Origin of the sequence: Bacillus sp. FJAT-47783 (assembly GCF_022808615.1) — a bacterium.
GTDB lineage: Bacteria > Bacillota > Bacilli > Bacillales > Aeribacillaceae > Bacillus_BZ.
Genome location: NZ_JAKZKS010000005.1, coordinates 57,672 through 115,342, shown reverse-complemented (window position 1 = coordinate 115,342; position 57,671 = coordinate 57,672). Strand labels below are relative to the sequence as shown.

The window sequence follows — 57,671 nt, the reverse complement described above, 5'->3', positions numbered from 1 at the left end:
GGGCGTAGATTTTGTTAACGATCAAATTAAAGACACCTTATCTGATCCGGTAGGAAAAGTGAAAGAAATAAGTAAAGACTTTTCAAAAGCGAAAGAAACTGCCAGCTCTCTCGTCAATGGAGCGAAAGGCTTTTTGGAAGAGAAATTTTCATTTATTTAGGAGGACGTTATGGATATGATTCAATTAAGTATAGAGGAACTCATCTTTTCTTTTTATAGTGATGGATTATACGAACAAGGGGTGTCTTTAAAAGAAACTTATTTTCCCAATCTAAAAGATTACGAGTTACGGTTTATGCTAGAAATGGCTGCGCGCTCCTTATTAGCTAAAAATATGGTAGAAGAGGCGCATCATCAATACAAGCTAAAAGATGAGGTAAAACCGTATATTCACGCGTTAAATGACGCAAATCGTACGATTAAAGCATCGAAGTTCTTTGGAAATCTGGAAGATGAACAAAGTATAACGTTCCATACAACAGATCAAAACCTATTTATGCATCAACTCCTTCACGATCACCAAATTCATCAAGTGGGGAAAATATCAAAAGAAAAAACTCGTTTCATGATTTACGACTTTTTTCAATTTGATTCCTTAAAGAAAGAATGTGAAGAGTCGTTTACGATGAAAAATGAAGAATATGAAAAGTTATTAGAGAAAGTAAGCCAAGACGAAACTCAGTGTTCATTGGAACAGATCGATACAAATTTAAAGGGAAACCCGTTGTTTGAAGCGTTTCTTGATGATTTATCCGTACGAAAAGGGAAGATGGATAGTATACTTTATATGGAATACGACCAAGACAATCTCCCGAATATCGTTGATTTATTATTTATCGTCCCAGGAAAAAAAGAGACATGGTTTATTTCAAGAGGAAATTACAATGAATTTGTTTTTCAAAAAGCAAATGAAAAAACGTTACAAACATTCTTATTTGAAAGAAATTCCATGACAGTATAGCAAGGAGGAAATGCGTTGGCTAACATAAAAACAGAAGGTGAGATTATAAAAGTAAAAGGGTCAAAGTTTATGTATTGTTGGGTAGCCACAGGAACCTGGGGAGGAATTGTATCTTGCTTAATTTTATTGTTTAATGGACTTAAATTTGAATCCAACTATTCCCTCTTTTATATAGGAGGAGGAATAGGATTCCTACCCTTTTGTGTCTATCTAACGTTTTGGCATCTCCCTGGATTTAAGCCAGGAAAAGTGCTCTTTACGATAGTCCCGGGAGAAGAAGGAAAGATTGTGACGAAAAAACATACGGTACCTATCAAACAGATTCGTGAAATCGATTTGGTCCGGAATCCGTTCAATTTGATGCTAGAGATCGTTATTAAAACGTATCACAATAAAGTTATAAAAATAAAAACGTATAATCTACTACAAGAAGTTGACTATTTTGATGTGGTTGACGAGTTTGTATACCCATTTATGAGAGAAGAAGTGAAAAATAAATGGGATAAGATAATTGATGGAAGTCAGTTCCTTAAAAATATCAATTATACAAGAAAACAACAGAAAACGGATTAAGCTAAGAACCAATTGAAATTATGAGAAAACGGCAGAGATGTACATGCAGTCGTTTTCTCTATTTGTATATGTGGTTGATTTGTAATCGGGATACATTGTTAACAGAAAAACGGAGGGCAAGTACTAAATTGTCGATTCCTAAATAAATTTGAGCAATAAGGAAAAAGGAAGGAGGTAAAACCACTTGGCTAACATAAAAACAGAAGGTGAGATTATAAAAGTAAAAGGGTCTAAATTTATGTATGCATGGTCAGTTTTGTTTAATTTTGGTGGAATAGGAGCCTGTTTATTTATATTGCACTATGGATTGCAATTTGAGTCTAAATATTCTCTTCGTTATATTGGGGGAGGGTTGTCTTTACTTCCTTTCTTTATATATACAACCTTATGGTATCTTCCAAGCTATAAGCCAGGAAAAATACTCTTTACAATTGTTATGGGTGAAGATGGAAAGATTGTGACGAAAAAACGTAATGTGTCTATTAAAGATATTCGTGAGATTGATTATGTCTATAATCAGATTAACTTAATGAACGATATTGTAATAAAAACGTATAACCATAAAAAAGTAAAAATTCGAACTTATAATCTTCTAGATGATGATGATTTTTTTCGATGTATAGACAATTATGTGTATCCTTTTATGACAGAAGAAGCAAAAATGAACTGGGATCATAAATACAAATTTTTAAAAGAAGAAGGCTTTGAACGGGAGAATCAAAAAATAAATTAATCTTTTTAAAAATGTGAACGTTAATCTATTTATTTGTTTTACATAAAAAATAATCGTTTCATTTTATCTTATCTTAGAATATTCATCGCAACTTTCCATCCACACAAAAATCAAATACAATGTGATTATGATAAACGTAACAATATTGATTTCTTCGTCATAATGACGGTACGAAGTATTCAAAGAAAGGATCGTAAAACGATGAGTCAGAAACCGAAAAAGAGAAAGTTTGAAGTGGCGGAAAATGAAACGATTGATGATTGTCTCAATCGAATGAAAGAAGAAGGGTATTTTCCGGTTAGAAGAATGGAAGAACCTATTTTTAAGGAAGAGAAGGTGAATGGGGCAATTGAAGTTGTTCCGTACGGACGAAAGATTGTTTTTGAAGGAAAATTGTTATAAAAACCGAACATTAATAATTAATTTAGTTTAATTGTTCGATATTATCGTTGACAGCTCGATACAATCATTGTTAATATGAAGATGAACAAAATACGTAAACCAGTACCTCATATAATATTGGGAATATGGCCCAAAAGTTTCTACCCGACGACCGTAAATTGTTGGACTATGGGGGAAAGTAATGATTGTGGCTGTCATTGAGCATACATACTATATGTTCTATGCCCGGTTTGTATTACTTTCCACTATATGAGGGAAAATACAGAGCGGGCTTTTTCTATTTTTACAAATCGAGTTGAATTTTACCCCAAAACAATTTGCTCGTTCTGTACTAATGATTTCATTACGATAAGCTAATGCTATTTATATAAACTATTAAATTTCTGCTGATAGAGGGGGAGCAACATGAAGCCTATTGTTGGTGTTATTATGGGAAGCACGTCAGACTGGGAAACGATGAAACATAGTTGTGAAATATTAGATGCACTCGAGATACCGTATGAAAAAAAGGTCGTATCCGCCCATCGAACACCTGATTTCATGTTTGAGTATGCTGAAAACGCAAGAGAAAGAGGAATAAAAGTCATTATTGCAGGCGCTGGTGGTGCTGCACATCTTCCGGGAATGGTCGCGGCGAAAACGACGCTTCCTGTTATCGGAGTTCCTGTCAAATCAAGTACGTTAAATGGGCTTGATTCATTATTATCGATTGTGCAAATGCCAGGAGGCGTTCCAGTTGCAACTGTAGCCATTGGAAAAGCAGGGGCAACGAATGCTGGTTTATTAGCTGCGCAAATCATTTCAATCGAAGATGATAAGGTTAAGCAAAAGCTAGAGGAGCGACGAGAAAGTACGAAAGAAACAGTGTTAGAAAGCAGTGATCAACTTGTATAAAACGATTTTACCGGGACAGACAATTGGAATTATTGGCGGTGGCCAACTAGGGCGGTTTATGGCGATAGCGGCAAAAAATATGGGGTATAATGTGGCGGTATTAGACCCGACACCGAATTGCCCCTGTGGTCAAGTAAGCGATATCGAAGTGACAGCTGCATATGACGATTTAGATGCCATCAAAAAGCTTGCGGAAATGAGCGATGTCATCACCTATGAATTTGAGAATATTGATTATGAGGCATTAACATGGCTTGAACAACATGCTTATTTACCGCAAGGAAGTCAACTGCTCTCAATCACCCAAGACCGACAAACGGAAAAAGAGGCGATTGTAGATGCAGGTGCAACGGTTGCCCCTTTCCGTGTTGTGGAACAGGCCCAGCAGCTTGCAAAAGCAGTCGAGGAGATTGGTCTTCCTGCCGTCTTAAAAACGTGTCGCGGCGGCTATGATGGAAAAGGACAATTTGTCATTCGTCATAAGGAAGAAGCTGAACAGGCTAAATCTTTACTAGAGAAAGGCCGTTGTGTCCTTGAGAAATGGATTTCCTTTGATATGGAAATTTCCGTTATTGTGACAAGGAGTGTAAAGGAAGAAACGACGACTTTTCCTGTAGCAGAAAATATCCATGTGAACAACATTCTCCATCAAAGCATCGTGCCGGCAAGAATTGATGACACATTAAAAGAAAAGGCGATTCAAGCGGCTAAAATGCTTGCAAGTAAGCTTGGATTAATCGGAACATTAGCGGTTGAAATGTTTGTTTCAAATGGGGACATTTATATAAATGAATTGGCACCACGTCCACATAACTCTGGACATTACACGTTAGACTTATGTACATCATCTCAATTTGAACAGCACATCCGAGCAATATGTGGGTTGCCTTTAAAACAGCCTTCCTTATTACATGAAGGAATAATGGTCAATATTTTAGGACAGCATTTACAACCTGTTATCGAAAACGATAAACTTTTAACAGATGGCAAGCTTTATTTGTACGGAAAAAATGAAGCAAAAGCTAATCGGAAAATGGGCCACATCACGTTTTATTCAACAAATGTTGAGTTATTAACAAAGCAATTAAATGAAACAACTATTTGGAACAGGTCCTAAAACGGAGGTAATGATGAATGATTGAACGTTATACGAGACCCGAAATGGGAGCTATTTGGACAGAGGAAAACCGTTTCAACGCTTGGCTTGAAGTAGAAATATTAGCATGTGAAGCATGGGCGGAATTAGGCGTTATCCCAAAAGAAGATGTGAAAAAACTGCGTGAACATGCTTCTTTTGATATTGCGCGTATTAAAGAGATTGAAGAGGAAACGAGACATGATGTCGTTGCCTTTACACGAGCGGTTTCTGAAACGTTAGGTGAAGAGAGAAAATGGGTTCATTACGGTTTAACGTCTACAGACGTCGTAGACACAGCGTTATCTTACTTATTAAAACAAGCAAACGACATTTTACTAAAAGATATTGAAAACTTTGTTGACATTTTAAAGAATAAAGCACTTGAACATAAATATACCGTGATGATGGGACGTACACATGGCGTTCATGCCGAGCCAACAACATTCGGTTTAAAAATGGCCCTTTGGTACGAAGAAATGAAGCGTAATTTAGAACGATTCAAGCGTGCAAAAGAAGAAATCGAATTCGGGAAAATTTCCGGTGCCGTTGGAACATATGCAAACATTGATCCGTTTGTTGAACAATATGTTTGTGAAAAGCTTGGTTTAAAAGCTGCACCAATCTCAACGCAAACATTACAGCGCGATCGCCATGCAGAATATGTAGCTACACTTGCTTTAATCGCGACGTCTATCGAGAAGTTTGCCGTAGAAATCCGTGGACTGCAAAAGAGTGAGACGCGTGAAGTAGAAGAGTTCTTTGCTAAAGGACAAAAAGGTTCATCAGCTATGCCGCATAAACGCAACCCGATTGGTTCAGAAAATATGACAGGAATTGCCCGTGTCGTACGCGGAATGATGATGACAGCTTATGAAAACGTACCATTATGGCATGAACGGGACATTTCCCATTCATCAGCAGAGCGTATCATTCTTCCAGATGTTACGATTGCACTGAACTACATGTTAAATCGTTTCGGAAATATCGTGAAAAACTTAACAGTATTCCCAGAAAACATGAAGCGAAATATGGATAAAACGTTAGGTCTCATTTATTCTCAACGCGTCTTATTAGCGCTCATTAATACAGGAATGACGCGTGAGGAAGCATATGACTTAGTTCAGCCAAAAGCAATGGAAGCATGGGATCGCCAAGTACCGTTCCGTGAATTAATTGAAGCAGAAGAAAACATTACGTCTCGTCTAACGAAAGAACAAATCGATGACTGCTTCGATTATAACTATCACTTAAAAAATGTTGACGTTATTTTTGAACGTTGTGGTTTAGCAGAATAGAGGTAGTTTACTGCCTCTATCTCAATAGAAAAATTGCCAATATTCCGTCTTTAGGAGGCTGAACAAACATGACCATCCAAAAGGGAACCTTATTATACGAAGGAAAAGCAAAGAAAATATATAAAACGGATGATCCAGAAGTATTGTATGTGACTTATAAGGACTCAGCTACTGCTTTTAATGGTGAAAAAAAAGCTGAGATTGCAGGAAAAGGCGTACTAAACAATGAGATTACGTGTTTGTTATTCGAAAAATTAACGGAAGCTGGAGTGCCGACACATTTTATTAAGCGTCTTTCACCATATGAGCAGTTAGTACAGCGCGTATCGATTATTCCGTTAGAAGTGGTCGTTCGAAACGTTGTAGCTGGTAGTTTATCAAAACGACTCGGAATAGAAGAGGGAACGGTCATTGAAAAGCCTGTAATCGAGTACTATTACAAAAATGATGATCTCGGTGACCCGCTTATTAATAAAGCTCATATTGAACTATTGAACGTAGCAACCGATGAGCAATTAAACGAGATCGAGAAAATTGCGCTAAAAGTAAACACTATTTTGTTAGAACATTTTAAAAATTGTGGTGTGAACTTAGTTGATTTCAAGCTTGAGTTTGGGGTTACATCAGATGGAACCCTTATATTAGCGGATGAAATTTCCCCAGATACTTGTCGGCTTTGGGACGCGAAAACAAATGAAAAGTTGGATAAAGATGTATTTCGACGTGACATTGGTAATTTAACAGATGCCTATACCGAAATTTTAAAACGATTAGGAGGAACTATTCCATGTACAAAGTAAAAGTTTATGTAACATTACGTGAAAGTGTATTAGACCCACAAGGTAGTGCTGTAAAAGAATCTTTACATTCGATGAACTATAAAGAAGTTCAAGACGTGAGAATTGGAAAGTACATGGAGCTTCTAATTGAAAAGTCTGAACGTGACGTAGAAGAAGTATTAAAAGAAATGTGTGATAAATTACTCGCAAACCCAGTAATTGAAGATTACCGCTACGAAATTGAGGAGGTAGTCGCACAGTGAAATTTGCCGTAATCGTGTTTCCGGGTTCGAATTGTGACGTTGATATGTATCATGCCATTAAGGATGAGCTTGGTGAAGAAGTGGAATATGTGTGGCATGATGCGACTGATTTAAGTAGGTTTGATGGGATTTTATTACCAGGTGGTTTTTCGTATGGAGACTACTTACGTTCAGGAGCGATTGCCCGCTTTGCCAATGTGATGAAAGAAGTAGTGAAAGCAGCAAATGAAGGAAAGCCAGTGTTAGGGGTTTGTAATGGGTTTCAAATTTTACTCGAAGCTGGATTGTTACCTGGAGCGATGCGCCGCAACCAAAACTTAAAGTTTATGTGCCGTCCAGTAAAGCTTCGGGTTGAAAACAATGAAACGATGTTTTCTTCTCTTTATGAAAAGGACGAGCTTATTACCGTTCCGATTGCCCATGGAGAGGGGAACTACTACTGTGATGAAGAAACGTTAGAAAAGCTAAAAGAGAATAAGCAAATTGTTTTCACCTATGAAAGCAATCCAAACGGAAGCTTACTCGATATTGCTGGAATTGTGAACGAACGAGGAAATGTTCTAGGAATGATGCCGCATCCAGAACGAGCAGTGAATGAACTACTCGGAAGTGCTGACGGATTAACATTGTTTAAATCAATCGTAAAAAGTTGGAGGGAAGCTCATGTCACTAATGCTTGAACCGTCTGTAGAAATGATTAAAGAAGAAAAACTATATCAACAAATGGGCGTTAGTGATGAAGAGTTCGCCCTTATTGAAAAGATTTTAGGTCGCCTGCCAAATTATACAGAGATCGGAATTTTTTCGGTTATGTGGTCAGAGCACTGTAGTTATAAAAACTCAAAACCAGTATTGAAGAAATTCCCAACTACAGGTGAACGTGTATTACAAGGGCCTGGAGAAGGGGCGGGAATTGTCGATATTGGCGATCATCAAGCAGTCGTATTTAAAATTGAAAGTCATAACCACCCATCAGCAATTGAACCGTATCAAGGAGCAGCGACAGGTGTTGGTGGTATTATCCGCGACGTATTCTCCATGGGGGCACGTCCTGTTGCCTTATTAAATTCACTTCGTTTCGGTGAATTAACATCACCACGTGTGAAATATTTATTTGAAGAAGTTGTTGCTGGAATTGCTGGATATGGAAACTGTATTGGAATTCCAACGGTTGGCGGCGAAGTGCAATTTGATCCTTCTTATGAAGGAAACCCACTTGTGAATGCGATGTGTGTCGGATTAATTAACCATGAGGATATTAAAAAAGGACAAGCAAAAGGTGTTGGCAATACGGTCATGTATGTTGGAGCAAAAACAGGACGTGACGGTATTCACGGTGCGACATTTGCATCTGAAGAGTTAACGGAAGAGTCAGATGAAAAACGTCCAGCTGTTCAAGTAGGAGATCCATTTATGGAAAAGCTCCTTTTAGAAGCATGCCTTGAAGTGATCAAATCAGATGCGCTTGTCGGAATTCAAGATATGGGAGCTGCTGGGTTAACGAGCTCTTCAGCTGAAATGGCAAGTAAAGCGGGTTCTGGTATCGAGATGAATCTCGATTTAGTTCCGCAACGTGAAAAAGATATGACTCCGTATGAAATGATGCTCTCTGAATCACAGGAGCGTATGCTTCTTGTCATTGAAAAAGGTCGTGAGCAAGAGATCATTGATCTATTTGAAAAGTATGGTCTTGAAGCGGTCGCGATTGGAAAAGTAACTGACGATAAAATGCTGACTTTAACACATAAAGGTGAAGTTGTTGCCCAAATTCCTGTTGATGCGTTAGCAGAAGATGCACCTGTTTACCACAAGCCATCAAAAGAGCCTGTCTATTATAAAGAATTCCAAGAGATGGAACCTTATACACCAGAAGTGAAGGACTATAAAGATACGTTACTAACGTTATTACAACAGCCAACCATTGCAAGTAAAGAATGGGTTTATGATCAATATGACTACATGGTTCGTACGAATACTGTTGTTGCACCGGGTTCAGATGCAGCGGTAATCCGAATTCGTGATACGAATAAAGCGCTTGCGATGACGACAGACTGTAATTCTCGCTATCTTTATTTAGATCCAGAAGTAGGTGGGAAAATTGCCGTAGCAGAAGCTGCTCGAAACATCGTATGCTCTGGGGCAACACCACTTGCGATTACAGACTGCTTAAACTTTGGTAGCCCTGAAAAACCAGAAATTTTCTGGCAAATCGAAAAAGCGGTTGACGGTATGAGTGAAGCGTGTCGTACGCTTTCTACACCAGTTATTGGCGGAAACGTCTCTTTATATAACGAAACAAATGGAACAGCCGTTTATCCAACACCGGTTGTTGGAATGGTCGGTTTAATCGAAGATGTCTCTCACATTACAACGCAAGCGTTTAAACAAGAAGGAGATTTGATTTACGTCATCGGTGAAACAAAACCGGAGTTTAGTGGCAGTGAGCTTCAAAAAGTATTAGAAGGGAAAATCTTTGGTCAAGCACCGACCATTGATTTAGGTGTGGAAAAAGAACGATTAAATCAAATGTTAACGGCGATTAAGCAAGGTGTGATTCAGTCTGCACACGATGTATCAGAAGGTGGGATTGCTGTAGCTTTAACAGAATGTACACTCGGTGCAGAAGGGTTAGGAGCGCAAGTTGTCATCGATGGTAACGCGACAGCTGAACTATTCAGTGAGTCTCAATCTCGCTTTATCGTATCGGTGAAACAAAAGGATAAAGAAGCGTTTGAGAAACTAGTAGAAGCAAAGTTTATCGGTAAAGTAACAAATGATGGCACGTTAAACGTAAAGCACGAATCGGGAGAGGAGCTAATAAAAGCATCTGTAGAAGAGCTCGAGCGTGCTTGGAAAGGAGCTATTCCATGCTTGCTGAAATCAAGGGGCTAAATGAGGAATGCGGCGTTTTTGGGGTGTGGGGACACCCCGACGCTGCCCAAATCACATATTATGGCTTGCATAGTCTCCAACATCGCGGTCAAGAAGGAGCAGGAGTTGTTGTAACAGATGGAGAAAAGCTAGTCGGTCATAAAGGGCTAGGTCTAGTCACAGAAGTATTTGCACAAGGGCAATTAAATGATTTACACGGGAAAGCAGCCATTGGACATGTTCGTTATGCTACGGCTGGAGGCGGAGGATATATGAATGTTCAGCCTCTATTATTCCAATCGCAAAACGGTAGTTTAGCGTTAGCCCACAATGGAAATTTAGTCAATGCTTCTGGCTTAAAGCACCAGCTTGAAAACCAAGGGAGTATTTTTCAAACAACATCTGATACAGAAGTTTTGGCACATTTAATTAAGCGAAGCGGGTATTCATCACTAAAAGACAAGGTGAAAAATGCGTTGCAAATGATTAAAGGGGCTTATGCTTTTCTCATAATGACCGAAACGGAAATGATGGTAGCCCTTGACCCGAATGGTTTGCGCCCGCTTTCACTAGGCCGTCTTGGTGATGCATACGTCATTGCATCTGAAACATGTGCATTTGACGTCATCGGAGCTGAGTATGAGCGTGATGTAGAGCCGGGTGAGTTATTAATTATTAATGATGATGGATTAACAACAGAGCGATTCTCTAAAAATATTAATCGGGCGATTTGCTCGATGGAATATATTTATTTTTCCAGACCAGACAGCAATATTGAAGGCGTAAATGTGCATACAGCACGTAAAAATCTAGGGAAACGTCTTGCGACAGAAGCACCGGTTGAAGCAGATGTTGTAACAGGTGTACCAGACTCTAGTATTTCTGCAGCAATTGGGTTTGCAGAAGAAGCGGATATTCCGTATGAACTAGGCTTAATTAAAAATCGTTATGTCGGTCGTACGTTCATTCAGCCTTCCCAAGCGCTTCGTGAGCAAGGAGTAAAAATGAAGCTTTCACCTGTTCGGAAAGTCGTTGAAGGAAAGCGTGTCGTTATGGTCGATGATTCTATCGTTCGAGGTACAACCTCAAGAAGAATTGTGAGTATGCTAAGGGAGGCAGGAGCGACTGAAGTTCATGTCCGAATCAGTTCACCTCCGATTGCCAACCCATGTTTTTATGGAATTGATACATCAACACATGAAGAGTTAATTGCTTCTTCTCATTCTGTCGAAGAAATTCGTCAAATTATCGGTGCGGATAGTCTCGCCTTTTTATCAAACGAAGGATTGTTAGCAGGTATTGGACGAACAAATGATGGTGAATATCGCGGACAGTGTATGGCTTGCTTTACAGGGAAATATCCAACCGACATTTATGAAGATACCGTTCTTCCACATGAAAAAGATTAATGTATAAGACTAAATAACAAGCAGTTAACTCCCGCCTTATGCTTTTAGATAGGTGGGGATTAGCTCCCGTAAAGGAAAAAAGCGCCTTTAGTCGTAACAACATGTTTGTTTGAGGATGAGTTAAGGTGCTTGCGCTTTTCTAAATTACGCTCTTAATCGTTTGATGGGCTACAAGGAGGATATGGTTATGTCCAAATCATATAAAGAGGCTGGAGTAGATATTCACGCTGGATATGAAGCGGTTTCTCGCATGAAAAAGCATGTGGCCAAAACAAATCGTCCAGGTGTGATCGGGGCACTTGGGGGTTTTGGCGGCATGTTTGATTTATCAACACTAGGCTATAAGGAACCTGTGCTTGTATCTGGAACAGACGGTGTTGGAACGAAATTAAAACTAGCATTTATGATGGACGAGCACGATACGATTGGCATCGATGCAGTCGCGATGTGCGTGAATGATATTTTAGCACAAGGTGCTGAACCGTTATTCTTTCTCGACTATCTCGGAGTTGGGAAGGCCGTTCCGGAAAAAATTGAGCAAATCGTTAAAGGAGTTGCTGACGGCTGTGAACAAGCCGGCTGTGCTTTAATTGGCGGGGAAACAGCGGAAATGCCTGGTGTTTATGATGAGGAAGAATACGACATCGCAGGCTTTGCTGTCGGTGTTGTCGAAAAATCGAAAGTCGTAACAGGTGAACGGATTGAAGAAGGGGATCTATTAATTGGTCTTGCTTCTAGTGGCATTCATAGTAATGGTTATTCACTCGTTCGAAAAATTTTACTTGAAGACCACCAATTACATCTTGATGAATCGTATGAAGGACTAGAAGAAACGCTTGGTAAGGAACTGCTAAAGCCAACCAAAATTTATGTTCGTCCTGTATTAAATGCCATAATGAATAGCGATATTCACGGGATGGCTCATATTACAGGCGGGGGCTTTATAGAAAACATTCCGCGAATGCTCCCTAAAGGATTAGGGGCAGAAATTGATTATGGTTCATGGCCAATTCCATCGATTTTTTCATTCATTCAAGAAAAAGGTTCGATTGAAACAAAAGAAATGTTTGAAGTGTTTAATATGGGGATTGGCTTTGTGTTAGCAGTATCAGAAACGAATATGCCTCATGTCATAGCACGACTAGAAGAAAGCGGAGAAAAGGCTTATATTATTGGACGTGTAAAAAAAGGTGAAGGCATTTCGTTTGGTGGAGGCACATTAAAATGAAACGAATCGCCGTCTTTGCCTCAGGAAACGGATCCAACTTTCAATCGATTGTCGATTCGATAAAGGATAGAAAATTAGAAGCTGAGGTTAGTTTATTAGTATGTGATAAAGTAGGCGCAAAAGTCGTTGAACGCGCTGAACGAGAGAATATCCCGAGGTTTGTATTTACGCCGAAAGAGTATGAAAGTAAAGCTCATTTTGAACAAGATATCATTGAAGAGTTACGCCAAAACGACATTGATTTTATTTTTTTAGCTGGGTATATGCGCTTAATTGGCCCTACTTTATTAAAAGAATATGAAGGGAAAATTATCAATATCCACCCATCGCTCCTTCCTTCATTCCCTGGTAAAAATGCCATTGAGCAAGCATTAGAAGCAGGAGTCAAGGTGACAGGTGTGACAATCCATTATGTCGATGAAGGGATGGATACAGGGCCAATCATTGCCCAAAAGGCCGTTGAAATTGATGCGGAAGATGATGCCAAATCATTAGCACAAAAAATTCATCAAATTGAACACTCTTTTTATCCAGCAGTTATTCATAAGTTGCTTAACAAAACTATTTGAGGTGAAATAATCGATATGAAACGTGCGCTTGTCAGTGTGTCCAATAAAGAAAATATCGTTCCTTTCGTCAAGGAGCTTGTCCAATTAGGCATTGAAGTCATATCTACTGGTGGGACGAAAAAGTTATTAGAAGAAAATGGAGTGCTTGTAACGGGTATATCTGAAGTAACCGGCTTCCCGGAGATTATGAACGGACGTGTTAAAACACTTCATCCATCTATTCACGGCGGTTTATTAGCGGTTCGTCAAAATGAGGAACATATGAAGCAGCTTGAGGAAAATAATATTAAGCCAATTGACTTAGTCGTTGTTAACTTATATCCATTTAAAGAAACGATTTCAAAAGAAGACGTGACGTTTCAAGAGGCGATCGAAAATATTGACATTGGTGGACCAGCGATGCTTCGTGCTTCTGCGAAAAATCATCAAGATGTCGTTGTGATCGTAGACCCGTCTGATTATGACGTTGTGTTAAAAGAATTAAAAGAGCAAAATGAAGTAAGTTCTTCTGTTAAGAAAAAGTTAGCAGCGAAAGTGTTTAGACATACTGCAGCCTACGATGCTTTAATTGCCGAGTACTTAACGAATGAATCAGGGGAAGAAGACCCAGAATCAGTGACCGTTACGTTTGAGAAAAAGCAATCATTACGTTACGGGGAAAACCCACATCAAAAGGCGACGTTTTATCAAAAACCAATTCGGCCGAAAAGCTCTCTGACAGAAGCGATTCAATTACATGGAAAAGAGCTTTCTTACAACAATATTAAAGATGCGGATGCGGCATTACAAATTGTGAAAGAGTTTAAAAAGCCAGCTGCTGTAGCGGTTAAGCATATGAATCCTTGTGGCGTCGGAACAGGAGAAACGTTATTTGAAGCGTATACGAGAGCGTATGAAGCAGACTCTACGTCTATTTTTGGCGGTATTATTGCCTTAAATCGTGAAGTAGATAAAGAAACAGCGGAAAAAATGCATGAGATCTTTCTTGAGATTATTATTGCTCCTTCCTTCACACAAGAAGCAATTGACATTTTAACGAGCAAGAAAAACTTACGACTGTTAACGATTGATGTAAATGCTCCATCCCGTGCGGAAAAACAGTTAACATCGGTTCATGGTGGGTTACTTGTACAGGATGAAGATACGTTTACATTTGAAGATGCACAAATTACAATCCCAACAAAGAGGGAACCAACAGAGAAAGAATGGAAAGACTTAAAGCTTGCTTGGACAGTCGTGAAGCACGTGAAATCGAATGCCATCGTATTAGCGAAGGATGAAATGACCGTTGGAATTGGCGCAGGTCAAATGAATCGCGTCGGCGCGGCAAAAATTGCGATTGAACAAGCTGGTGAAAAAACAAGCGGCAGTGCTTTAGCGTCAGATGCCTTCTTCCCAATGCCGGATACGGTAGAAGCAGCGGCAAAAGCTGGTGTGACAGCTATTATTCAGCCAGGTGGATCGATACGTGATGAAGAGTCGATTAAAAAAGCAGACGAATATGGAATCGCCATGGTCTTTACAGGAGTCCGTCATTTCAAACATTAAGGCTATAAGAAGTATGTACAAAGAATCAACAAGAAAATATAGCCTTTTAAAGGAGTGCTAAAAGATGAATGTATTAATCGTTGGTAAAGGTGGACGTGAGCATGCATTGGCTTGGAAAGCGTCTCAAAGTCCCCTTGTTCACAAAGTATTTGTCGCACCAGGGAATGCAGGAATGGAATCTGTTGCGGAAGTTGTCAATATTTCTGAGGAGTCCACAGAAGCACTCATTCAATTTGCGAAAAAAGAGCAAATTGGATTGACAATTGTTGGACCAGAAGTTCCGCTAATGAATGGGATTGTCAATGAATTTCAAAAGGAAGGGCTAACAGTATTCGGCCCAACGAAAGAAGCCGCTATTATCGAGGGAAGTAAAGCCTTTGCAAAGGATTTAATGAAAAAATACAACATACCGACTGCTGAATATGAAACATTTACGCAATTTGAAGAAGCGAAACGTTACGTTGAAGAAAAAGGTGCGCCAATTGTTATTAAAGCGGATGGCTTAGCCGCAGGTAAAGGTGTCGTTGTGGCCGAGACGAAAGAAGAGGCGATTGAAACACTTCGTGATTATTTACAACACGATAAATTCGGAAAAGCTAGCTCATCTGTTGTTGTCGAAGAGTTTTTGTTAGGAGAGGAATTCTCTCTCATGGCGTTTGTTCACGGTGAGAAAGTATATCCGATGGTCATCGCCCAAGACCATAAGCGCGCTTATGAAGGAGATAAAGGGCCTAATACAGGTGGAATGGGAGCGTATTCACCTGTGCCACAAATTCCAGACTCCATTGTTGAAAAGTCGATTGAGACGATTTTAAAACCTGCTGCAAGGGCACTAAAAAACGAGAATCGAAGCTTTACAGGTATTTTATATGCTGGATTAATGATTACGAATCAAGGACCGAAAGTCATTGAATTTAATGCCCGCTTTGGTGATCCGGAAACACAAGTTGTTTTACCGAGACTGAAGTCCGATTTAGTCGATATTTTAATCAAAATGTTAAAAGAAGAGCAAGTGGAATTAGAGTGGAGTGATGAAGCGGTAATGGGTGTTGTCGTTGCATCAGAAGGATATCCAGGGGACTATAAAAAAGGGACTCCACTTGGAAATCTAGAGCCACTTCAAGATCATCATCTTATTTTCCATGCGGGCACGAAAAAAGAAAACGGCCAATATGTGTCAGATGGTGGCCGTGTCTATCTCGTTGCATCATATGGGAAGTCATTAAAAGAAGCACAGCAAGAAGTGTACAAACAATTAGAGCAAGTGCCAATGGACGGCTTGTTTTTTAGAAAAGACATCGGCCATCGTGCGTTAAAATCAGTGTTCTGAGCTTCGCTTTTTTCGCACAAATGCAAAAAGCAAGGCTATGATACTTCCGATTAATAAGGCCAGTACAAAGGTCATATCCGTGAAAATTTCCATAAACATAGATGTGTACCTCCTTTGTATATTTTGATGGAGCAAACCTTGAATACAGGTTTGCTCCATTTGCATGCAGTCCAATTAGGAAGGATTGAAAGCCATGTCTTCTTCATCCAAATCCTCGTCATCTTCCATGTAACATTCAAACATAAACGTGATTGGACAAAATCGCAATATTCCTTCCCCAACCTTCATGGCAGCACACATAATTACAAGTAATAAGGAATCTCTCCAAGGCATTTTTATATATTTGGAACAAGCCCAACAAAGAGCGGTAAGTCCAAACGTAATTCGAAGGAGCGCATTCACGATTCCAATATTCGGTCTAAGCAATTCCTTCACTCCTTTTCTTTCGTGAATTTTTACAAATAGTATTCTAAAAACTGTCAAAATTCTTTAATGCGTTAATATTGTTCATATGTTAACATATAAAGTAATGACCAATGTTTAGGAGGAGTGCTTATGCCAAGTCGTGCTTATTGGAAAACAAATGATATCCGTCACCATATTGATGTCGCATCAAATAAAGTAGCACCTACGTTATGGCTAAAGCATGCTACGTTTTTACATCCTTACGTCAATAAATGGGTAAAAGGGAACATATGGATTCATAAAGACCGGATTATTTATGTTGGAGATAAAGAACCGCAAGTAAGTGAAGAGACAGAAGTGTATGATTGTAGCGGCCTTTACTTAGTACCGGGTTATATTGAACCACATGCCCACCCATTTCAATTATATAATCCCCATTCATTAGCGAAGTATGTGTCGCAATCGGGGACGACGACGTTAGTATGCGATAACTTATTACTGCTTTTACAATTCGACAAAAAGAAAGCGTTTTCTTTTTTGAAAGACATGCAAACACACCCTGTCCAATTTTTTTGGTGGGCAAGATTTGATCTTCAAACAGAAATAAAAGAAGAAGAACGAATTCTCGCACCTGAGGTTATTAAAGAGTGGATTAACCATCCGGCCGTGATCCAAGGTGGTGAGCTTACAGGGTGGCCAAAGTTGTTAGCCGGGGATGATTTATATCTTCATTGGATGAATGAAACGAAACGAGCTGGAAAACGAATTGAAGGACACTTCCCAGGGGCTTCAGAGACAACGTTAGCCAAAATGAAGCTATTTGGGGCAGATTGTGATCATGAAGCGATGACAGGAGAAGAAGTATATAAACGTCTCTTAAATGGTTACACCGTTTCACTTAGACATTCTTCGATTCGACCTGATTTAAAAAATATTTTGCGCGATTTATTAAAGCTTGGTGTCACGCGCTTTGATGAAATGTTTTTTAACACAGATGGGTCAACGCCAAACTTTTATCGTGAAGGGATGATGAATCAAGCACTTGACATTGCGATTCAAGAAGGGGTTCCAGAGTTTGAAGCTTATAAAATGGCTTCCTATAATATTGCGAAATATTATGAGCTGGATTCACTATTAGGGGTAATAGCACCGGGAAGGCTCGCCTCAATAAACTTTTTGAATTCCCCGAAAAATCCTCATCCAGTATCCGTTTTAGCTAAAGGAAAATGGATAAAGAAGGATGAAAAAATTCAACATGTATTTTCAGAAATGAATTGGGATCAATATGATGTCAAACCGATGGACATTCAATGGGACTTAACGAGTGATGACTTGCAATTTTCTATGCCGATGGGATTGAAAATGCGAAATGCCGTTATTATGGAACCGTACTCGATTACAATTGATAATTCAAAGGACGAACTGTCAACAGATCATGATGAAAGCTTTCTTGTCTTAATTGACAAAGAAGGAAAGTGGCGGATTAATACGCTACTTAAGGGCTTTGCGAAAAGCGTGAAAGGCTTTGCGAGTTCTTATTCAACGACAGGTGATATTATTTTAATTGGGAAAAGGAAAGACGATATATTGAAAGCGTTTTATCGATTAAAAGAGCTCGGTGGCGGGATTGTTCTTGTTGAAGATGGAGAAGTTTTACATGAAATTCCTCTTCATATTAATGGGATTGCTTCGATGAAAGATTTCGAACATATTTTAGATGAAGAAAGAATTTTAGACCGGCTTTTGAGGGAGAGGGGCTATCCATTCTCCGATGTTATTTATTCTTTATTGTTTTTATCTTCAACCCATCTACCGTATATTCGTATTACACCGGAAGGAATTTTTGATGTGATGAAAAAAACGATACTCTTTCCATCGATAATGCGTTAAAATATAAAAGAGAAGAGCAAAATAAGGTTGTGAATGTATGAAACGTCTTTTGTTTAGTGCGGTGATCGTAGCTTTAAGCATCACGTCCGCCTGCTCAAACAGTGTCGAACAATCAAATTCGGATTATGAACAAGAAGTGCGAAGTGAAGAGTCAAAAGAAGAGGCTGCATTTCTGCATCCTTTAACCGGTTTACCTTCGAAAGTAAAGGTGGATACTCGCCCTTATGCAGTCATGGTGAACAATCATCCAAAAGCAAGGCCGCAATCAGGTCTTCATCAAGCAGATATTGTATACGAGCTTTTAGCGGAAGGACACGTAACCCGTTTTTTAGCGATCTTCCAAAGTGAACAGCCAGAAGTCATCGGGCCTGTACGAAGTGCTAGAGATTATTATATTGACTTAAGTAAAGGGTACGATGCATTATATGTTAGCCATGGCTGGAGCCCTTCAGCAAAAGAAAAATTAACATCGGGAGAAGCGGATTATTTAAACGGATTATTTTATGATGGCACGCTGTTTTGGCGAGATGATACCCGAAAAGCCCCCCATAATTCTTATATTTCATTTGCTAACATGGAAAAGGGGGCAGAAAAGAAAGGGTATTCGACAACAGAAGAAGTCCCACCCATCCCATTTGCAAAAGAAAACGTAAATGATAGTGGTTCGGCGATGCCTGAATTTACGGTTCAATACGATGATTCTCCAACTTGGACCATTCAATATGAATATGATGATGAATTAGCTAGGTACAAGCGATATAGTGGGGACGAATTGACGGTAGACCGAGATACAAAAGATCCTGTATTAATAAGCAATATTTTTGTAGTTGAAATGGAGCATAAAATTATTGATAATTATGGTCGGAGAAATATAGATGTGTACACTGGAGGCAATGGATACTTATTTCAACATGGACAAATGCGTGAAGTTGAATGGAAAAACATCGATGGACGTATTTTGCCATACGAAAACGGGGACCCAGTTCCGTTTGTACCAGGTCGTACATGGATAAACGTTGTTCCAGACTTAAATAAAATGTTGCGATTACCATAGAAATGGAAGGAGACATGCGCATGCAAATCGATAAACTACGGGGAAAAGAATTGGATCAATTATTTGAAGCTATTCTTTCATTACGGGATCTTGAAGAATGTTATCGTTTTTTTGATGATCTTTGTACGGTGAACGAAATTCAATCCCTTGCTCAACGCCTTGAAGTAGCAAGAATGCTACAAGAAGGAAACACCTACCATAAAATTGAAACGGAAACAGGCGCAAGCACCGCAACCATTTCCCGTGTCAAACGCTGTTTAAACTACGGAAATGATGCATACGCAATGGCGCTTGACCGTGTCCATGATAAAGAGTAAAAGCTGTCTTAGGCAGCTTTTTACTTTTTTAAAATAAGGGATTGGATAAGGTGAGAATTCATTTAGGTCGTGCAATTTAGCAAAAGTAAGTGCAAATAAAGATAATGAGGTGCAATTCAGCGAAAGTAAATGCAAATAAAGATAATGAGGTGCAATTACAGCATAAAATATGCAAAAAAAGAAATTCATGTGCAAATAGTTTAAGATTCGTGCAATTAAGGGTAGAGTTCGTGCAAAAGTTGACGAAAGTGGTGCAATTATCCCTCAAACTCGTGCAATTATCTCCATTAGCCCCTCCGAATTTAATAAAAAACGACTAAAAAGCTGTCTTTTTTCTTTGATAGCGCTTTCTAAGAAAAATATCAAAATTCTCCCTCAATTTAAATTTCCATAACGCCTGGTATTTAAATTTAGATGCTCTTCTGATCACTATTCACAGTAAAATTCCCAACAAAGCAATGGAAACTTCATACATAAAATAATACGGTCGTTTTTTGGGTGGATCAATTTTGTTATAATAATGAAATGGTATGAAGAATAGGAGGAACATAGGATGTATGATATTAACGAGTGGAGACACGTGTTTAAACTCGATCCAGATAAAGATATAAGCGATGAGCAGCTTGAGAAAATATGCGAATCAAATACGGATGCTGTCATCGTTGGTGGAAGTGACAATATTACAGAAGATAATGTCCTTAACCTACTGGCACGTATTCGCAGGTATCTTGTGCCATGTGTGCTTGAGGTGTCCAATCGAGACGCCATCATTCCAGGCTTTGATTTATACTTTATCCCGACTGTTTTAAATAGTCAAAATACGAAATGGATTACCGAATTACATCACGATGCGGTGAAAGAGTACGGTGAACTAATGAATTGGGAAGAGATTGTGATGGAAGGGTATTGTATTTTAAATGATGACTGTAAAGCAGCAAAGCTAACGGAAGCCAATACGTCCCTTCATGTAGAAGATGTAAAGGCATATGCCAGAATGGCTGAGCATATGTTTAAGCTCCCTATTTTCTATTTAGAATACAGTGGTACTTATGGTGATGTTGAAACGGTAAAAGCTGCGAAATCTTGTCTTCAGAACACAAAGCTCGTCTATGGTGGCGGTATTAAAACAACAGAACAAGCAAAAGAGATGGCTGAGTGTGCAGACATTGTTGTCGTTGGCAATGTCATTTATGAAAATATAGAGGCAGCGTTAAACACGGTACAAGCTGTTAAAGGAGCATGACGAATCTCGAACATTCATGTAAAATAAGAACATACGTTTGTTTAAGGTGGTGACCGGTTTTGCAATTTATTACAGAACAATTACTTTCAGGTTTAAACGATCGGCAAAAAGAAGCGGTGAAATTAACAGATGGTCCTGTCTTAATTATGGCAGGGGCCGGTAGTGGAAAAACGAGAGTGTTAACACATCGCATCGTATACTTAATGGCGGAAAAGCAAGTTGCACCGTGGAACATTTTAGCGATTACGTTTACGAATAAAGCGGCTCGAGAAATGAAAGAGCGTATCGAAGGTCTCTTAGGCTCTGGTGGAGAAGATATATGGATTGCGACATTCCACTCGATGTGTGTCCGTATTTTACGCCGGGATATTGACCGGATCGGTATTAATCGTAACTTTTCCATCCTTGATACAACGGATCAATTATCCGTTATAAAATCAATATTAAAAGAAAAAAACTTAGATCCGAAAAAAAATGACCCAAGGTCGATCCTTGGCTCCATTAGTGCGGCTAAAAACGAGCTTATAACGCCCGAAGAATATCAAAAGTCCGCAGCGGGTCCGTGGGAGAAAATGGTGAGTGAGGTTTATACCGATTATCAGAAAAAGTTACTGAAAAACCAATCATTAGATTTTGATGATCTCATCATGTCTACGATTCACCTATTCCAACGAGTGCCTGAAGTGCTTGAATATTATCAACGAAAATTCCAGTACATTCATGTCGATGAGTATCAAGATACGAACCGTGCGCAATATATGTTAGTTAAAATGCTCGCTGCACGTTTTAAAAATATTTGTGTCGTCGGAGATTCAGATCAGTCGATATATCGTTGGCGCGGTGCAGACATTGCGAACATTTTATCGTTCGAAAAAGATTACGAAGATGCAAACGTTATTTTATTAGAGCAGAACTATCGCTCAACAAAGCGGATTTTACAAGCCGCCAATGAAGTCATTCAACATAATATGAATCGCAAGCCGAAAAACTTATGGACGGAAAACCCAGAAGGAAATGAAATTACGTATTATCGTGCGGATAGCGAACAAGGGGAAGCACAGTTTGTTGCTGGGAAAATTCAAGAAATGGTTCGTTCTGGAGATAGAAAATATTCTGATATCGCGGTTTTATATCGGACAAATGCTCAATCCCGTGTCATGGAGGAAGTACTATTAAAATCGAATATCGACTATACGATTGTCGGTGGCATTAAGTTCTACGACCGCAAAGAAATTAAAGATATTCTTGCTTACTTACGTGTTGTAGCAAATCCAGATGACGATATTAGTTTAACTCGAATCATTAATGTACCAAAACGTGGAGTTGGAGCAACGTCTGTTGATCGAATTCAAGCCTATGCAATAGAGCACGGAATATCCATGTTCCAGGCACTTGAAGAAATTGAAGAGATCGGAGTAAGTGCACGAGTCGTCAATGCTTTATTATCTTTTCGTGACATGATCCGTAACTTTACCGATATGCAAGATTATTTATCCGTAACGGAACTTGCCGAAGAGCTTATTGAGAAAACAGGCTACCGTGATATGCTAAAACAAGAAAAAACATTGGAAGCAGCGAGCCGCTTAGAAAACATCGATGAGTTTATATCCGTTACACAAAGCTTCGAAAAACAAAGTGAAGACAAAAGTTTAGTCGCTTTCTTAACGGATTTAGCATTAATTGCAGATATTGATCAACTTGACGAAGAGGAAGAAGAACAAGAAAAAGACCGAGTTGTGTTAATGACACTTCACTCTGCAAAGGGCCTTGAATTCCCAGTCGTATTTTTAATCGGAATGGAAGAAGGAGTGTTTCCGCATAGCCGCTCCTTAATGGAAGAAGCAGAGATGGAAGAAGAACGCCGCCTAGCATATGTCGGAATTACACGTGCTGAAGAAGAATTGTTTTTAACAAACGCGCAAATGCGTACATTATTTGGACGCACAAATATGAATCCAGAATCTCGTTTTATTGCAGAAATTCCAGCAGAGTTAATTAACAATGTTTCACAAGTGAAGAGAAGTGCATCGTTTTCACGGCAAACAGCGCAAGCAACCCGCCCTTCTTTCTCGAAACCAACGTTAAAAAGTACAGGTGGAGATGCCCTTGATTGGTCTGTCGGGGATAAAGCAGCTCATAAAAAATGGGGAATCGGAACGGTAGTTAGTGTGAAAGGATCTAATGAAGATAAGGAGCTTGACATTGCATTCCCAAGTCCGGTTGGGATAAAACGCTTATTAGCGAAATTTGCACCAATTGAAAAAGTACAGTGAGAGGGATGACATAATGGAAAAAGAGACTGCAATGAGCCGTGTAAAGGAACTACACGAGCTATTAAATCGATACAACTATGAATACCATGTGCTGGACTCTCCTTCGATCCCAGATGCAGAATATGACAAGTTAATGCGAGAATTAATTGAGCTTGAAGCACAATTTCCGGAATTAAAAACAACAGACTCCCCATCACAGCGTGTAGGTGGACAAGCGCTCGACTCTTTCCAAAAAGTCGAGCATACCATTCCTATGTTAAGCTTAAGCAATGCTTTTAATGAACAAGATTTACGCGATTTTGATCGCCGCGTTAGACAAGCAGTAGGTGAGGATGTTCAATATACGGTCGAACTAAAAATTGATGGTTTAGCAGTATCCCTTCGCTATGAAAACGGTTTGTTTGTCCAAGGAGCTACTCGTGGAGATGGATTTACGGGGGAGGACATTTCAGAAAACTTAAAAACGATTCGCTCTATTCCGTTACGTTTAAAAAAAGAATGGACAATGGAAGTGCGCGGCGAAGCGTATATGCCAAAAAAGTCGTTTGAGAAACTGAATAATGATCGGAAAAACGAAAACGAAGAGCCTTTTGCCAATCCAAGAAATGCAGCAGCGGGTTCATTACGTCAATTAGATCCGAAAATTGCTGCGAAACGAAATCTCGATATTTTCGTCTATAGTATTGCAGACATTGGCGAAATAGGTGTCACTTCTCATAGTGAAGGCCTCAAATTATTAGATGAGATTGGCTTTAGAACAAATCAAGAGCGTCGAGTGTGTCAAACGATCGATGAAGTGATTGCTATGTTAGATGAATATCTTCGTAAACGTCCAGAGTTGCCGTATGAAATTGACGGTCTCGTTGTGAAAGTAGACAATTTACAGCAACAAGAAAAGCTCGGATATACTGCAAAAAGTCCACGCTGGGCGATTGCGTACAAATTCCCGGCTGAAGAGGTGGTAACAAAGCTCATAGATATTGAATTAACCGTAGGTCGTACAGGGGTTTTAACGCCTACCGCCCTTCTTGAGCCTGTTCGAGTGGCCGGAACGACAGTTAAACGAGCATCGCTGCATAACGAAGATTTAATTCGAGAAAAAGATATTAAAATCGGGGATACCGTTGTCATTAAAAAAGCCGGAGACATTATTCCTGAAGTCGTGAATGTATTAGTAGACAACCGAACTGGTGACGAAATGGATTTTCACATGCCGACAGAATGTCCAGAATGTCAAAGTAAGTTAGTCCGTATTGAAGGCGAAGTAGCGCTTCGCTGTGTGAATCCGAAATGTCCTGCACAAATTCGTGAAGGTCTTATTCACTTTGTCTCACGTAATGCAATGAATATTGATGGGCTAGGAGAGCGTGTCATTACACAACTATTCAATGAAAAGCTTATTGATGATGTAGCTGACTTATATAAGCTAAAACGGGAGCAACTCTTAAACTTAGAGCGAATGGGTGAAAAGTCAACGGAAAACCTATTGAATGCGATTGAAAAGTCGAAAGAAAACTCACTGGAGCGACTCCTATTTGGCTTAGGTATCCGTCATGTCGGCGCAAAGGCAGCTAAAACATTGGCTGAACACTTTGAAACGATGGAACGATTGCAAAGTGCGACAAAGGAAGAATTAATCGCAATCAATGAAATTGGAGAAAAAATGGCCGATTCGATTGTAACGTATTTTAGAAGCGCTGAAGTTAATGAACTCATTGAGGAATTAAAAACCCTAGGTGTAAACATGTCTTTTAAAGGGGTGAAACGGACAATTGCTGATGTGGCCGATTCGTATTTTGCAGGGAAAACGGTTGTCTTAACTGGAAAATATGAATCCATGTCCCGTAACGAAGCAAAAGCAGAGATTGAAGCTCGCGGTGGTAAAATAACGGGAAGTGTTAGTAGTAAAACAGATTTAGTTATTGCGGGTGAAGCTGCAGGAAGTAAATTAAAGAAAGCTCAAGAGTTGAACGTTGAAGTTTGGGATGAAGCCCGAATGTTAAAAGAATTTAATGCATAAGAGAGGTAGATTACCTTGAAAAAAGCACTTTTCGGAGTAATAGCAAGTATCATATTGCTTGCTTCTTGCTCAAATATCGGAGAACCAGAGGAAATTGTGCAAGAGTCGGATGATTCTGAAAAAGAAACAGCGATTATTCCAAAATATAGTATTTCGGAAGATAATCATAAAATGCTCGTTCCGTTCGAAACGAGTGAAGCAAGAGGACTTGTTGCAAGTAATTTAAATACGCGACTCGATATCGATGAATTTGAAACAGGTCTCATGAGGATGGCATTGGATACGTTCCCAACGGACGAGTATTATTTTAAAGAAGGTCAGTATTTGGATGGAGAGACTGTCGGTAGTTGGTTGGCCCGTAAAAAAGAAGGAAAAGATTTAGAAGAAGCGCTTAAAAAAGATAAAAACTTTAAAAATGAAGGATTAAATCCACCTAAGTCAAAGAAAGGGTCAGAAACGGAACGAAATGAAAACAGCCCAATCTATTTAGCACATATTTTGGAACATGATTATTTAGTGAAAAAAGATGAAAAATCATTGGAGCTAGGTGGCCTATCCATTGGGCTTGCACTGAATTCTGTTCACTACTATAAAACAGAACAAGGATACCCGCGTGAAAAAGAAATTCCTAAAGATACACTAGAAAGGGTAGGAAAAGAATACGCACAAGAAATTGTCAATCGTATTCGTGGCATGGAAGGGTTAAGCCAAGTCCCTATCGTTGTTTCGATTTATGCTCAAGCACCTAAATCATCCATTGTACCTGGTCAATTCATCGCTAAAACGGTTGTCGATAAGGGAAGTAGTAAAATTGGGAAATGGACGAACATTGATGAAAAATATTATTTCTTCCCGTCATCAGAAGCGAGTGAGAAAAAGCCAGACGATGCGAACCGTTTTAATTTGTTAAAGGGCGATATTGAAGAGTTTTTCCCGAATTATACAGGTGTAATAGGCATTGCCTTTTATCAAAATGATGAACTTCGGCAAATGAAAATTGACATCCCGATGCAATTTTATGGTAAAACAGAAGTCATTGCATTTACCCAATACTTAGCTGGAAAGGTCATGGAATATTACCGAGAAGACTATATTTCTTTAGAAGTAAACATAACCTCCACAAATGGAGAGGAAGCGGTCATTATTAAAAAGCCGGGTCAAGAAGAGCCGTTTGTTCATGTTTATCAATAATAAAAAAGGTGGTCAATTGCTACAATTTGACCACCTTTTTTCATATTCATTATTTTAAATCTTCTACTAATTTTTCTTCCATTTGTTCAAATGTTGATGTAATATCTTTTTCCGGTTCTTTTGTCATGAGGCTGACGACGACAACGGTGACGAAGCTTAAGATAAATCCAGGAATAATTTCATACAGTACGTCGCTTAATCCCGTATTTGCCCAGATTAAAACAGTTGCTGTACCGACAATCATTCCAGCAAGTGCACCCCATTTTGTCATTCGCTTCCAACGGAGGCTAAGAATAATAACAGGTCCGAATGCGGCACCGAATCCTGCCCAAGCGTATCCAACTAATCCAAGAATCGTGTCGTTTGGATTAACAGATAATAATACGGAAACGATTGCAACACCTAATACCGCTAAGCGACCAATCATGACAAGCTCTTTTTGAGTGGCATTTCGTTTAAAGAATGATTTGTAAAAATCTTCTGTAACCGCACTTGATGTTACAAGAAGTTGTGATGAAATCGTACTCATAATAGCGGCTAAAATTGCTGAAAGTAAAAATCCGGTAACAAGTGGATGGAACAGTACTTCAGCAAATTTAATAAAAATGGTTTCTGGGTTATCAAGTGTTAAACCTTTTTCAGAAATGTAAGCAATTCCAATAAGACCAATTAACATGGCTCCCACTACCGTTAAAATCATCCAACCAATGCCGATGCGGCGGGCTGATTTCAACTCTTTAATCGAGTTAATTGCCATAAAGCGGACGATAATATGTGGTTGTCCAAAGTAACCAAGTCCCCATGCAAACAAAGAAATAAGACCTAATATAGAAGTACCTTTAAAGATATCTAAGTAAGCAGGATTTAAACGTTCGATTTCGGCAAATGCAGGTTCAACGCCCCCAACTTCTGTAAAAGCTACAATTGGCACAATGATAAGGGCTAAAACCATAATGGTACCTTGTACAAAGTCCGTTAAACTAACAGCCAAAAATCCACCGAATAATGTGTAGGCAACAACTACCCCTGCGGTGACAAAAAGGCCAAGCCTATAATCGAGGCCAAAAGCAGATTCAAATAGTGTACCGCCTGATACCATTCCAGCTGACGTATAAAGAGTGAAGAAAATAAAAATAACAATAGCTGAAACGAGACGTAATACTTTTGATCCATCCTGAAAACGATTTTCGAAAAAATCAGGAATCGTAATGGAGTTGTTCGCGACTTCTGTGTAAACACGAAGACGCGGTGCAACTAATAAATAGTTAAAATAAGCTCCAATCGTTAAACCGATAGCAATCCATATGCTTGAAATACCGGATGCATACATGGCGCCAGGTAACCCCATGAGCAGCCATCCGCTCATATCAGAAGCTCCTGCCGACAATGCTGTAACCGCCGGTCCAAGCTTACGACCGCCTAACATGTAACCAGACAAATCATCAGTCGATTTTTTATATGCATAAAACCCGATAGCTAACATTAATAAGAAGTAAAAAGATATAGAAATAAATTCATAAAATTGCATCATATTCCCCCTTCATATAATAGAAATAAGCAGAAAATTAAGAAAAAATAGCAAATTATCATTTTAATAAAATAGGAAAATTTGAGATACATAATTTTGGAAGCGGTTACATTATCGGTTTAATTGATTAAAACAATGAGACTTTTTTATACTAACAAATATTTAGATAAATATCAATATTGGAACATAAGTGAATAAGGGAATGCAATATTTTGTCGTGAAATGAATTTTCATTAAAAAAAATGTATAGAGCAGATTGAAAATGGGCGAGAACAATCGATCAATTGCATGAAACGTGTAGGCAAACTACCTTTTGAAAACATATGATGTACAGACAGAATTGTAACGAAAGGAAAAAGGAGGGAAGACCCATTGCCAGAGGAGTTCAGAAAAGAACCTGTTGGACCGATGAAATTAGTAAATGATTTTTTTACGAAACATCCTCAACGAACTTTACTAACAGAGATTGATCATTTTTTTCGTGATAAGTTAGTCGAGCCTTTTTTTCCTGTCCAAACATATGAAACGAGTACACATTTTTTAGTAACTGCAGAGCTACCAGGTATTCCGAAAGAAGATATAAACGTGAAAGTAATAGGAAATGAATTAATGATTTCGGTTAAAAAAGGAAAAAAAGAAGAATATCTCACGAAGCGCAAAATAAGAGGGGCGAAACGGACAATAGAACTCCCTACACATGTAGTAAATCAAAATATGAAGGCTACCTATAAAGACGGTGTTCTCAAAATTCGTCTTCGGAAAAAACGTGGAAAATCAATAGAAATCGAATAAAGATCATCGTTAAAATACCGCCAGCACTATGAGGCGGTATTTGTTCTTGTTTATCCCACTCTTAACGGGCAGTAAGACCCCCACCTCAAGATTCTGTAGTAAAGCAAAGAAAATAGGTGGGGGACAAGGTCCGAAAAAATGAACACAGACTAAGAGCGCCACGTCCTGTGGCAACGTCTGTGTAACCCACATCCTGTGGGTCACAAGGGCCTTTAGGTCATCCCGTAGGGACTAACATTCAGTGGGGGATGAAAAAAACCCCACTGAATGAAGTTTCTCTTTATAGGAACAAATGTAAGAAGGTTAGTTGCTTTAACAGCCTAAATTCTGATATTATCAGAGTATTGCAGTTGTTCGAATATGATGGAGGTGAAGGATGATGTCACGCATTTCAAAAGAACAAGTAAAACATGTCGCACATCTTGCTAGGCTTGCTATTACTGAAGAAGAAGCGGAAATGTTTACAACGCAGCTCGATGCGATTATTACATTTGCTGAACAATTAAACGAATTAAATACGGAAAATGTTGAACCGACATCTCACGTATTAAATATGAAAAATATTTTGAGAGAAGACGTACCTGAACAAGGATTAGAACGAGAAGAAGTATTGAAAAATGCTCCAGATCATCAAGATGGACAAGTTCGAGTGCCATCTATTCTCGAATAAGGAGGGGACTGATTGACCATGGCGTTATTTGATCATAAAATTTCTGAGTTAAAAGAAATGATACATAGGAAAGAAATTACGGTATCTGATTTAGTTGATGAATCCTATCGCCGTATTGCCGAAGTAGACGGAAAAGTAGATGCGTTTTTAACATTAGATGAAGAGCGTGCGCGTCAAAAAGCGAAAGAGCTTGATGCACAAATCGGAAACAAAGATGAATTCGGTTTACTTTTCGGTATGCCGATTGGTATTAAAGATAATATCGTAACGAAAGATTTACGTACAACATGTGCAAGTAAAATTTTAGAAAACTTCAATCCGATTTACGACGCAACCGTTATGCAGAAGCTCCACGAGGCTGAGGCTGTAACTATTGGGAAAATTAATATGGACGAGTTTGCAATGGGATCTTCCAATGAAAACTCTGGCTTTAAAAAGACGCGTAACCCGTGGAATTTAGATACAGTTCCTGGTGGATCAAGCGGTGGGTCTGCTGCAGCTGTAGCAGCAGGTGAAGTTCCTTTTACTCTCGGATCTGATACAGGTGGTTCGATTCGACAACCAGCTGCGTTTTGTGGTGTAGTTGGATTAAAACCTACATATGGACGTGTGTCTCGTTTTGGTCTTGTGGCCTTTGCTTCGTCTTTAGACCAAATCGGACCTATTACACGTACGGTTGAAGATAATGCATATTTACTGCAAGCCATTGCAGGATTAGACAAAATGGATTCAACTTCTGCTAATGTAGATGTTCCAGATTATATCGCTGCTTTAACGGGTGATGTAAAAGGAATGAAAATTGCTGTGCCAAAGGAATATTTAGGCGAAGGTGTTAGTGAAGAAGCGCGCCAGTCTGTTTTAAATGCATTAAAAGTACTTGAGGGGTTAGGGGCAACGTGGGAAGAAGTATCACTTCCACATTCTAAATATGGAATCGCTACGTATTATTTATTAGCCTCTTCAGAAGCATCATCTAACTTAGCACGCTTTGATGGAGTGCGTTACGGGTACCGTACAGATAATGCAGAAAACTTAATCGAAATGTACAAGCAAACACGTGCTGAAGGATTCGGAGACGAAGTGAAACGTCGTATTATGCTTGGAACGTTCGCATTAAGCTCTGGTTATTACGATGCGTATTATAAAAAGGCGCAGCAAGTTCGTACATTAATTAAGAAAGATTTTGAAGATGTTCTTGCCAATTATGATGTGATCATCGGGCCAACGACGCCGACACCAGCGTTTAAAATTGGGGAGAAAATCGATGACCCATTAACGATGTATGCAAACGATATTTTAACGATTAACGTAAACTTAGCAGGTGTGCCAGCTATTTCTGTACCGTGCGGTTTTGCAAACGGCTTACCACTTGGGTTACAAATTATCGGTAAACACTTTGACGAAAGCACGGTTTACCGGGTTGCTCATGCGTTCGAGCAAGCAACAGACTTCCATAAACAAAAACCGGAATTGTAAGGGGTGAGAACGAATGAACTTTGAAACGGTCATTGGACTTGAAGTCCATGTAGAATTAAAGACAAAATCAAAAATTTTCTCTAGTTCACCGAATGCCTTCGGAGCAGAGCCAAATACAAACACATCGGTTATTGACCTTGGATATCCAGGTGTTTTGCCGGTTCTAAATAAAGAAGCCGTTGAGTTTGCCATGAAAGCAGCAATGGCCTTAAACTGTGAAGTTGCGACAGATACAAAATTTGACCGCAAAAACTATTTTTATCCAGACAATCCGAAAGCATACCAAATTTCGCAATATGATAAACCAATTGGGGAAAATGGTTGGATTGAAATCGAAGTTGACGGTAAGAAAAAACGGATCGGCATTACGCGCCTTCATTTAGAGGAAGATGCGGGTAAATTAACACACTCTGGTGACGGATATTCCTTAGTTGACTTTAACCGTCAAGGAACTCCACTCATTGAAATTGTTTCTGAACCTGACATTCGCACACCAGAAGAAGCTTACGCATACTTAGAAAAATTAAAATCAATCATTCAATATACTGGTGTATCCGATTGTAAAATGGAAGAAGGGTCCCTTCGCTGTGATGCAAACATTTCCCTTCGTCCAATCGGTCAAGAAGCATTCGGTACGAAAACAGAGCTGAAAAACTTAAACTCTTTCAACTTTGTTCGAAAAGGTCTTGAGCATGAAGAAAAACGCCAAGCAGAAGTTCTATTATCTGGTGGTGTCATTCAACAAGAAACACGTCGTTTCGATGAAGCGACAGGTAAAACAATCTTAATGCGTGTAAAAGAAGGTTCTGAAGACTACCGTTACTTCCCTGAGCCAGACCTTGTTTCTCTTTATATTGATGAAGAGTGGAAAGAGCGTGTTCGTGCATCGATTCCTGAGCTTCCAGATGTCAGGAAGAAGCGCTATATCGAAGAGCTTGGCTTACCAGCATATGATGCAAAAGTCTTAACATTGACAAAGGAAATGTCTGATTTCTTTGAGGCAACGGTCGAAGCTGGCGCTGATGCGAAGCTTGCATCGAACTGGCTTATGGGTGAAGTATCCGGCTACTTAAACGCGGAACAAAAAGAGCTAACAGATGTTGCGTTAACACCTGAAAGCCTTGCTGGCATGATTAAACTTATTGAAAAAGGCACAATTTCATCAAAAATCGCGAAGAAAGTGTTCAAAGAGCTGATGGAAAAAGGCGGAGACGCAGAAACAATCGTTAAAGAAAAAGGACTCGTCCAAATCTCAGACGAAGGCACAATCCGCCAACTTGTAAACGAAACGTTGGACGAAAATCCACAATCCATCGAAGACTTCAAAAACGGAAAAGACCGTGCGATCGGCTTCCTAGTCGGACAAATTATGAAGAAAACAAAAGGACAAGCGAACCCGCAAATGGTGAACAAGTTCTTATTAGAAGAAATTAAACAACGCTAAAACAAAGGCAAATACCACCCGATAAATAGATTGGGTGGTATTTTTTTTGGTTACAAAGCGAGTGGTGTAGGGAAACTATGAGTAGCTCAGAAGTTAAACAAACGTTTAATTAAATGTGTGGAATCGAAGTAGAAGAATCTTAAACAAGTTAAATATACGTTTAATTAAGCAGCAGAAACGCAATAGTAAGAACGGTTTGAAAATTAAACAAACGTTTAATTATATCCAAGAAGACCTATTTGTAAGTAGAGCGATCATGTTTAAACAAACGTTTAATTAAATTTCTGTTTCATGCAGGATAACGAATTATACATACGAAAAATCAACTTTAATGTGCTTGAGTCTTTGTAATCGTTTTCATCAGTTTTATGACAAATCTTTAATTTTCTTCTCATTGTCGTCAATTCAATGTAAGATAATTGTACCAGTATTGTTAAATACAGGCTCATCACCAAAAGTCGGGGGTGATAAATTCTATAAAAATATGTACCCGTTTCAATTTCCTCATTTTTTTGCAATTATGAATGCAAAAATAGATGTTAAGTGATGGTTTTTATGTCACCCCCAAGTTACGGTGATGAACCTAATTACAAGGATATAAATAGAGGGTCATCTTACAAAAAAGCCTTATTCATTTTCCAAGTTAAAAGGAAAACACAAAAATACATCATGTTATTGAGACTATCTAAGTTTGGAGGAATTATTTTGGCTTCTTTACATCCTGCATTAGAAGGTTATTTACTATTAGCAGATGCTGTGATCATTACAGATCGTCATCAAAGAATTGTTGCTGTCAATGAAACATTTGAGAGAGTTACAGGCTATACGAAAGATTTTGCATACGGAAAGAACCCCAATTTTCTTCAATCTGGTTTTACCAATCCGAATGCATATGTTCAATTAAAGGAAAACTTGCAACAAAATAAATCGTGGTCCGGTGTTTTTATTAATCAAAAAAAATGTGGGGATCATTGGCATTCTTCGATTACGATTACACCAATCGAAATAGAAGGTGACATTTACTATTTAGGGATTTTTCGAGAATTAGAAAAATTAAAAGAAGGTTCGTACGTTTCGAAGGAAGAAGCGAGAAAGGTGAAGAAGGAAATCTTAAAAATGCTAGCGATCTCGTGTGAGATTCGGGATCCAGATATAGAAGTCCACTTATTAAGGGTACAAAAGCTGACAGAGGAGCTCATTCATTTTCATAATAAAAGATTACATTTGAAATTAGAAAAGGAGTATATAGACAATATTATTAGTGCTAGTATTTTACATGACATCGGAAAAGCGAGTATTCCTGAAGGGATCTTATACAAACCTGGTGCACTGACGAAATATGAACGAATGATTATCGAAACTCATCCACTAAGTGGAGGAGATATGTTGAGCAGGATTGTGGAAGACATCGATTTAAACTTATTCAAAAAAAGCTTTAAAGTCGCTGAAAATATCATTCTACACCATCATGAAAGATGGGATGGAACGGGTTACCCGAAAAAACTGAAAGAAACAGAGATTCCATTTGAGGCAAGGATCGTTGGCATTGTCGATGTGTTTGAAGCATTAACAAGTAGACGCTCGTATAAAGAGGCATGGTCCACGGAAAAAGCACTTGCTTATCTAAAAGAAAATCGAGGGAAACACTTCGATCCAGAGTTAGTAGACTCTTTCATTATGATGAAACAACGTTCTGGATTAAGGGATTATTTCCATTTAAAAACTACGATAACGGTCTAAACGAGACTGAACTTCCGATAATAGAAAGAGAAACTATAAAACTTGGACTTTGTTCAAGTTTTTTTGTATAATGCTAGAATTTATATTTGCACTTTTTTTAGTGGTTGCGCTGTTTTTTTAAGAACTTGCGGGATTTTGCTAATAATTTGCGTTTTATTTTCATAACTTGCGTGAAATTGGTCCTAACTTGCGGGTTAAATGCTGTGTTTCACCACTAGCCGGATAAGACTTCTGTAGAATAACAGACAGATTTTTTTAATAAAATTAATAATGGAAAAGTAGGTGTTAAAGGAATTCGTGGAGAAGTTAAATGAGGGGGTCATCAATAAAGAGACATCACGTGACGTCTCTTTAGAGGGGAGATTTATTCATTAAAGGAGAGTGGATAAAAAGTGGGAGAAATGAAAGCGAAAGCAAAAAAGATTCCAAAACACTTACAGAAATATGTAGTCGATCAACAATATGATAAATACACGCCCATTGACCAAGCGGTTTGGCGCTACGTTATGAGGCAAAACCACAATTTCTTAAAAGATATCGCTCATCCTGCATACACATCTGGATTAAAAGCATCTGGCATCGGAATTGAAAAGATTCCTAATGTGAAAGAAATGAATGAAGCGTTAGCTCCGTTTGGGTGGGGTGCTGCGAATATTGACGGATTTATCCCAGGTGTTGTGTTTTTCGACTTCCAAGCTCACGGAATTTTGCCAATTGCATCGGATATAAGAAAGCTTGAAAACATCCAATACACACCAGCGCCGGATATTATACATGAAGCTGCAGGGCATGCACCGATTTTGTGTGAAGAAACATTTTCTGAATATGTAAAGGTATTTGGTGAAATTGGATCAAAAGCTTTAGCAACAAAAGAAGAACATGAGTTATTTGAAGCCGTTAGAACGTACTCCAATTTACTTGAAAGTGGAACGGCAACAAAAGAAGAAATTGAAGAGGCAAAAGCAAACTTTGAAGAAAAACAAGCTGCTGTAACGGAATTGTCAGAAGCAGAACAAATTTCCCGTTTATATTGGTGGACTGTTGAATATGGACTAATTGGATCGTTGGATCATCCGAAAATTTATGGGGCAGGGCTTTTATCCTCTGTACAAGAAGGACGAAATAGTGTAACAGATTCGGTAGAAAAAATTCCATTTGATTTAGAACGGGTCATTCAGACGGGTTTTGATATTACAAAGCCGCAACCACAATTATTTGTATGTGAAAGCTTCGATCAGCTTATTGCAGCAGTAAAGGAATTTTCCAAAACGATGGCTTTTAAGGTTGGCGGAACCGGAAGTTTAGAAAAGGCGATTCGTTCAAACCGTACAGCAACTTTTGAATACAGCTCCGGTCTTCAGCTAACAGGAACACTAACTAAAATTTGGAAAGATAATAATGGTGAGGCCATTTACATGAAAACAGAAGGACCATCAGCATTAGCATACGAAGGAATACAATTACCGAATCATGGTAAGGAAATCCATTATCACGGGTTTGGTGCACCGATTGGGAAATTAGTGAATGTCGAAAAACCTTTAGAGGACTTATCAGATGATGAATTAAGTAGCTACGGCATTGAGATTGGAAAACAATCGACACTGCACTATACGAGTGGCGTTAACGTGTGTGGAATTCCTACACACTTTCTCCGGAAAAACGGAAAACTACTCGTAATCCAATTTGTAAACTGCAAGGTTTCACTAAACAATGAAATACTATTTGAGCCAGATTGGGGTACGTATGATTTAGCTGTCGGTGAAAAAATCACGTCTGTTTTTGCTGGCGCGGCTGACCATGAACAGTTTTTTGCTGATAGCGAAGAAGTCGAACAAAAACCTCTCGTTCAAAAGGAGCTAACACCTCTTGAAGAGCTATACGGTAGAGTCAGGGACTTACGTGAAAATGAAAGCGATATCATTTGTCTGCAAGAAGGATTGTTAAATGTCATTGAAACGTTAACGAAGCAATTTCCAAATGATTGGTTACTACGAATTGAGGTTATTGAACTGTTAGCTGATAAAGGGATTTTACGAGAAAAGCAAAAGATATTAATAGAACAGCTAGAAGAAATTAAACCATTAAACGATGAATATCCAGTGTTAATTGAGAGGGGGCTTAAGTTAGTCCATCAGTAAACGGTGGAAGCTGGCTGAAAACGATGCATTCAGTCAGCTTGTTTATTTGGTCAACGTTTAAACAAACGTTTAATTAAATTGGCAGAAGACATGTGCAGAACATTTAAACAAACGTTTAATTAAAAATATCGCAACGAAAAGTTTATACATCAACGTTTGTTTAACAATAAAACGAAGAGCTTGTTTTTAAAGCAAGACAAGCTCTTCTCATTAACTAAACATCAATGAAGATTAAGTATTTTTACATCGAATGTAGTTAAAAAGAAAATGATCACGATAAGAGACAATCCCCATGCTACTAAAGGGTTCCTTTGATGAATTGGTAGAATGACAAATAGGATGACATCAAACAACAATGACCACCACATGTTCCAGCCATTAAAGTGATTGATAAGCCCGAATACGTGCAGTCCAATGATTTCTAATAATATATATATCATTACCCATAGTAATATGTAGAAAACCTGTTTCATTTTCTTTTTAGGAAAGTAAAATAAATATATAATAACTGTTGAAGGATACACTGTGATCATAATCCATAAATTAACGAGTGTATGATTTTGTAAAAGCCAAGTTTTCGTATATCTCCAAGCTGGATCATGATACGTTAGGATGTTGTACAGTAAATCCCCGATAATTAAAAATAGAATCGTTGGATAGTACTTTTTATAATTCCTCCAGTCTCCAAACTTCAAACCAATAAGTAATGATACGATCCCGAAAGCTACTATCATAAAAAGACCCTTCCATCTTGTATATTTACAAAATTATAACAGATGGAAAACGTTTTCTAGTAAACTTTCAAAAAATGTAAAACAACTGTAAAATACAAATACATAAATAAGGTTAAGCATCAGTACCTAACCTTATTTATGGCATACGTTTAACTTTCTGTTAACTTCTCGAAACTTTTACTCATCACAAGTGCATGTCCAATTAAAAAGATTAAAAAGTAAAGAGGCAATGAAAAAAAGGGATTCCAATTTGTCGATTTATAATACCCTAACCATTCAAAAAAAGGTTCTCCGATAAATGCGCTCATCATCGAATAGAAAATGGCTTTTATCAGTGGAGAAACATGTGGTTTAACCTGCATAAGAACTAAAAACGACACGGGAAGAAGACTTAAATCCCAAGGTAGAAAAGATGGCAAAAACGGGATTGGTTCATATCTGTAATCCCAAAAACCTAATTCAGATCCAAATGAATCAAATGACATCGAAATGATGATGACAAAAAATGCTCCGTACAGTAAACGGCTCGCGCTCCCTTTCTTTCTAAATTTCCACCATAAAATCCATGGGATAACTGTAAGAAGGACACCGAACCACCATTGCCAAGATAAAAACACATATTCAAACCAAATTATATGATCCTGTTGATCAGCAAAAACTAATGTTTTATATACATCATCTATTTTTTTCGCCGTTTCATCTGGAATAAACATTTTCTCATTCCTTTATATAAAGTCAGTAAATCAACACAAAATTTATTTTTATCCAGAAAATGGATCATTATTCGTTATTCTCTAATCACGACTGAAATATCTAAAAAAACTTGAAAAACAGCACATATAAAAAAGTTTAAACAAACGTTTATTTAACTTTGTACCATATTGGATATAATAGGATGTATGTTAATACTAGTAATGTGAATATGTTGGTAGATGAGCTTCTTTTTTGACTATAAATATTGAATCATTCATTTCGTCACAAACTTGTACTTGTATATTCTCTTTAATAAGCATAAGCTTAAAGAGATAAAAGTTTTGTAAAAGGTAAAAATTTGTATTATAATATTTCTTTGTGAATGAAAAGATGCATTAAATTCCATTATCTTGTTTAGGATGATGTATGATGAAAAAAGCGAGAATTATATATAACCCAACTTCAGGTCGTGAAGCATTTAAAAAGCAATTACCAGAGGTTTTGCAAAAATTTGAACAAGCAGGTTATGAAACATCTTGCCACGCAACTACGGGTGAAGGTGATGCAGTTCAAGCAGCAAAATGGGCGGCAAGTCGTGATTTTGACTTAATCATTGCAGCGGGTGGAGACGGAACGGTTAATGAAGTGGTGAACGGTATTGCGCCAATGGAAAATCGTCCAACTCTCGGCGTTATTCCAGTCGGTACAACGAATGATTTTGCACGGGCTATTGGGATTCCAAGGGACAATATATTACATAGTGTTGACGGTATTTTAAATGGTGTGACAAGGAACATTGATATTGGCCGCGTAAACGAACATTATTTTATCAATATCGCCGGAGGTGGCCGCTTAACAGAGCTCACATATGAAGTCCCAAGTAAAGTAAAAACGGTACTCGGTCAATTAGCGTACTACTTAAAAGGGATTGAAATGCTACCGTCCATTCATCCAACAGAAGTTGAAATTGAATATGATGGAAAGCTATTTCAAGGGGAAATTATGCTGTTCCTCGTCTCATTAACAAACTCTGTCGGCGGATTTGAAAAGCTTGCGCCTGATTCGAAACTAAATGACGGAATGTTTGATTTATTAATTTTAAAGAAGGCAAACATTGCGGAATTTATTCGAGTTGCAAGCCTTGCTTTACGTGGCGAACACATTAATGATGATCACATCCTTTATACGAAGGCGAATCGAATTAAAGTGAAGAATCAAAATAAGATGCAGCTCAATTTAGATGGTGAGTACGGCGGACTTTTACCTGGTGAGTTTGAAAATTTATACCAGCATATTAAGGTCGTCATGTCACCAGAAAAAGCGGAGCGGTGTGCACCAATAATGAATGAAATAGCAGTTGAATAATAAATGAGCAGCGGGGGAAGCTGCTCATTTTAATTTCCATAATATTGATAAGAACTGTCCAGTTGATTCACAATTTTTAATAAGTCAATGACATTTAGCTCATATAGTTGTTTTCCATTTTCGGCTTTATAGATCCCTTTTGTGATGATTTGCTCGATGAGTGAGTCCTTGAAGCTTTGTTCCATGTCTTATCACTCCTTCAAAAACTTGGACGATATATCGTATGAAAAAGTTACCGAATGAAGCATTACACTTCCATTACGTATTATTAACAACCATTTCAAATGGTAGTCATATTGGTTAAACGCGGGTTGTATGATACAATCTGGAAAGCAGATTAAAGGTAAGGGAGAAGCAAACATGACAAACGTTGTACCTCCAATTGAAAAAAATGAATATTATGATGTGGTTTTTGAAGATTTAACACATGACGGTGCTGGTGTGGCAAAGGTGGACGGTTTCCCGATCTTTGTCGCAAACGCACTTCCAGGTGAAAAAGCAAAGATTAAAATCATTAAAGTAAAAAAAGGCTACGGCTTCGGTCGATTAATGGAACTATATGAGCAAAGTCCAGAGCGGATCGATGCACCTTGTCCAATCTATAAGCAATGCGGTGGTTGTCAGCTTCAACATTTAAGCTATCATGGCCAGCTTGAGCATAAGCATAAACACGTGAAAGAAGTGCTTGCTCGAATTGGAAAGGTGGATGTAAGCAAGGTAGCGGTGCACCCTACACTCGGGATGAAAGACCCATGGAATTATCGAAACAAAGCGCAAGTTCCAGTCGGAGAGCGAGAAGGTGGCTTAATTGCCGGTTTTTATCAAAAACGTTCACACGAAATCATCGATATGGAACGTTGCCTCATCCAGCATTCAGAAAATGATGAGATGGTTCAAGCTGTAAAAAATATTTGCAGTCAATACGGTATTCGTGCCTATGATGAAAAAGCACATAAAGGCTGGCTTCGTCACATCATGGTTCGTCACGGATATGTAACAAAAGAAACGATGTTAGTATTTATTACTCGTACAAATGATTTCCCAAACAAAAAGTCGATTTTAACGCAAATTACGGAAAAGTTTCCAAACGTGAAGTCCATCGTTCAAAATATTAATCCAAAACGGACAAATGTTATTTTTGGAGACGAAACAAAAGTACTTTGGGGATCTGAATACATTTATGACTACATCGGAAACATTAAATTTGCGATCTCAGCTCGTTCATTTTACCAAGTAAACCCAGAACAAACGAAAGTTCTTTACGAAAAAGCGTTGGAATATGCCCATTTAACAGGTGAGGAAACGGTCATCGATGCCTATTGCGGAATCGGAACGATCTCCCTTTTCCTCGCGCAAAAAGCAAAACAAGTTTTCGGTGTCGAAATCGTCCCAGAGGCGATTGAAGACGCGAAACGAAACGCACAATTAAACGGAATTAATAATGTTGAATTCGCAGTAGGTGAGGCGGAACAAGTCATCCCAGCGTGGTATGAACAAGGCATTCGGGCGGATGTTGTCGTTGTTGATCCACCACGCAAAGGCTGTGATGAGTCGTTACTAGGAACAATTTTAGACATGAAACCGAAAAAGGTCGTTTACGTCTCCTGCAACCCTGCGACATTAGCAAGAGATATTGCGGTTTTAGAACAAGGTGGGTATGAGACAAAGGAAGTGCAGCCTGTTGATATGTTTCCGCATACGATGCATGTGGAGTGCTGTTCACTACTCGTAAGGAAAGATAAATAAAGGAATTGTAGTAGTGGGTATAAGCATCCCTTTTATCAGGGGTGCTTTAATTATGTAGTAAATGTTAGTATATTTTTTGAATAAGGAATAGGCCTTTCCATTCGGAATATGCATTAAACGAAAAAACAATTGAAATAGCTTATTAGGAACTAAGGGATGTACTAAAGGTAAAATATGTGAAAATGAGAAACAAAATCTAGGTAATACAATTGGAATAAACATTGTATTCATTTTTTTAGGAAATTCTTTGTTCATTAAACATGTATGTTTAAAATATTGTTATAATATAGTTAAAATAATGCTATTTGGAGGGTATTTATGAATATTAAACCTTCATCTTCGATACGACAAGACTATAATGGATTTTCAAAATATTGCCATGAACTGGACGAACCTGTGATACTCACTCGTAACGGTGAAGCTGATTTGGTCGTAATGAGCCATGAAACTTATAGAAGAATGGAAGCCCGCAACCGATTACAGTCAAAATTATTAGTCGCAGAGAAACAGGTTGCTGAAGGCGCCGAATTAATGGAGCATGAAAATGTAATGGAAACAATTCGGAGAAAACTCAATGCCGCAAAAGAAAACCATTAAGTATACCCCAGCAGCTGTTGATGATATGGATGAGATATTTTCCTATATTTCGTATGACAATGTTTTTGCCGCTGAAAAGCTCCTTGAAAAGTTAAATGCTCAAATAAGTACTCTGGCTGACTATCCTAATTTAGGTTCAGTCCTTTCAGAAGAAAAATACCTCCTTGTTGAGCGAGGGTTCCGCTTTATTGTAGTACATCCATATTTAGTTTTTTATAGAATTATTGATGATTCAATTATTATTTATAGAATACTACATGGACGACGAGATTATCTCCGTGAGTTATTTAATGATTTTCATGAGAGTGAGTAATTACTACTTGAATCCGTGATAACTGTGCATCGAACTTGGTTGATTAAGTAGATATTAGGTTACAGGCTACTGGTGTGTTGATTAACCAATAAAATCCAAAAAATATACAAAAAAGAGCACCTTTCCTGTAGAATGTAATTTACCAAACACAAACTCAAGAAAAGGTGTCCGAAAAAGAACACCATATTTCCGAATTTGCTTCAAAAAAATAATTTCAAAAGAAGAACTTGTTGATATTCAAACAGCCATCGGTTATAAAGACTCTGCTCGTAAACTCGATTTCTTTATGCATATCAAGTACTTAGTTTGTGCATCAATGAATAAATTTAAGAGTTACCGACATTGCGCAGATGTAGGCGTTCAATATGGGCTGCCACGACGAGCATTAAAGATTTCAAAGGATCTACTCTTGATAGACTCCACTACGATTACAGTGGGGAAATCACGTCTTCCTTGGGAGCTTTATTACGGAAAACGTGCAGGAATCAAACTGCATGTTGGCTACACCCCTTTTACGGAAATGCCCCTTCAAGTCGTTTTCCAAATGTTTTATACAAAGTCATTGTATTGAAACTTCCATACGGGGAACTACAACGCCAGTTTGGGAGACCGCTGACCACCGAACAACCAAAGGTATTGAAATACTTAGGATTGGACGAATCCATTTACCTGTAAAATAAGAAGGTAAAAGTAGCCACGGAAGAATGTTGAAAAATGGTTCTTCGGGGGCTATTTGAAGTTCAAAAATTAATTAAAATCTCTCCCTAAACTAAAAATAATGTTTTCACGCCACTTAGGGTGCGAAATCTAAGTTTCAAGCTGAAATATGGTCAAGAAGACTGGAAGAAAAACCAGAAAGTATTACGATAATCAATAGGTAGGTGAAATAAAATGAAAACTTATATTTGTCCTGTATGTGGATATGATGGTTTAGATGAGGCACCGTATGGAAAGAATTTCAATCCTTCCTATGACATTTGTGTATGTTGTGGATTTGAATATGGGTATAGTGAAGATCATGATGTAGATTTAGGTTATATTGTTACACCAAATGAAATGAAAAAAGCGGCTTTTCAATTGTATCGGAAAAAATGGATTGAAGACGGTGCCGTCGTTCGATTTTCTGACAGTTATCAAAAGGAATATCAAGAAAATGGAATTGTGAAGCCAGAAATTCTTATCAAACAGCTAAAGAGATTGAATATAGCACTAGATAATCTTGATTTCCTTGATGATTATGAATGTTGAAAGATAAAAATGCTAAGTTAAACTTCAAAATTTACTTAATTAATTTCGGATAAGTTATATGAATAAATCAAAATTTTGGACTTAAACAGTATTATTTTTGGCTCATCACTATAACTTGGGGGGTGACATAAAATCAATACCTTATTATCCATTGCAAACATCTATTTTACATTCATAATTGCAAAAAAATAGGGAAATTGAGATGGGTATATATATTATAGAAATTATCAACCCCGACTTTTGGTGGTGAGCCATATTCTTCTGAAAAGTAAGTTAGAAAAAGTTTAAAACACTACATTTCAAAAAATGGGTGATTATTATGTATGAAGGGAAAAGAGCCCTAATTATTGAAGACGATCAAGAGATTAATATGTTGCTAAGTATAATTATGGAAAAATTACATATGGAATCAATTGCTGCATATTCCGGTACAGAAGGTTTGTTGCAGCTAGAAAATAATACCTTTGATTTAATTTTATTGGATTTGATGCTTCCAGGGAAAAGCGGGGAGGAACTAATAAAAGAAATTAGAGAAAAGAGTTCTATTCCCATCATTGTCATTTCAGCTAAAAGGGATATTAAAAACAAAGTGCAAGTATTGAAAATGGGTGCGGACGATTACATAACCAAACCATTTCATCAGGAAGAAGTGATGGCCAGAGTGGAAGTTCAATTACGAAAATCAAGTTTTCACCATATGCAGCCAGCCGAAATGAGATGGCGCGGACTTAAGAACAATATGGAAAAACGGTCTGTAACTTTAAACGGGAAAGAGATGCAGCTGACGAATGCTGAGTTTGATATCTTAACATTTTTCATCTGCAATCCCGAACGAGCACTTTCTAAAAGAGAGATTTATGAAAGCATCTGGAAAGGAACTTATTATGGTGATGATAATACAATCAGTGTTCACATCTCCAATCTGCGTAAGAAAATTTCCGAAATTACAAATGAAGAATATATAAAGACCATTTGGGGAGTAGGTTTCATGCTTGTATGACTTCTTTATGAATTCTTTATGTTTTGCTTAAAGGATTTTAAAGACTTCTAAGCTAAACTGAAAGTAACAAGAAATTTAGTGAAGGAGTCAAAAAGATGGACACCATTATAGAGACGTATCAATTGACGAAAAAGTTTAAGGAAAAAGAGGTCATTAAACCTCTTGATTTCTCATTGAAAAAAGGGGAAATATGTGCATTAATTGGCAAAAACGGCGCAGGAAAATCAACGTTTTTAAAACTTCTTGCAGGACAACTAATGCCGACAACTGGGGAGATTCAGCTATTTGGCAAATCCGGTAAAGAGATAGGCCGTGCGAAAAAAAGAATGGGCTTTATGATAGAAGCACCTACATTTTTCCCAGATTTTACTGCGATTCAAAATCTGGAATATTTTCGTATTCAACGCGGAATCGTTGACAAAAAACGCATTTATGACGTTCTGGAAATGGTAGGTCTGGCAAACGAAAAGAAAAAACGATTTAAAGACTATTCCATGGGCATGAAGCAGCGATTAGGCATAGCCCTTTCTCTCTTAAGCAGCCCCGATTGTTTAGTGCTTGATGAGCCAATCAATGGTTTGGATGTGGAGGGGATTATGGAACTCCGCAAATTATTGATGAAACTCAATCAAGAAAAACAAATAACATTATTAATTTCTAGTCATATTTTAACGGAATTAAAATTGCTAGCCACACGTTTTGTATTTATCAAAGATGGTGTAATCATTGATGATTTAAGTAGAGAGTCTCTAGAAGAGAAGAGTAGGAAACAAATTCTAATGACAGTTGATGACTCAGCCAAAGCTTCACGATGTTTAGAACAGGCATATGCAGATATTCGGTTAAAAGTTCTTCCTAATCAAGTAATCATTATCCAAAATCATGTAGAGAACGGTGGAGATATTAATCATATCTTAGTTGATAATGGAGTGATGGTTAAGGAGTTTCGTATAGAAGCAATGAATCTAGAGGAATACTTCTTAGGATTAGTGGAGGAAAATAATCATGATTAATTATATGAAAAGCGAATTTTATCGTCTACTACGTAAAAAAGGCCTTTATTTTACAAGTTTAGTATGTTTTTTGCTAATCGCCGCTGCTGCTTTTGCCCTTTATTATTTTGAACAGAATGACCCAAATTTCCCTTACAGTACTAGTAAATTTTTCTATTCAAATGTAATTAGCAGCGGTTTATTGATTATAATCGTAGGATTTATCTTTAATTTAGCTCTCACTGGCAAAGATATGTCTATAATTAAGCAAGCTGTTTCTTTCGGCATTTCTCGAAATGTCATCTTCTGGTCTAAGCTAATCCTGACTTTAAGTTATTTTCTACTCATCTGTGTCGTTGGGGTCATTTTAATGATTCTGTTAGGTGAGAACTTGCTGAACAGTGATCATCAGTCCGTCAGTAATTATCTAGTAGCGTGTGTAAATATGGCTCCACTTGTTCTTAGTGGATTCTTTCTAACCCATACGTTAAAAATGCTGAAAGTTGGAGACGTTTATATCATTATCGTGCTGTTATTTATTTATGGACTCTCGAGTAACTTGCTACGGATTTTGTTCCGTCCATTTACAGGCTTAAACGAGTTATATAAATATATGCCAAGTACAATGTTAAGCGATAACTTAATGAACTTTGTAGATGATGTAGTCCAATTTGATTACAAATTTTGGGTTGTAGGCATCGTGATTTCTTTGATTGCTTTGCTGATTGGTGCGAGAAAGTTCTCAAATCAAAACATCGATTGATGTGAAGGGATGAATGAAAGTGAATAGCTGGTTGATTATAGTGATCTTAGTTTTCCTACTGATTGTTGCGGTCTCGATGCTTCTGCTTTTCCATTGGGATGTTAGTAGGATGACAAAACAATTAGAGGAAATTAATAGGAATTTCGGGACAAATGAATTAGTTCGTACAAATACACATAATAAAAACTTGACCCGGTTTGCTGCGAAGATCAATCAGCTCATTCAATTATACAAACAGAATCAGCAGTCCATCGAAAAAAGAGAAATCGAACTAAAGCAAGAAATCACAAATATCTCCCATGATTTACGAACACCGTTAACATCAATCAAAGGGTTCTCAGAGTTATTAACAGATCCATCTTTTTCTGAAGCAGAAAGAGAAGAGTTTTTAGCTATTATACAAAAGAAGATTGATAATCTTACCATGATAGTTGATTTATTCTATGAACTTTCTCAGCTCGATTCCTCGGACATGAAATTAATCATGGAAAAGCAGCCTCTAGATCAAACTGTCGTAGAAACGATGCTAATGTTCTATGATGATTTTGAGAAAAAGAAATTAAAGGTGGAGTTGGATGAAGGGACTGTAAGCCCTGTTCTTGCTGACAATAAAGCAATCGTTCGAATTGTAACCAACATTATTCAGAATGCCTTAACTTATGCTAAAAGTTATTTGAAAATTAGCTTTGTGGAGGAAGAAAAGTATATTTGGTTAAGGGCAGTAAATGATGTTGAGAAGATTAACGTTACAGAACTTCAACAGATTTTTAATAGAACATTCAGGTTGGAACCTAGTAGAACTGGTAGCCAGCTAGGATTAGGGCTTCATATTGTTCAGCAACTTGTTAACAAACAAGGAGGAAAAGCGATTGCTAATGTCCGTGAAAATGAATTTATCATTGAGGTGTCGTTTAGAAAGTGGGATTAGGGTAGGATTAGTATGAACATTTTGGTGAACTTGCCTCTTCTTTTTACTTATATTTATATAGAAAATTTGAGCTAAGCAGGATTGTTAAAATAAATCGATGAAATAATTGGAATTTGGAAAATAAAAAAATAAATTGTTGGACTAACGGTGAGCATTAGCACAACAACAATCGACTTCCCTAAGTACAATAAAAGAAATGATAGATGTATAAAAAATTCATTAATTCCAGACCTATGCCACTGGTTAATCCAAACCAATTATAACAGTAGCTGTTTTGAACGAAAATAATAATAGGCTTAGTACTCATTAATAGTGAAAAGCCTATTATTTATTACTAGTTCGCGCGACAAAATTATCTTAAAACGCCATTTATTTATGAATCTTTTAATCTATTTAATTGTTCTAGGATCTAAAATAGATTCTTCTACCATTAAACATGCATCCGAAACACTTTGCTTTAATATATCCATTAGAAACCATTTCATCTTTTCTTCTTTTCACAAAAAATTAGAATGCTGATGATTACAAAAAGGGCTTGATACTGAATCTCTGGAGTTTAAATAATCACTTTTTTAAAGCTAAAAACAAACCAAAAAATCACTGCTAAAATAGCAAAGATAAATGCTCCAACCAAACTAACAAAGAAATATATAAACATGAATCCTAATCCAGCTATCCACTTATTGTGTTATTCTTGATTTTTGGATACTTAATATCATCTCTTCCTGCATAAACAATTCTATTATTAATAAATTGGTTATATATTTTCTTTTTTCATACTCTGTTAAAGGTTTTACTTTTTTCTTCTTCTAATTTCTTTTGAGTTCTTCCTCCATCTCAATGTGTTTTTTCTCTTCTAAATATATTTTTTATTTTTCTTCATTAGCTAACTCCATCCTCGGCTTCCCTGTCCTAAATCAAAATATTTATTTGATCAGTAAAATACTCAACTCATCTCACTGCATTTAATGGATATGGTGAAATTTCCTCATAATCATACCAATACTTCCCGTGCCCTGGATAATTACTGTTATTTACCATTGGGCCAATACGGTAAAGAGGTTTATCTCCAATTAGTTTTACAACTTCACGAATTCTTTCTTTATATTTACTCTCACGTAAAGGCTTATAATTACCCCAAGCAGCAATAATCATATCTTTATCAGAATTAAAATTGGACAATAATTGAAATAATACTTCATTATTATAGTTTCGATATTGCAACTCATTATTTGTTCCTATATATTCTCGTAAATAATCTGGTGTACCACTAACCATTGTAAATAAATTAACAATGGTTACCTTTTTAACACGCCCTAATTTATAAAGATAATCTGTTACCTTATAAATTGTATCATCCGAGACTTTTCTTCCTTGAGTATCTTCTTTACCTGCATTACTTGGATTTTTTAAAATTACAATTGCATGCCCACCATCTTTTCGATTATGAAAAGGTATCGTAATTGAAAAGCGATGTAGTGTCTTTTCATTTGAATCAAAACAATTAGGATTCATTTCAATATTTTTCTCATCTATAAAACTTGAAAAATAAACAGTTTTCAATCCTTCACCCCATAATAAAAAATATCCCTCTAACATAATCTTACAATAAATTTAGGCTTTTGGGTTATTAAAAATACAAATATTTTATTGCATGATATTAAACAAGGTCTTGAAAAGCTTGAGAGATTAACAGAGGACTTGATTGAGTCTATCAACCAAGATTTTAATGAAGTAGGTGATTTAGTTGGTAGTTCTTCTCTTTCAATGGAACCCATTCGTTTTCCTATAGAAAGAGCACGTAGGCACAGCATTACCACAGTTGAAAACCTTAATGAGCTCGATTACCATGGTAAAGCAATTTAAAGTCTACTTTCGATCAAATTCAAACCATTACTGAATATATTGGAAAAATAAAAAAATGGTCACAAGGTGGAGTTACCTTAAATCAAAGTACAATCCAGGAAATCGATAAGTATTTGGCTGAAAGCAATGTTATTAATAAACTAATAGAGTCTGCAACAGAGTTATCCAATACAGTTTGGGATTGGAAGGAGGAGGTTACGTTTTATTTTTTGCCGTCCAAGTGGAGGCGCTTCTCATTATTTTGTCTTTAGTAGCTTGCTTACAACCAAAAACTACGTAATTAATATCTATGCCTTCACGGCTGTTGATTACGTAAACCAAATAGAGTACAAAAAAGTCACTCACATGTTAATGTTTGTTACCTTAACAACACAATACGGAGAGTGACTTTATATGAAAAAGGATTATCCCATTATCTAAATTGTTTCAATGCTTTATTATAGAAGAAGTCTATGAAATTGTTTAGTGCCTGTGGTTTGCTTCATCAGCCTGTGTATCTGCTTTCGTTTTTGAACAGTTCCACGAGGATGGGCTGGTGTTGCATAGAGTGTATACAATTAAAGAGGCGTATTCCCTGCATTGGTGACATTGTGCCACTTCCCAGCAGGTATCAAAGGCTGTACAATGCCAGCTTTTTTCTTGATTGTTACGTCGTGCCCTCTATCTGTAAAGAGATTACAGAAGACATTTCGTTTATTTTGCTTCCCCAACAACGGAAAAACGTTGATTTAAATGTTTAGGGTTTTCAATTTCATCTAAAACAGCGATGGCAAAGTCGGCATAGCTAATATAGCTATTACCTTTTGAGTTGACAATTAGGTTGTCGCCACCTATTTGATAGCTTCCAGTACGAAAACCCTCCGGATCGAAATGAGCTGCTGGGCTGATGAAAGTCCATTTTAATTTGGTTGTAGATTTTAATTCTTCTAGATTTCGTGCTTGGCCTTTTGCAGTAGGTAAGAAGATTTCTGGGAAGTCCGGTGTGTCAATAACACGAATTGTTTGATCTTCATTCACGTACAGACTACCAGCCCCACCTACAACGATTAGGCGAGTAGACTGGCCACGAAGTGCTTTGATTAAAGCATGTCCTGCTGTTACGTGTGCTTCTTCTTCTCCAAGGGGCGCACCGAATGCATTTACGACGACATCAAAGTGAGATAAATCACTTGTTTGTATATCATGTACATCTTTCACAATAGGATTTGGGTGTTCGACTTTACTAGCATCACGTACAATTGGAGTGACTTCATGCCCACGTTTAACTGCTTCCTTATAGATTAAACTTCCTGCTTTTCCTGATGCCCCGACAATTCCAATTTTCATAAGAAAATCATCCTTTTATTTGTAATGATAAAAGTTACAACTAGGTGATGAAAAAATCTCTTTTATGAAGAAAAGAGATCATTAATAACATCTTGCAGTGTCATGCTATTCAGTTCTTTTTCAGCAGCATTTTGGGCCCTGTTGAAAAATGTGGTGAGTGTGCCTTTAATTTGCGCACCTACCTCACATGCTGGATTCGGATTTTGGTGAGGATTGAATACGGAAGATTCATTCCCTTCAACAGCCCGATAAATATCAAGTAATGTAATCGTTTCGGGCTGACGTGTTAGTTCAATTCCTGGAACTCCACGTTGTGTCTTTAATAAGTCCGCCTGCTTTAAATCACCAATAAGTCTGCGAATGACCACAGCATTTGTATTCACACTACCAGCTATGTTTTCTGAAGTTAATTCTTCACGTCTAAACAAAGCTGCCATTGACAAAATATGAATGGCCACGGCAAAGCGATTGTTTTTCATGTAACATCATCACCTGTAATAATCATAGTTACAATAAGGAGTCTTTGTCAACAACTTAATTTAAAAAATGTTTGGGTTATCCAATAATAAACCTCTTCAATATTATATCTTAACAACGATTGACAGAACAATAGACTAGTCTTTAAAGCTAAAATTGCTCAGTAATAGTTACATAGCATTTTTCTGAAACAGTACCTGTTCTCTAGCGCTTTACCGTGTTGGGGGACATGTGCTATTATCAAAGATGTAAGCACAAACATTTACATAAGTTTGGCTATTCCATGAAACTTGTGAAAAACTTCACAAAATCTCTTGTCTATGTATCATAATAAGCTTATAGTAAAAAACAAAATAAGAATTACCTTATTAAGGAAGGAACGACGGCTTTATGGCACATTCAGAGATCGAAGCACTAGAGTCTCTCTGCAAGAAGGCAGAGGATTCCGTTTATTTAATAACTGTACGCCCTTTGGAATATTTTTTCCGGGCAGTACTGGCTGGGGCGTTCATTGGTTTTGCCTTAATCTTTACCCTAAAATCAATTAATACGATGTTCTTACAGAACTCACCATTTACATCTCTTATAGGTGGACTAATCTTTGGTGTTGCCCTTGTCCTCATTGTTTACGGTGGGGCGGAGTTATTCACAGGAAATACAATGTATTTTACTTCATCGACGTTAAGGCGATTTACATCGCTATCTGAAACGGTAAAAGTACTCATACTTTGTTATGTAGGAAATGCTGTAGGAGCTTTTTTATTTGCCCTTTTCATCATTCCAACAGGCATTATCCAAGAGTTAGGGATGAATCAGTGGCTGTTTTCGATCGTTGAAAGCAAAATGCATCATACATCAAGTGAAATTTTCGTTCGAGCTATTTTTTGTAATTGGATGGTTTGTTTAGCAATCTTTATTCCAAAACAAATGAAACAAGACATCGCAAAAATTTTCTCCATGATGCTTCTTGTTTGTGCGTTTTTTGTTTCCGGGTTTGAACACTGCATTGCGAATTTTTCTTTGTTTAGCTTTGCTTTACTCGTTCCTCATCCAGAAACGATTACAGTTGGAGGAGCTTTCCATAATATCACCTTTGCAACATTCGGAAACATCGTTGGAGGAGCTATATTCATGGGATTTCTTTATACGTGGCTAAACAAAAATCACCTACAGTCAAAACCCTTTGTTGAAAAACGCAAATCGGCGTAATGGAAAAATACTGGTGGGGCTGTCCGAAAAGTGGTATTTACGCCCCGAATTCTAAAAAAGTAGACATCAAGAATGTTGAATTTACAGTATTCTTGATGTCTTAATTTTGGCGTGTTTTACTCAACAATGGACATTTTAGACAGCCCTACACTGGTCTCGGCCTATTTCACTTCAGAAGCTTCTGCATCTGCTTTCGTTTTATGAACCGTACCACGTGGATGCTCTGGTGGTGCATAGATTGAGTACAATTTTAGAGGCTTATTCCCTGTATTGATAACATTGTGCCACTTCCCAGCAGGGATCATAATTGCATCGTCATCATGCACTTTTTCTTGAAAATCTAGTTTTTGCTTACGATCTCCCATTTGAACAACTCCATGACCTTCTTCAATACGAATGAATTGATCGACCGTCGGATGTCTTTCTAAACCGATGTCCTCCCCTGGTTTAATACTCATTAAAGTCACTTGCAAATACTCTCCTGTCCATAAAGCGGTACGAAACGTATTGTTTCGCTTTGTAGCTTCTTCAATATTTACAACAAAAGGATGGGGGCCATAGTCTTTTAACTTAGGTAATGGCTTGGAAAAGCTCGAGTTTTTATACATGGGTGCTTGAACCCAGTAAGGAGATGGATACGGTTGATAAACATAGGGTTGATTCATCGGAATTGGATAGTAGTAAGGGCTAGGATACGTTGGATAAACACGGTACATCATACTCATTCCTTTCGTAAACTCATAATAAATGATATGCTCTTTTTTAAAAGGTTGAACTTTAATTTAAATAAATGTTGGAGTATCTTACATAAACTTAATAATCCTCAAATAGCCGTAGCGAGACGAATCGTTTTTCGTGGGTATATACGCGGTTCCTATTGGTATGAATGTCATCGTCATTTCGCTCTCATCTATCCCGAATGTATCTGATTAGAAGTTGAACGCTTACTATCCGTTTAGAGAGTATTGGATTAACCGACTCATTCCTAAAAAAAATAACCCTCCATTCGCAGTTGAATAGAGGGAACGTTTTTATAGATTTGTTTATTTAACCATTTCGTCATCGAATATGAGATAAACCAGTCGTGAAAATTATGAGAATGCGATATGAAAAACGGCTAATATACCAGCTATTAAAAGTAAACTAATATGTGTCATGCGAATGGAAGTATTTCGTTTATATTTCGAAAGGAGTGCACCTATGACTGCTGCAATACTCATTAAGGACACAGAAACGATTCCTAAATATTCATGTGTTGAGAACTCATCTTCTTCAAAGAAGAACAAAACTCCGTGAGAAATAGCTAAGATAACAGCAATCATCCCTATTGCTATATGCCATTTCGTTAATAATCGAACAAGTTTAATGAAATAGGATTTTATATTCGGAAAGGTCTTTGTAAAAAAGCTTGCTGAGCGCCGAATTAGAAAAAGAGACCCTGCAGTTACTGAAGCTATGACCGTCGCCCATCCTAACCATTCACCAACCTCTTCTAAAACTTCATTCTCTTCCTCAGATTCTTCTTTCTCCTCGAATTCTTCATGCTCCGCATACTCATCATCGTCAGCCATTACAGGTTGTTGGAATAAGGGGAAAGCAAATAAAAGGACCCCAATCCAACATAGCATTTTTCTCATCCAATTCTCTCCTATCCTCTCGTTCTCGTAAAATCGGGCAAAACTGTTGTTCATTTAGGTATTTCCACTCGATTTCATATATTATACCAAATTATAACTTGGGATTACTTATATAAAAATGAATATTTTTCCACATGTGGATATAAAAGAAGCGAAAACTCTAGTATCGCAATGGTTGATGAGACAAGCCACGATAGGAGTTTTCGCTTTATACTATTAATCTATTATGCCGTTTCCATTTTTTGGATCTTGTAGGCATTCTCCCGAGGATAAAAGCATAGGTGTTCACCGTTATTTTAGGCTATCATCCTACACTACTTTAAAATAATTTAAATAGAGAACTATCGCTTTTTTACTAAATGTTAAATTGATCGTTCAGCTGTTTAAGTTCATCTGCCATGGAGGAAAGTTGATCAGCTTGATCGTTTATGCCTTCAATAGAGGCGCTCATTTGCTCGGTTGAAGCAGATACCTCTTCAATACCTGCAGCATTTTCTTCAGAAACCGCCGCAATGGACTCGATTGCACTTCTCATTTCATCTTTTTTCATCATGACTCCCTCAAGCTTTTCGCTCATCCCATCAATAAGGGCATCCAGTGAATAAATCGTGTCTGAAATCGCATCAAATGTTGAACCTGTTTGATTAAGTGTTGCTCGCCCTTCACGAACGATGTTCAGACCATCTTCCATCTTAAGAACTAAATCCTGTGAATTCCCTTGAATACTCGTGACAATTTCCTTTATCTCTAGAACAGATGTTGACACTTGTTCTGCTAGTTTTCTAACTTCTGCTGCGACAACGGCAAATCCTTTGCCCTGCTCACCAGCACGTGCTGCTTCAATCGCCGCATTTAATGCAAGTAAGTTCGTTTGATCCGCAATATCACTAATAAAAGTGACCAACTTTGTTACTTGATTTGTCTTATGCCCGAAATCATGAACTTTGGTAACAGAATCTGAGACGGTTTCGTAAATTCGTTCCATTTCTTGAAGCGAATGCTTCATAAGCTTCGAACCCGATTCGGTCTTATCGGCAATGACTGCTGAAGATTGTTTTACTTGCTGGCCATGATTATAAGTTGTTTCAATGACTTCTGTAAATTCATACATGTTTTCCGATAAATCGGTTGTAATTTTCGCTTGATCTTCAGCACCTGAAGCCATTTCCTCCATTGTGATCGCAATTTGATTGGAGCCTTCATTCACTTCATAAGATGATTGTTTCAACTGCTTACTTTGCTCGTCCACTTTTAATGACAGAGCTTGGGTTTGACTAATAACATTTTCTAACGTATCGGTCATGGATTTCATTGCTCGTCCAAGTTTTCCGATTTCATCTTTTGCATTAGCCTTTATATGAACAAAAGAAGACTTCGCTTTATGTAAGTTCCCCTCAGAAATAAAAACAGCTGTTTCCGTAAGGAGCGTTAAAGGACGTAATTTTTTTCGTAAATAAAAGTTAAAGAATCCTAATATCAACAATAAAGCGGCAAAAGAAATCACCAAAAACACGCCAATCGAGTCCTTTAGCACTTTATTGGATATCGAATTTACGATACTTGCATCCATATCCACTCCAAGGATGCCAATGACCTCTCCATCTTTATTTTTAATGGGCGCAAAGGCTGATAAGTAATCCCCGTATTCAGGGTCATGAACAATATCTGTACTATAGGTTTCTCCTTTTAATACAGAAGCAACATCTTCATATGTAGTAGCTGTCGTCGCTTCACCAATATCACTTGAAATTTCCGAATCTTCCGGAAGGCCATCCACAATCATTTTTACGTTTTGATCCTCATCGACTAATAACGTATATACATAGGTGGCCCCACTTTTTTCGCGAAAATCATTTAATTGATTCCGAATAGACCAATACGTCTTATCCATTTCGCGATTTTTTAGCACGTCGCTGTAACTATCAGCATCAATCGCTTCAGCAAACCTTTCGGCATGGATAATGCTTGTTTCTTGCATCGTTTTTTCCGCCGAACTTATTGTGTTCTGGTTAAAAAAAGCGGTGTAAAGCAAGAATACGACAATGAATAATCCAAATATTATGTATGAAAAGGATTTACGCAGTGATTTATTCTCTTTATTAAACATCGTTGCCCCTCCTCCATATTTTTAACTCTTCCTCTTTAATATCGGCATCAATACGATGCATTTCAAGGATCAGCCCTCTTTATTTCGTTGTTTGTATGTGGGCATCATCGTTATTGGTGGTGAGATCGGGGGGATGGTTGGTATAGTATAAATTTTTACACAAGATTTTAAAGATTTAAAAAGGGAAGGAAATATTAGATGAAACAACAATGAATAAGCTAAGGGAGAAAAGAACCGTATTGGATCCAGACTTACAAAGTCGAGAAATGAAGTAATAGTACAAGAATGGCAATTTGATAGCGATTTAAAGTATTTATTCCAGTAAAAATAAAAAGGGAGTACCCATCATGGAAAAAGGCATTTTTGCAGAATATAACAATGAAATATAGGGTTAGTAGGATTAAAGGGAATATTATAAGGTAAGTAAGTCAAAATAAATCTGATATAAATAATGGATTTAAAGAAAAAATATATCCTGGTAACCTATCAAAATAGTGACAGCTTATCTAAGCTATATATTAAAGAAGTAACGAGAGCGGATATCAGTGATATTTATGAAATAGATTTTAAAGCAAAGTATAAAGAGAATTATAATTAATGTAAGTTTTAATAAAGAAAACTCACAAGTGATACTTGGAACTACCAGTGCTAAGCTTGCAAAGAAATACGGTTTTGAACGAACTGATAAATATTACTATGAGATTACAGTAGATCAGGCCGAAATTGAAATCTTAAAAAGAAAAAAGGCTAAAAGTATTTAATAAATTATCCAAGTTATTAAATAGAAAGTGGTGGTGTAAGATGGAAGATTACTGGAAGGTGAGAGTAAGCAATATTTTATGCTTTGATCATAGTGAAGATAATCTACCCCATGTTACATATGAATCTCTCGAAATGTACGCAAATTATTTGAAGACCAATTTAGTATTTCCGTTTGAAGCAACTTATGATCAGGAAGTTGGATCGTTTTCAATGAAAGAAAATCATGTTAAAGTAATTAAGCTATCTGAACACTGCGACGAATTTTACGGAATAATATGTGAAGCTAAAGTGGGAATAAAACCAGTGCATTCCAATGGCAGAATTAAAAGTAAACCGAAGTAATCCAAACTTTACTCTATTGGATGATTATAATAGCTGGTTTTGGCATTATAGGTAATTAAAATGTGTAGTCAAGGTCAAAGGGAGGGAAAATTTTATGGCTTCTCTATTGTCAATGCTAACAGAAGAAGAATCGAAGCGATTATTACTAATAATTTCCGAAAAAGACCGTGATCTTGCCAAATCTCTAGAAGAAGAGGTTAGGAAATATCTTCTTAAAGTCAATGTGGACAAAGTTGAAACAGATGTATACCAAGCATTAACGAAATTGGAAATAGAAGATATTTATAATCGGTGTGGGCCACGCCGTTATAAATACGTTGAACCAGTGGAAGCAGCCTATGAAGTGATTGAAGAAACTCTTGAACCTTTCGCAGCTCAAATGCAACGATTTAAGGCATTGAATATGCTAGAGGAATTCAAACTTTTTGGAATAGGTCTCTTGAAGGGAATCCAAACATTTACGAATGACAGTTCTACTGAATTTATAGAATATGCTCCAGACGATGCACTTGAATGGTTCCATGGTTTAATGATGGAATATGAAAGAAAATCGAAATCACAAGAAGAAATAAAAATAATAAATGAATTACTAGAATTGTTTTAAAACAATATTACTAAAGAGTACGGTGTCTAGTCCCCGTGCTTTAATGTATCGGGGCACACTAGGGGTCGGTATTTAATTGAATTAAAAACCGCACACAGAAATGAGGTTCACAATGAACAACCAAGCGGAAATGAAAAATTGGAAGCAGTTAGTGAAATTATTACGGTCGTTGCAGCCGCCGAAGCGGTTGTTTGGAGTGGCATTGTTTTTAAGCTTTTTGACCACATTAGCAAGTTTGGCGATTCCGCTTTTGGCGAGTCGTTTTATTGATGAGTTTTCGTTTGAATCGTTAAATGCGACGCTCATTAGTTGGATCGTAGTGGCGTTTTTGCTGCAGGCGATTGCTGGTGGGATTTCCGTTTATTTATTGGCGAAGGTCGGGCAGCATTTTATTGCTATGTTACGCGAAAAACTGTGGAAGAAGTTACTTGTGTTACCTGTTTCGTATTATGATGAACACGAGACGGGCGATTCGGTTAGTCGGATGACGAATGATACGGCGATTATTAAAAATTTGATTACCGAGCATTTAACCGGATTTATTACGGGAATCATTTCCGTATTAGGGGCCATTATCGTGTTATTTTATTTAGACTGGCCTTTAACGCTCGTCATGTTTTCCATTATTCCGTTATCGCTTTTGATTTTGTTGCCGATTGGAAAGAAAATGGCTTCCATCTCCCGGGGGCTCCAAGGTGAGACGGCTTCTTTTTCGGCGAATTTAACGAGAGTTCTTTCTGAAATTCGCTTAGTAAAAGCGTCGAACGCGGAAAACGTTGAATGGAAAA

At 37.6% G+C, this 57,671-nt stretch carries 57 protein-coding genes, 1 pseudogene and 1 riboswitch (2 of these 59 cut by a window edge); of the genes and pseudogenes, 45 read left to right on the top strand and 13 right to left on the bottom strand.

Translation table 11 applies throughout. From position 1 onward, the window contains the following. The 17 genes from MLD65_RS06090 to purD all read left to right on the top strand — a co-directional run. On the top strand, positions 1-160 hold the 3' portion of the coding sequence (locus MLD65_RS06090) for a hypothetical protein (protein WP_243290990.1). 17 nt of this gene lie to the left of the window's left edge; the window shows 160 of its 177 coding nt (coding positions 18-177); its start codon lies beyond the left edge, outside the window; the stop codon is at positions 158-160. Between the two features lie 9 nt (positions 161-169). After that, positions 170-961, top strand: a complete 792-nt coding sequence (locus MLD65_RS06085) for a hypothetical protein (RefSeq protein WP_243290989.1) — start codon at positions 170-172, stop codon at positions 959-961. Between the two features lie 15 nt (positions 962-976). Beyond that, a complete protein-coding gene (locus MLD65_RS06080; RefSeq protein WP_243290988.1) occupies positions 977-1,534 on the top strand; it encodes a DUF5381 family protein in 558 nt (185 codons plus the stop codon). 184 nt (positions 1,535-1,718) lie between these two features. Continuing rightward, the gene (locus MLD65_RS06075; RefSeq protein WP_243290987.1) at positions 1,719-2,267 is read left to right on the top strand and encodes a DUF5381 family protein; all 549 of its coding nucleotides are present in this window, start codon (positions 1,719-1,721) and stop codon (positions 2,265-2,267) included. Between the two features lie 201 nt (positions 2,268-2,468). Beyond that, complete coding sequence (locus tag MLD65_RS06070; RefSeq protein ID WP_243290986.1) at positions 2,469-2,669, top strand: NETI motif-containing protein; 201 nt, start codon at positions 2,469-2,471, stop codon at positions 2,667-2,669. Between the two features lie 87 nt (positions 2,670-2,756). After that, positions 2,757-2,858: riboswitch (purine riboswitch) on the top strand. Between the two features lie 216 nt (positions 2,859-3,074). After that, positions 3,075-3,563 carry a 5-(carboxyamino)imidazole ribonucleotide mutase gene (gene purE, locus MLD65_RS06065; RefSeq protein WP_243290985.1) on the top strand — a complete coding sequence of 163 codons (489 nt, stop codon included), beginning with the start codon at positions 3,075-3,077 and terminating at the stop codon, positions 3,561-3,563. Further along, positions 3,547-4,680 (top strand): 5-(carboxyamino)imidazole ribonucleotide synthase, encoded by a 1,134-nt coding sequence (gene purK / locus MLD65_RS06060; protein WP_243290984.1) that lies wholly within the window; start codon positions 3,547-3,549, stop codon positions 4,678-4,680. Before purE ends, purK begins: the two co-directional genes overlap by 17 nt. Positions 4,681-4,697: 17 nt before the next feature. After that, complete coding sequence (gene purB / locus MLD65_RS06055) at positions 4,698-5,996, top strand: adenylosuccinate lyase (RefSeq protein WP_243290983.1); 1,299 nt, start codon at positions 4,698-4,700, stop codon at positions 5,994-5,996. Between the two features lie 74 nt (positions 5,997-6,070). Further along, positions 6,071-6,796 carry a phosphoribosylaminoimidazolesuccinocarboxamide synthase gene (gene purC, locus MLD65_RS06050; protein ID WP_243291023.1) on the top strand — a complete coding sequence of 242 codons (726 nt, stop codon included), beginning with the start codon at positions 6,071-6,073 and terminating at the stop codon, positions 6,794-6,796. Then, the gene (gene purS, locus MLD65_RS06045; RefSeq protein ID WP_243290982.1) at positions 6,784-7,038 is read left to right on the top strand and encodes a phosphoribosylformylglycinamidine synthase subunit PurS; all 255 of its coding nucleotides are present in this window, start codon (positions 6,784-6,786) and stop codon (positions 7,036-7,038) included. The genes purC and purS overlap by 13 nt, the downstream gene beginning before the upstream one ends. Beyond that, the gene (gene purQ, locus MLD65_RS06040; RefSeq protein ID WP_243290981.1) at positions 7,035-7,718 is read left to right on the top strand and encodes a phosphoribosylformylglycinamidine synthase subunit PurQ; all 684 of its coding nucleotides are present in this window, start codon (positions 7,035-7,037) and stop codon (positions 7,716-7,718) included. Before purS ends, purQ begins: the two co-directional genes overlap by 4 nt. Beyond that, positions 7,702-9,930, top strand: a complete 2,229-nt coding sequence (gene purL, locus MLD65_RS06035) for a phosphoribosylformylglycinamidine synthase subunit PurL (protein ID WP_243290980.1) — start codon at positions 7,702-7,704, stop codon at positions 9,928-9,930. The genes purQ and purL overlap by 17 nt, the downstream gene beginning before the upstream one ends. Continuing rightward, positions 9,906-11,318 (top strand): amidophosphoribosyltransferase, encoded by a 1,413-nt coding sequence (gene purF / locus MLD65_RS06030; protein ID WP_243290979.1) that lies wholly within the window; start codon positions 9,906-9,908, stop codon positions 11,316-11,318. Before purL ends, purF begins: the two co-directional genes overlap by 25 nt. Positions 11,319-11,505: 187 nt before the next feature. Continuing rightward, positions 11,506-12,546, top strand: coding sequence for a phosphoribosylformylglycinamidine cyclo-ligase (gene purM, locus MLD65_RS06025; RefSeq protein ID WP_243290978.1), 1,041 nt, complete (start codon positions 11,506-11,508; stop codon positions 12,544-12,546). Continuing rightward, on the top strand, positions 12,543-13,115 hold the full coding sequence (purN, locus tag MLD65_RS06020) for a phosphoribosylglycinamide formyltransferase (RefSeq protein ID WP_243290977.1): 573 nt from the start codon (positions 12,543-12,545) through the stop codon (positions 13,113-13,115). The genes purM and purN overlap by 4 nt, the downstream gene beginning before the upstream one ends. A gap of 9 nt (positions 13,116-13,124) precedes the next feature. Beyond that, positions 13,125-14,663, top strand: coding sequence for a bifunctional phosphoribosylaminoimidazolecarboxamide formyltransferase/IMP cyclohydrolase (purH, locus tag MLD65_RS06015; RefSeq protein ID WP_243291022.1), 1,539 nt, complete (start codon positions 13,125-13,127; stop codon positions 14,661-14,663). Positions 14,664-14,727: 64 nt separating this feature from the next. Next, positions 14,728-15,993: a phosphoribosylamine--glycine ligase gene (gene purD, locus MLD65_RS06010; RefSeq protein WP_243290976.1), complete on the top strand. Its 1,266-nt coding sequence runs from the start codon at positions 14,728-14,730 to the stop codon at positions 15,991-15,993. On the opposite strand, the gene MLD65_RS18240 is transcribed toward purD, so the two are convergent. Continuing rightward, complete coding sequence (locus MLD65_RS18240; RefSeq protein WP_347709273.1) at positions 15,982-16,086, bottom strand: EYxxD motif small membrane protein; 105 nt, start codon at positions 16,084-16,086, stop codon at positions 15,982-15,984. The genes purD and MLD65_RS18240 overlap by 12 nt on opposite strands. A gap of 81 nt (positions 16,087-16,167) precedes the next feature. Then, positions 16,168-16,428 carry a YgaP family membrane protein gene (locus tag MLD65_RS06005; RefSeq protein ID WP_481748498.1) on the bottom strand — a complete coding sequence of 87 codons (261 nt, stop codon included), beginning with the start codon at positions 16,426-16,428 and terminating at the stop codon, positions 16,168-16,170. Between the two features lie 120 nt (positions 16,429-16,548). Here MLD65_RS06005 and MLD65_RS06000 point away from each other — a divergent pair, with 120 nt between their 5' ends. The 7 genes from MLD65_RS06000 to MLD65_RS05970 all read left to right on the top strand — a co-directional run bounded on the left by MLD65_RS06000 (position 16,549) and on the right by MLD65_RS05970 (position 26,386). Next, entirely contained in the window at positions 16,549-18,288 is a 1,740-nt protein-coding gene (locus MLD65_RS06000) for an adenine deaminase C-terminal domain-containing protein (RefSeq protein WP_243290974.1), read from the top strand. Positions 18,289-18,325: 37 nt separating this feature from the next. Further along, on the top strand, positions 18,326-19,342 hold the full coding sequence (locus MLD65_RS05995; RefSeq protein WP_243290973.1) for a DUF3048 domain-containing protein: 1,017 nt from the start codon (positions 18,326-18,328) through the stop codon (positions 19,340-19,342). A gap of 20 nt (positions 19,343-19,362) precedes the next feature. After that, the gene (locus tag MLD65_RS05990; protein ID WP_243290972.1) at positions 19,363-19,659 is read left to right on the top strand and encodes a YerC/YecD family TrpR-related protein; all 297 of its coding nucleotides are present in this window, start codon (positions 19,363-19,365) and stop codon (positions 19,657-19,659) included. A 553-nt stretch (positions 19,660-20,212) separates the two neighbouring features. Continuing rightward, entirely contained in the window at positions 20,213-20,902 is a 690-nt protein-coding gene (gene pcrB / locus MLD65_RS05985; protein ID WP_243290971.1) for a heptaprenylglyceryl phosphate synthase, read from the top strand. 59 nt (positions 20,903-20,961) lie between these two features. Further along, positions 20,962-23,175: a DNA helicase PcrA gene (pcrA, locus tag MLD65_RS05980; protein WP_243290970.1), complete on the top strand. Its 2,214-nt coding sequence runs from the start codon at positions 20,962-20,964 to the stop codon at positions 23,173-23,175. A 13-nt stretch (positions 23,176-23,188) separates the two neighbouring features. Continuing rightward, positions 23,189-25,195 (top strand): NAD-dependent DNA ligase LigA, encoded by a 2,007-nt coding sequence (ligA, locus tag MLD65_RS05975; RefSeq protein WP_243290969.1) that lies wholly within the window; start codon positions 23,189-23,191, stop codon positions 25,193-25,195. Positions 25,196-25,210: 15 nt separating this feature from the next. Continuing rightward, a complete protein-coding gene (locus MLD65_RS05970; RefSeq protein ID WP_243290968.1) occupies positions 25,211-26,386 on the top strand; it encodes a CamS family sex pheromone protein in 1,176 nt (391 codons plus the stop codon). A 49-nt stretch (positions 26,387-26,435) separates the two neighbouring features. Here MLD65_RS05970 and putP read toward each other — a convergent pair whose 3' ends face one another. Continuing rightward, positions 26,436-27,914 carry a sodium/proline symporter PutP gene (putP, locus tag MLD65_RS05965; protein ID WP_243291021.1) on the bottom strand — a complete coding sequence of 493 codons (1,479 nt, stop codon included), beginning with the start codon at positions 27,912-27,914 and terminating at the stop codon, positions 26,436-26,438. A 372-nt stretch (positions 27,915-28,286) separates the two neighbouring features. Between putP and MLD65_RS05960 the strand changes: the two genes are divergently transcribed. From MLD65_RS05960 to MLD65_RS05935, 6 genes are all read left to right on the top strand, one after another. Then, the gene (locus tag MLD65_RS05960) at positions 28,287-28,706 is read left to right on the top strand and encodes an Hsp20/alpha crystallin family protein (protein ID WP_243290967.1); all 420 of its coding nucleotides are present in this window, start codon (positions 28,287-28,289) and stop codon (positions 28,704-28,706) included. A gap of 379 nt (positions 28,707-29,085) precedes the next feature. After that, positions 29,086-29,376 carry an Asp-tRNA(Asn)/Glu-tRNA(Gln) amidotransferase subunit GatC gene (gatC, locus tag MLD65_RS05955; protein WP_243291020.1) on the top strand — a complete coding sequence of 97 codons (291 nt, stop codon included), beginning with the start codon at positions 29,086-29,088 and terminating at the stop codon, positions 29,374-29,376. Positions 29,377-29,394: 18 nt separating this feature from the next. Then, positions 29,395-30,852: an Asp-tRNA(Asn)/Glu-tRNA(Gln) amidotransferase subunit GatA gene (gene gatA, locus MLD65_RS05950; protein ID WP_243291019.1), complete on the top strand. Its 1,458-nt coding sequence runs from the start codon at positions 29,395-29,397 to the stop codon at positions 30,850-30,852. Between the two features lie 13 nt (positions 30,853-30,865). Beyond that, positions 30,866-32,296, top strand: a complete 1,431-nt coding sequence (gene gatB / locus MLD65_RS05945; RefSeq protein WP_243290966.1) for an Asp-tRNA(Asn)/Glu-tRNA(Gln) amidotransferase subunit GatB — start codon at positions 30,866-30,868, stop codon at positions 32,294-32,296. A 705-nt stretch (positions 32,297-33,001) separates the two neighbouring features. Continuing rightward, entirely contained in the window at positions 33,002-34,036 is a 1,035-nt protein-coding gene (locus tag MLD65_RS05940) for an HD domain-containing phosphohydrolase (protein ID WP_243290965.1), read from the top strand. A 401-nt stretch (positions 34,037-34,437) separates the two neighbouring features. Beyond that, a complete protein-coding gene (locus tag MLD65_RS05935) occupies positions 34,438-36,174 on the top strand; it encodes an aromatic amino acid hydroxylase (protein WP_243291018.1) in 1,737 nt (578 codons plus the stop codon). Positions 36,175-36,395: 221 nt separating this feature from the next. On the opposite strand, the gene MLD65_RS05930 is transcribed toward MLD65_RS05935, so the two are convergent. Further along, positions 36,396-36,908, bottom strand: a complete 513-nt coding sequence (locus MLD65_RS05930) for a CBO0543 family protein (protein WP_243290964.1) — start codon at positions 36,906-36,908, stop codon at positions 36,396-36,398. Between the two features lie 149 nt (positions 36,909-37,057). After that, a complete protein-coding gene (locus MLD65_RS05925; RefSeq protein ID WP_243290963.1) occupies positions 37,058-37,621 on the bottom strand; it encodes a CBO0543 family protein in 564 nt (187 codons plus the stop codon). Positions 37,622-38,030: 409 nt separating this feature from the next. Between MLD65_RS05925 and MLD65_RS05920 the strand changes: the two genes are divergently transcribed. Then, a complete protein-coding gene (locus MLD65_RS05920; protein ID WP_243291017.1) occupies positions 38,031-38,966 on the top strand; it encodes a diacylglycerol kinase in 936 nt (311 codons plus the stop codon). Positions 38,967-38,995: 29 nt separating this feature from the next. Here the strand turns inward: MLD65_RS05920 and fbpA are convergent, their stop codons facing one another. Beyond that, positions 38,996-39,151, bottom strand: a complete 156-nt coding sequence (fbpA, locus tag MLD65_RS05915; RefSeq protein WP_243290962.1) for a Fur-regulated basic protein FbpA — start codon at positions 39,149-39,151, stop codon at positions 38,996-38,998. Between the two features lie 175 nt (positions 39,152-39,326). On the opposite strand from fbpA, the gene rlmD reads away from it, so the two are divergent. The 9 genes from rlmD (at position 39,327) to MLD65_RS05870 (ending at position 46,553) form a co-directional block, all read left to right on the top strand. Then, a complete protein-coding gene (gene rlmD, locus MLD65_RS05910; RefSeq protein ID WP_243290961.1) occupies positions 39,327-40,712 on the top strand; it encodes a 23S rRNA (uracil(1939)-C(5))-methyltransferase RlmD in 1,386 nt (461 codons plus the stop codon). A 318-nt stretch (positions 40,713-41,030) separates the two neighbouring features. Further along, a complete protein-coding gene (locus MLD65_RS05905; protein WP_243290960.1) occupies positions 41,031-41,309 on the top strand; it encodes a type II toxin-antitoxin system Phd/YefM family antitoxin in 279 nt (92 codons plus the stop codon). Continuing rightward, positions 41,287-41,622 carry a type II toxin-antitoxin system RelE/ParE family toxin gene (locus MLD65_RS05900; RefSeq protein ID WP_243290959.1) on the top strand — a complete coding sequence of 112 codons (336 nt, stop codon included), beginning with the start codon at positions 41,287-41,289 and terminating at the stop codon, positions 41,620-41,622. Before MLD65_RS05905 ends, MLD65_RS05900 begins: the two co-directional genes overlap by 23 nt. 316 nt (positions 41,623-41,938) lie before the next feature. After that, a complete protein-coding gene (locus tag MLD65_RS05895; RefSeq protein ID WP_243290958.1) occupies positions 41,939-42,193 on the top strand; it encodes a hypothetical protein in 255 nt (84 codons plus the stop codon). Positions 42,194-42,513: 320 nt separating this feature from the next. After that, complete coding sequence (locus tag MLD65_RS05890) at positions 42,514-42,870, top strand: hypothetical protein (RefSeq protein ID WP_243290957.1); 357 nt, start codon at positions 42,514-42,516, stop codon at positions 42,868-42,870. 319 nt (positions 42,871-43,189) lie between these two features. Next, positions 43,190-43,870, top strand: coding sequence for a response regulator transcription factor (locus MLD65_RS05885; protein WP_243290956.1), 681 nt, complete (start codon positions 43,190-43,192; stop codon positions 43,868-43,870). Positions 43,871-43,965: 95 nt separating this feature from the next. Next, positions 43,966-44,883, top strand: a complete 918-nt coding sequence (locus MLD65_RS05880) for an ATP-binding cassette domain-containing protein (protein WP_243290955.1) — start codon at positions 43,966-43,968, stop codon at positions 44,881-44,883. Between the two features lie 181 nt (positions 44,884-45,064). Next, positions 45,065-45,625: an ABC transporter permease gene (locus MLD65_RS05875; RefSeq protein WP_243290954.1), complete on the top strand. Its 561-nt coding sequence runs from the start codon at positions 45,065-45,067 to the stop codon at positions 45,623-45,625. Between the two features lie 109 nt (positions 45,626-45,734). Beyond that, a complete protein-coding gene (locus MLD65_RS05870) occupies positions 45,735-46,553 on the top strand; it encodes a sensor histidine kinase (protein WP_243290953.1) in 819 nt (272 codons plus the stop codon). A 951-nt stretch (positions 46,554-47,504) separates the two neighbouring features. On the opposite strand, the gene MLD65_RS05865 is transcribed toward MLD65_RS05870, so the two are convergent. Then, a complete protein-coding gene (locus MLD65_RS05865; RefSeq protein ID WP_243290952.1) occupies positions 47,505-48,116 on the bottom strand; it encodes a DUF1643 domain-containing protein in 612 nt (203 codons plus the stop codon). Positions 48,117-48,203: 87 nt separating this feature from the next. On the opposite strand from MLD65_RS05865, the gene MLD65_RS18365 reads away from it, so the two are divergent. Next, complete coding sequence (locus tag MLD65_RS18365; protein ID WP_481748497.1) at positions 48,204-48,419, top strand: T7SS effector LXG polymorphic toxin; 216 nt, start codon at positions 48,204-48,206, stop codon at positions 48,417-48,419. Between the two features lie 693 nt (positions 48,420-49,112). On the opposite strand, the gene MLD65_RS05860 is transcribed toward MLD65_RS18365, so the two are convergent. Then, positions 49,113-49,745 carry an NAD(P)-dependent oxidoreductase gene (locus MLD65_RS05860; protein WP_243290951.1) on the bottom strand — a complete coding sequence of 211 codons (633 nt, stop codon included), beginning with the start codon at positions 49,743-49,745 and terminating at the stop codon, positions 49,113-49,115. A 62-nt stretch (positions 49,746-49,807) separates the two neighbouring features. Beyond that, entirely contained in the window at positions 49,808-50,224 is a 417-nt protein-coding gene (locus tag MLD65_RS05855) for an Rrf2 family transcriptional regulator (RefSeq protein ID WP_243290950.1), read from the bottom strand. A 388-nt stretch (positions 50,225-50,612) separates the two neighbouring features. Here MLD65_RS05855 and MLD65_RS05850 point away from each other — a divergent pair, with 388 nt between their 5' ends. Further along, positions 50,613-51,431 carry a formate/nitrite transporter family protein gene (locus MLD65_RS05850; RefSeq protein ID WP_243290949.1) on the top strand — a complete coding sequence of 273 codons (819 nt, stop codon included), beginning with the start codon at positions 50,613-50,615 and terminating at the stop codon, positions 51,429-51,431. Positions 51,432-51,592: 161 nt separating this feature from the next. Here the strand turns inward: MLD65_RS05850 and MLD65_RS05845 are convergent, their stop codons facing one another. The 4 genes and pseudogenes from MLD65_RS05845 to MLD65_RS18355 all read right to left on the bottom strand — a co-directional run. Next, the gene (locus tag MLD65_RS05845) at positions 51,593-52,147 is read right to left on the bottom strand and encodes a cupin domain-containing protein (protein WP_243291016.1); all 555 of its coding nucleotides are present in this window, start codon (positions 52,145-52,147) and stop codon (positions 51,593-51,595) included. Positions 52,148-52,522: 375 nt separating this feature from the next. Beyond that, entirely contained in the window at positions 52,523-53,068 is a 546-nt protein-coding gene (locus MLD65_RS05840; protein WP_243290948.1) for a hypothetical protein, read from the bottom strand. A 355-nt stretch (positions 53,069-53,423) separates the two neighbouring features. Next, positions 53,424-54,233: a methyl-accepting chemotaxis protein gene (locus MLD65_RS18360; protein WP_481748499.1), complete on the bottom strand. Its 810-nt coding sequence runs from the start codon at positions 54,231-54,233 to the stop codon at positions 53,424-53,426. A 132-nt stretch (positions 54,234-54,365) separates the two neighbouring features. Continuing rightward, positions 54,366-54,638: pseudogene (locus tag MLD65_RS18355) on the bottom strand (hypothetical protein); the annotation flags it as partial. A gap of 1,338 nt (positions 54,639-55,976) precedes the next feature. On the opposite strand from MLD65_RS18355, the gene MLD65_RS05830 reads away from it, so the two are divergent. The 3 genes from MLD65_RS05830 to MLD65_RS05820 form a co-directional block, all read left to right on the top strand. Continuing rightward, complete coding sequence (locus MLD65_RS05830) at positions 55,977-56,279, top strand: calcium-binding protein (protein ID WP_243290946.1); 303 nt, start codon at positions 55,977-55,979, stop codon at positions 56,277-56,279. A gap of 94 nt (positions 56,280-56,373) precedes the next feature. Then, positions 56,374-56,883, top strand: a complete 510-nt coding sequence (locus MLD65_RS05825; RefSeq protein ID WP_243290945.1) for a hypothetical protein — start codon at positions 56,374-56,376, stop codon at positions 56,881-56,883. 112 nt (positions 56,884-56,995) lie between these two features. Beyond that, positions 56,996-57,671 carry the beginning of an ABC transporter ATP-binding protein gene (locus tag MLD65_RS05820; RefSeq protein WP_243290944.1) on the top strand. It continues 1,064 nt past the right edge of the window, so only the first 676 of its 1,740 coding nucleotides appear in the window; it begins with the start codon at positions 56,996-56,998; its stop codon lies beyond the right edge, outside the window.

What these genes read in the sequence shown, in the direction of transcription:
- MLD65_RS05895 (WP_243290958.1), top strand. Translation starts at nt 41,939, where the DNA reads ATGAATAAATTTAAGAGTTACCGACATTGCGCAGATGTAGGCGTTCAA.
- MLD65_RS05900 (WP_243290959.1), top strand. Translation starts at nt 41,287, where the DNA reads ATGCCGCAAAAGAAAACCATTAAGTATACCCCAGCAGCTGTTGATGAT.
- MLD65_RS05995 (WP_243290973.1), top strand. Translation starts at nt 18,326, where the DNA reads ATGAAACGTCTTTTGTTTAGTGCGGTGATCGTAGCTTTAAGCATCACG.
- MLD65_RS05870 (WP_243290953.1), top strand. Translation starts at nt 45,735, where the DNA reads ATGACAAAACAATTAGAGGAAATTAATAGGAATTTCGGGACAAATGAA.
- MLD65_RS06070 (WP_243290986.1), top strand. Translation starts at nt 2,469, where the DNA reads ATGAGTCAGAAACCGAAAAAGAGAAAGTTTGAAGTGGCGGAAAATGAA.
- MLD65_RS05930 (WP_243290964.1), bottom strand. Translation starts at nt 36,908, where the DNA reads ATGATAGTAGCTTTCGGGATCGTATCATTACTTATTGGTTTGAAGTTT.
- gatC (WP_243291020.1), top strand. Translation starts at nt 29,086, where the DNA reads ATGTCACGCATTTCAAAAGAACAAGTAAAACATGTCGCACATCTTGCT.
- MLD65_RS05885 (WP_243290956.1), top strand. Translation starts at nt 43,190, where the DNA reads ATGTATGAAGGGAAAAGAGCCCTAATTATTGAAGACGATCAAGAGATT.
- purM (WP_243290978.1), top strand. Translation starts at nt 11,506, where the DNA reads ATGTCCAAATCATATAAAGAGGCTGGAGTAGATATTCACGCTGGATAT.
- MLD65_RS18240 (WP_347709273.1), bottom strand. Translation starts at nt 16,086, where the DNA reads ATGGAAATTTTCACGGATATGACCTTTGTACTGGCCTTATTAATCGGA.
- pcrB (WP_243290971.1), top strand. Translation starts at nt 20,213, where the DNA reads ATGTATGATATTAACGAGTGGAGACACGTGTTTAAACTCGATCCAGAT.
- MLD65_RS05935 (WP_243291018.1), top strand. Translation starts at nt 34,438, where the DNA reads ATGAAAGCGAAAGCAAAAAAGATTCCAAAACACTTACAGAAATATGTA.
- MLD65_RS05825 (WP_243290945.1), top strand. Translation starts at nt 56,374, where the DNA reads ATGGCTTCTCTATTGTCAATGCTAACAGAAGAAGAATCGAAGCGATTA.
- MLD65_RS05920 (WP_243291017.1), top strand. Translation starts at nt 38,031, where the DNA reads ATGAAAAAAGCGAGAATTATATATAACCCAACTTCAGGTCGTGAAGCA.
- MLD65_RS05840 (WP_243290948.1), bottom strand. Translation starts at nt 53,068, where the DNA reads ATGAGAAAAATGCTATGTTGGATTGGGGTCCTTTTATTTGCTTTCCCC.
- purN (WP_243290977.1), top strand. Translation starts at nt 12,543, where the DNA reads ATGAAACGAATCGCCGTCTTTGCCTCAGGAAACGGATCCAACTTTCAA.
- purL (WP_243290980.1), top strand. Translation starts at nt 7,702, where the DNA reads ATGTCACTAATGCTTGAACCGTCTGTAGAAATGATTAAAGAAGAAAAA.
- purF (WP_243290979.1), top strand. Translation starts at nt 9,906, where the DNA reads ATGCTTGCTGAAATCAAGGGGCTAAATGAGGAATGCGGCGTTTTTGGG.
- MLD65_RS05880 (WP_243290955.1), top strand. Translation starts at nt 43,966, where the DNA reads ATGGACACCATTATAGAGACGTATCAATTGACGAAAAAGTTTAAGGAA.
- MLD65_RS06085 (WP_243290989.1), top strand. Translation starts at nt 170, where the DNA reads ATGGATATGATTCAATTAAGTATAGAGGAACTCATCTTTTCTTTTTAT.
- MLD65_RS05890 (WP_243290957.1), top strand. Translation starts at nt 42,514, where the DNA reads ATGAAAACTTATATTTGTCCTGTATGTGGATATGATGGTTTAGATGAG.
- gatA (WP_243291019.1), top strand. Translation starts at nt 29,395, where the DNA reads ATGGCGTTATTTGATCATAAAATTTCTGAGTTAAAAGAAATGATACAT.
- rlmD (WP_243290961.1), top strand. Translation starts at nt 39,327, where the DNA reads ATGACAAACGTTGTACCTCCAATTGAAAAAAATGAATATTATGATGTG.
- fbpA (WP_243290962.1), bottom strand. Translation starts at nt 39,151, where the DNA reads ATGGAACAAAGCTTCAAGGACTCACTCATCGAGCAAATCATCACAAAA.
- MLD65_RS06000 (WP_243290974.1), top strand. Translation starts at nt 16,549, where the DNA reads ATGCCAAGTCGTGCTTATTGGAAAACAAATGATATCCGTCACCATATT.
- MLD65_RS05990 (WP_243290972.1), top strand. Translation starts at nt 19,363, where the DNA reads ATGCAAATCGATAAACTACGGGGAAAAGAATTGGATCAATTATTTGAA.
- MLD65_RS05850 (WP_243290949.1), top strand. Translation starts at nt 50,613, where the DNA reads ATGGCACATTCAGAGATCGAAGCACTAGAGTCTCTCTGCAAGAAGGCA.
- MLD65_RS05925 (WP_243290963.1), bottom strand. Translation starts at nt 37,621, where the DNA reads ATGTTTATTCCAGATGAAACGGCGAAAAAAATAGATGATGTATATAAA.
- MLD65_RS05860 (WP_243290951.1), bottom strand. Translation starts at nt 49,745, where the DNA reads ATGAAAATTGGAATTGTCGGGGCATCAGGAAAAGCAGGAAGTTTAATC.
- purD (WP_243290976.1), top strand. Translation starts at nt 14,728, where the DNA reads ATGAATGTATTAATCGTTGGTAAAGGTGGACGTGAGCATGCATTGGCT.
- MLD65_RS05905 (WP_243290960.1), top strand. Translation starts at nt 41,031, where the DNA reads ATGAATATTAAACCTTCATCTTCGATACGACAAGACTATAATGGATTT.
- gatB (WP_243290966.1), top strand. Translation starts at nt 30,866, where the DNA reads ATGAACTTTGAAACGGTCATTGGACTTGAAGTCCATGTAGAATTAAAG.
- MLD65_RS05855 (WP_243290950.1), bottom strand. Translation starts at nt 50,224, where the DNA reads ATGAAAAACAATCGCTTTGCCGTGGCCATTCATATTTTGTCAATGGCA.
- MLD65_RS05830 (WP_243290946.1), top strand. Translation starts at nt 55,977, where the DNA reads ATGGAAGATTACTGGAAGGTGAGAGTAAGCAATATTTTATGCTTTGAT.
- ligA (WP_243290969.1), top strand. Translation starts at nt 23,189, where the DNA reads ATGGAAAAAGAGACTGCAATGAGCCGTGTAAAGGAACTACACGAGCTA.
- purS (WP_243290982.1), top strand. Translation starts at nt 6,784, where the DNA reads ATGTACAAAGTAAAAGTTTATGTAACATTACGTGAAAGTGTATTAGAC.
- purE (WP_243290985.1), top strand. Translation starts at nt 3,075, where the DNA reads ATGAAGCCTATTGTTGGTGTTATTATGGGAAGCACGTCAGACTGGGAA.
- purB (WP_243290983.1), top strand. Translation starts at nt 4,698, where the DNA reads ATGATTGAACGTTATACGAGACCCGAAATGGGAGCTATTTGGACAGAG.
- putP (WP_243291021.1), bottom strand. Translation starts at nt 27,914, where the DNA reads ATGCAATTTTATGAATTTATTTCTATATCTTTTTACTTCTTATTAATG.
- MLD65_RS18360 (WP_481748499.1), bottom strand. Translation starts at nt 54,233, where the DNA reads ATGGCTTCAGGTGCTGAAGATCAAGCGAAAATTACAACCGATTTATCG.
- MLD65_RS05845 (WP_243291016.1), bottom strand. Translation starts at nt 52,147, where the DNA reads ATGTACCGTGTTTATCCAACGTATCCTAGCCCTTACTACTATCCAATT.